This is a genomic window from Xanthomonas sp. WHRI 7064 (assembly GCF_040202355.2).
Taxonomy (GTDB): Bacteria; Pseudomonadota; Gammaproteobacteria; order Xanthomonadales; family Xanthomonadaceae; genus Xanthomonas; species Xanthomonas arboricola.
Map to the genome: position 1 here is coordinate 629,669 of NZ_CP167821.1, position 57,018 is coordinate 686,686.

Genomic DNA, 57,018 nt, shown 5'->3' on the forward strand with positions numbered 1-57,018 from the left:
TGCTGACCGTTCTGCGGCTGGTCGTTGCCGCATTCCTGATTGGCATCGCTGCCCTGGCTCTGCTGAAGCATCATCATGATGAACATGGCGAGCAACTGATCCAGCTGTTGCTCGGAGCCAGCCGAAGACGAGCGCTGACCGGAGTCCTGAGTTTGCTGGGGGCCGATGCCCATCGTCTGCACGTTGCTGCTGAAGTTGGAAAAGTTTCCGATAGATGAGTCCATGGTGATTCCCGTCTCATGTGGTTGACTGGGTACATCGCGGTTGCCGGAAAGCTGCCACGGCAAGGTCGCAACGGGGACGCTGCATTGCCCCGTCCGCAAGGTAGAAGAGGTACCGGTGATGCATCGGCAAGGACGCGAAAGCGCGCTTTTGCTTGCGAACGTCGCGGCGGAAAAATATCCGGAATACACTGGAAAACAGCTGCATTGCAACGATGCGTGGGGTGATTTCGTTTCGGTCATAGACGTTTCGTGCAGCAAGTGCATGCGTGTGCATGGTGCCGTTATGGTGTTGCGATCGAGCGGGGGTTGGATCAGCCGGGGATGCCTGTCCACTCCGCGACGTTGCTGGAATCAACGACGATCAGGTGACAGACATGACAGAGACCGATACGCCGACCACGTGTCCGTCTGTGCACGGCACGGGTGTTGGCCGTCCACAGCAGTGGGCCACGCTCTCCAGAAGCCTGCCCGTGGGCGAGCACTGCTACGCGCTCCGGCCCGGGCAGGCGCCCGCTTCCCGGCGCCGGGTGTTGATTGCGGCGGCGTTGCTATGCGCCGCGCCACTCGCACGCGCAGACTGCTTCGAAGAGGCCGCCGGCTATCAACACGTCAATCCATGGGTGCTGCGCGCCATCGCATGGCAGGAATCACGCGGCCGTGCCGACGCGATCCATCGCAACAACAACGGCACGGTCGACTACGGAAAGATGCAGATCAACTCGATCCACCTGCGCCGTCTTTCCAGCTACGGCATCTCCAGGGACGCGTTGATGCAGCCGTGCGTCAGCGTGTATGTCGCCGCCTGGCGGCTGCGCGAGATGACCAATAAATACGGAAATACCTGGGCCGCCGTCGGTGCCTATCATTCCGAAACGCCCGCCGAGCGCGACAAGTATGCGCGTGCCATCCACGCGATTCTGAGCAAGCGCGGCGTGGTCGCCGAGTAACGCTGCTGCACGCGGCGGTGGCGCACTGCGTTGCTTGCCTGCCCGCATTGCGTGCCCAGAGGTAGTGCGGTGGGCATACACACCGCGCCCACCGGATGGCGAGCGCGATGGTTTGATCGCCGTGCTTACCCGGCCTGCGAGCGAGCCGCCTCGGCTGCGCGAACGGCCCCATCGGCCTGCCAGGTGGCGCCGATGGTCTTGTACTGCATGCCGGCGGCCACGCCGGACACCGTGTTGGAGAGCAGGCCGCTGCGTGCGGGCGACAGCCCGACCCAGGCGCCAATCATGTTGATGGCGGTACCAAGCGCGATATTGGAATTGATGGCGGCCGTGCGGGCGACCGAATGATCCATGACCCTCTCGTAATCCTCGCGCTTGCCCTTCCACTCCGGTTCCCAGATCTGCTTGGTACCGGCCTGGTCGGCTTCGTGCTGGGTGACATTGATCCAGTCCGCCGTTTCCAGGCCGACATTCAAGGCCGCCGTCATCGCCGATTGACGCAAGATGACGCTGGTCGCCTCGCCCTTGGTGAAAGGCGAGTTCAGGCCGGCCCAGCGCTGCCGGGCCGCTGCAAAGTCCGGCGACGCCAGCTCGTTCGACGCCAGGTTGGCCAGCACGTTGGCCATGCCGTAGAACCTGCCGGCGCTGGTGATGTGCGGATCGCTGATGCCACCATTGGAGCGGGCCGGGTCTTGCATTCCCACCATCTTGAAAGTGGCCTGGATGGTGTCGCGGGCTGCGGCATAGGCGGCGATCTTCAGGTCGCTGGCCAGCAGCCTGGCAGCCAGCTCCGGTTGGCCGGATGCCTTGCCGGCCGCACCCACGGCGATGTTGCTCAGGATGCCGCCGAGCGCGAGCCGGGTGACCAGATTCGAATAATGCTGCTGTTCTTCTCTCCTGCTTCCCTGTTCTTGGACGGACAATGCATCCCACTGTTCGAGACTGAGATTGTGGAAGCCCCGCGCAGCCGCGTCCGGATTGCGGTTCTCGCGGTTGCGTCGCAGCGTATGCAGCGCCATCTGCAGCGTGCCGGAAACGGCCTGCATGGCGACCGCCGCTTCGGGCGGAAGCTGGCGGAGCGCGGCAAACAATCCTTCGCCCAGCAACTCACGTGCGAACGTGGTCGGTCCCACCGAACTGGCCTGGTGCACAAGATGCCCCAGCGCCGCACCCAGGTATTGTCCGTCGAAACTGGTCGGGACTATGCCGTGCGCTGCCGCCGCCACCGCGCTGGCAGTCGGCCCGAACACGGCGCTTGCGCCACGCACTGCACCGCTCCTGATCGATGCAGCCAGTGCACCCAAGCGCTCGCTGCGTGTCGGCGTGGTGGTGGCTGCAGGTGTGGGCACCGGCGGATCGGGTGGTGCAGCGTGTTCGTGGTCAATGGACGACGTCTCTGCTGCTGACAGGAAGTCCACGGCGTCGAAGAAGCGCTCGCTGGTGCTGTTGTCGGCATGCAGCAGCGGGCTCTCACCGCCGTGCTGGTTTATGTCGGCAGCGCTGCCGGATTTTGTGCCGCGTTCCGGGTTGCTGCGCCGTCCGGACGGTCTGGGAGCCAGGCGCGACAATGCAGGGTTCCCTGCGGGCGTCGGCGCCGTGTTGTGCTGTTGTGGCGGCGCTATGTCGATCACGACGTCTGTATCGGTCGGTCGTGGTGGCTGGGAAGCACTCGCTGAAGGGGTCTTCATCACGGCATGTCCTCGCTGTGGGGGGAAGGGCGGCGTGCTGCCGCCCGGGCTTGCGCGGCTGCTGACGTGAGGCATCGATGGCTGACACCTCATTCGATGGGCGCATGGCGGTGCCGGCCTCGATTGCAGCGCACAGCTCGCTGTTGGCAGGCAACGCGCGCGACAGCACGGTCGACGTGCGCCACGCAGACACGGTCTGGCGTAGCTGCCGCCATCAACGGTTCGGAGAATTGCAGTGCGGACTTCCCAGCGTGCAATCGAAATGCTCAGGCGTGCCTGGCATTCACGGCCACCTTGTGTGGCATGCGTCATCGTCGTCAGTGACTCGAAAATGACATCAAGCTGCAGACCCGGGACGCTTCACCTGCGAAAGGATCATTCCGCAACGGAAAAAGACGTTTTTCCTGCAGATGAAATGTGTCTGCTGTCGCGCGGGTCTTCGCCTACCTGGCTATTCCGTCGTGCCCGCAGCGACGATTCCTGTCGAGATGCAGCGTGGTTCGATTGAGGAGCCTGCGCAAGCAGCGAGCTCGGGATGCGGCCATGATGCTGGCCACCTGAGTGCCAATCGATGCACACGAGGCACCCAGGCACGCGGCCGTGCTTGTTGCTTCGGGAGATGCGGGATGAAGAAGCACGCGGCATTGTGGCTGGCGGACACGCGTGCCCTTCCCGGCATCGGCCCATCGCGCCGCAGCAAGGCCCAGCGAAGATCACTCGGCTGCAGGCCGCTGAAGTCGCGTCATGCAAGCACGCCAGCTGTTGCTTCCGTGCGGGCGTCGCATCCATTGCAGTCGACGCGCCCAGGTGAGCGGCCGACAATGAAGGCAGAGGTGACGTTTACTCCTTGGCTCTATAAACGATGATTTCCGGTGTTCTCGCCACGTATTCCATGAATGGCGAGTCGACGACCTTTTCGTTTTCCTTGCGTGAGGAGGCGTTGCGTAACACCGGGCCTGTGTCGGTCATGATGAAGAATCCGACCTGCGTGACATCCAGCCCGGCCAGATGGGTATAGATGCCGATGAAATCCCCGGTACGCAGCTTGCGGATGACGCTGCCGTCGATGTGCTCGGTGGGGATATAGGTGACAGCCCGGTCGACGACCGGCAAGCCGGGCAGATAGTTGCTGCCGTCTGCTTTCAAGTTGAGCTGCTTCATCACGGTTACAGTGTCGGTGCTGATCCGTGTGGTGATATCGGTGGCAAGCTCGTACGGCCGGTTCGCCCAGTCGGTAAAAAAGTGCTTGCGGTGCGTAAAGCTGACGACACCGTCGACATAGCGGGTAAAGACAAGGTTGTTGACGAAGTCCTGCTGTGAGTGCGACTTCCGGGCTGCTTCGACATAGTCCAGATAGGTGAAGCAGTCCAAGCCGGTAAAGTCCACGATCAATTTCTCTGGCACCGTGGCCGAACCCTGCAGCACGTTTGCGCGATAAGGCGTTTCCAAAAACTGCGCAGAGACCAGGTCGATCATGTGCCCGGTGCTCAGGCCGCGATGCCGTGAGGTCTCCTCCAGCACGGCGTTCAACTTGTTTGCTGTGTAGGCATCCATCTGCACGCGTGCTGGCGATGCTTCTGGCGCGCTTTCAGCCCGGGCGCAGCATCCGGTTGCACAGGTGATGGCGAGCAGTGTGACAGGGAGCCATCGCGCTTCTCTGGACATGTCCATCTCCAAACACAGGGCAGGCGAGATGTAGATTGCCGCTCGTGTAGTGTCACCCATGTTGCTGTAGCGCCAAAGACCGGGCTTCGCGTCTGTCTCCATGGGTGCGTATGTGACGTACGCCGCCTGGAAGCCGGCTAGGCAGCGGGGACATGAAGAAATATTTCAGCGCCCGCGACGAAATGCTGGATGCGCGTGGAAGTAACACGTCGATGGCAATGCCGTGAGGCTGCGCATCCACTGACGCCATCGGTTGGTCCCGAAGCGGACATCGCGAATGCGAACCGGTATGTGTGTTCGGGCTTGCCCATCCAGTAGCGTTGACCGCCGCCGCCAAGCACCCTTCCTATGCCTGCATGCACTACTAGACGCCAGCTACTGCGTAGCGCCGGAACACTGGCGCTGCTCGCGCGCATTCCCGCTGGCTGGGCATTGCCGACCGGTGCGGCGCGGCCGCCTGGCTTCATCGATGCATTGATCGCACGCATGACCGTGGAGGAAAAAGCGGGCCAGCTCAGCCTGTTCAGTTCGGCGCAGCAGGATGGCAAGGCGATCGTCGCCAATCCGCTGACCCGCACCGCCGACGGGAGCGCTCAACTGGCGGCCGCCCGAGCCGGGCGGCTGACCGGAGTGTTCAACGGGTCCAACGTGCGCTGGCACCAGCAACTGCAGCAGGCAGCGCTGAAAAGCCGGTTGCGGATTCCGCTGTTGTTTGCCGCCGATGTGATCCATGGCTATACCACGGTGTTCCCGGTGCCGTTGGCCGAGGCGGCCAGCTTCGAGCCGACGCTGGCACAGCGCACCGCGCATGCCGCGGCGATGGAGGCCAGTGCTGTGGGTCTCGACTGGACCTTCGCGCCCATGGTGGATATCGCCCGCGATGCACGTTGGGGGCGTGGCGTGGAAGGCGCCGGCGAAGACGTGCTGCTGGCGCGGCTGTTTGCGCAGGCACGGGTGCGCGGTTTCCAGGGCGATGCGGGGCTGGCCCATCCCGAGGCGATGGCCGCCTGCCCCAAACACTTCGCCGCCTATGGTGCGGCCGAGGGCGGGCTGGATTACAACCGCGTGGACGTGTCCGAACGGACGCTGCGCGGGGTGTATTTCCCGCCGTTCCAGGCAGCGTTTGCCGCAGGCGCGGTCACGACCATGGCCGCCTTCAACGAACTGTCGGGCATTCCCTCCACTGCCAATGCGTGGCTGCTGGATACGGTATTGCGCAGGGAATGGGGCTATCCCGGCCTGGTCGTGTCCGACTTCCAGGCCGACCAGGAACTGATCGCGCACGGCGTTGCGGCCACTGGCCGTGACGCGGCAAGACTGGCGTTTTTGGCCGGGGTGGATATCAGCATGGAAAGCGGCCTGTATCTACAGCACCTGCCGGCCTTGGTTGCCGCAGGCGACGTGCCGATGGCACGGCTGGATGCGTCAGTAAGACGCGTCCTGGCGTTCAAGGCGGCGCTGGGGCTGTTCGACGACCCGTTCCGGCGCATCCGGCCCGCACGGGCGCAGTCATTGCAGCGCAACACCGACACCTTGGCACTGGCCCGCGAAGCCGCATGCAAATCGGTGGTATTGCTGAAGAACGATGGCGAGCTGCTGCCATTGCGCCGCAGCGGCCAGCGCATTGCCTTGATCGGGCCCATGGCGCGCGACTGGATCAATCATGCCGGGCCATGGAGCCTGTTCGATGAGGAGGACACGCGCAATACGCTGGCCACCGCGCTGGCGAATGCGCTGCAGGATCTGCAGGCACTACAGGTGGTGGACGGCTGCGACTTCGAACAAGCATTGCCGGGCGGTGTGCAGGCCGCGGTAGCTGCCGCCAGGTGTGCCGATGTCGCGCTGCTGGCGATTGGCGAACCACTGGGCTACTCGGGCGAAGCGCAATCGCGCAGCGAGATCTGCATCCCCGAAGCGCAGCGACAGTTGCTAGCGGCAGTCGTCGCCACCGGTACGCCTGTCGCGGTCCTGCTCAGCACCGGTCGCGCGCTTGCGCTGGAAGGGCCGGTGCTTGAATGCGCGGCGATCCTGGTGACGTGGTTCCTGGGCTCGGCGGCCGGCGTTGCATTGGCCGACATCCTGTTGGGTGCGCAGGCACCGTCCGGCCGTTTGCCGGTGAGTTTTCCCCATGCGGTCGGGCAGGTGCCCTACACCTATGCCCACCCGCCAACCGGCCGTCCCAATCCCCGGCCGGACGAGCTGGAGCCGTATACCACGCATTACCGGACGGCGCCCAACACGGCACTGTTTCCGTTTGGCCATGGACTCACCTATGGGCGCATCGACTATGCCGAACTGAGCTTGAGCGATGCACGCCTGCCAGCCAATGGCAGCGTGCGCATCAGCGTACGCATCTACAACCGCGGCACGCGCGATGCGGACGAAGTGGTGCAACTGTATGTGCGCGACCGCAGCGCCAGCGTGACCCGGCCGGTGCGGGAGCTGAAGGGTTTCCGCAAGCTCGCGGTGCCGGCTGGCGGCAGCGCGCTGGTGGAGTTCGTGTTGCGGCGTGCGGACCTGTTGTTCATCGGTCAGGCATTGCAACTGACCGTGGAGCCGGGTGTGTTCGATGTATGGGTGGCGCCATCGGCTGAAGCTGCAGGACTGACGGCAAGCTTCGAATTGGTGGAGTGAGGTGACGTGTGGTGATGCTGGTCGATATTCATGACCTTGAGCATCACCTGCGCCCGAAGTCCGATGACCGTTGTTCCCGAGCAGTCGGTGCGACCGACCACGCGGATCCCATGCTGCGCAGTGATGTGCAAGAGCAGAACGCGGGTGGGCCCGGAAATCCGGGCCCACCACGGTTCGGTCAGAACTCCTGCCAGCCTGCGCCGTCTGTTGCGCCGGCGACTGACTCGAGTTTGCGTGGTGCCCGGTGCGGAACAAGCTTTGCAGGTGTCTTCAGGGGCGCTGCCGTTTTCCTGCTTGCGGACTTGGCAATGGCTGACGTAACAGCAGCTGCGCCGACCGCAAGAGCTTTCTGTCCGTCGATCTTGAAGACCGCCACCGCCTCGGTCAGCTGCGTGGCCTGCTCCTCCATCGCACGGGCTGCAGCGGTCGCTTCCTCGACCAGGGCCGCGTTCTGCTGCGTCGTTTCGTCCATCTGCGTGACCGTGATGTTGACCTGCTCGATGCCTGCCGACTGTTCCTGCGACGCTGCGGAGATCTCACCCATGATGTCGGTCACCCGCTGCACGCTGGAGACGATCTCGGCCATCGTGGTGCCCGCCGTGTGCACCAGCGCAGAGCCTTCGGTGACGCGTTCGACCGAGTCGTCGATCAGGGTCTTGATCTCCTTGGCCGCGGCGGTGGACCGCTGGGCCAGCGTGCGCACTTCCGAGGCAACCACGGCAAATCCGCGGCCCTGTTCGCCGGCACGTGCCGCTTCCACAGCCGCGTTCAAGGCCAGGATGTTGGTCTGGAACGAGATGCCGTCAATGACGGAGATGATGTCGGCAATCTTCTTGGACGAGGCTTCAATACCGGCCATGGTGCCCACGACCTTGCTCACGATCTCGCCGCCCTGGGACGCCACGCCTGCCGCGCCAATCGCCAGTTGGTTGGCTTGACGTGCGTGTTCGGCGTTCTGGCGCACGGTGGAGGTCAGCTCTTCCATCGAGGCGGCGGTTTCTTCCAGGTTGGCCGCCTGTTGTTCGGTGCGCTGCGACAAGTCCTGGTTGCCGGCGGCAATCTCGCTGGCCGCCGAGTTGATCGACACTGCCGACTGCTGGATGCGGCCGACGATCTCCGCAAGCTGCGCGGCGGTGGTGTTGGCGTCATCGCGCATCTGCGCGAACACACCCCTGAACTCGCCGGTCATGCGTGCGGTCAGGTCGCCTGCGGCGATGGACTGCAGCAGCGAAGACAGCGATTGCAGGTTGCTGTCCGCGGTGGCCATGAGCAGGTTCAAGCTCTCCACCATGACGCGGAAATCGTACTGGAAACGCTCGGCATCGCCGCGCGCGGTGAAGTCACCGTCCGCGGCAGCCTGCGCCAGCTGCTTGATCTCGATGTTCATCGCGGACAGGTTGGCCTTGACCTCGTCCATGGTCTGGGTCAGCACGGCCTTCTCACCGGGCAGGCGCTCCATGCTCTCGCTCAGGTCGCCGATGGCATAGCGGCCCATGATCCGTGCAAGGTTGGACTGCACGGCCAGGTGGGAGGCCACCAGCGCATTGGTGTCCTCGGCCATGCGGCCGTAGTCGCCCGGGAAGGCCTGGGCATCCATGCGGAAGCTGGTCTGGCCTTCGTCGTGGCGCTTGGCCATGTCGCCCTGTGCAGTCAAAAGAGCCTGCAGCTGTGTCTGCATGCCCTGCATGGCGCGCAGCAAGCGGCCGGTTTCGTCCCTGGCCTGTGTCTGCACGTTGTTGCCGAGCTGACCCTTGGCGATCGCCTCGGCTGCGTTGGTGGCGCGTGCCAGCGGCTGGGTCAGGCTGCGGGTGATGAGCCAGGCCAGCAGGCTGCTGACCAGCACGACCGCGGCACCGCCAAGGATGAGCAGGAGCTTGCCGCGATCCATCGACCGGACTGCTTCTGCGTAGGCCTGTCTGCTCTGTCCTTCCTGCCGGGTGACGAGCTCGCGGATCTTGTCCTGCCAGGCGAGCGTGGCAGGCCGCGCCTGTTCGCTGAGGATGTCCTGGGCCTGCGCGTTCTCGTTCTTGGCGGCCAGTGCCATGACTTCGTCGTTGAACTTCACGGAAGTCGCCCGACGCTCGTCCATCTCGTTACGGATCTTCCGCCCTTCCTCCGAGCTGGACAGCGTATCCAGCCTGGTGCGCAGCTCCTGGTAGCGCTGACGCTGGGCGTTGATGGTGTTGAGCGCTTCGGTGTTGAGCTCCTCGCTTGTCGCCATGGCATACGTGCCCAGTGCGATCAGCAGCGATGAGTTGGCATCCAGCATGCCGTTGCCGATCTGGATCTTGGCGGTGCGGTCGAGAACGATGAAGTCCAACTGCGCGCGTGCGTTCGCCATCGTGCTCAGGCCGGTGGCCACCAGCAGGCCTGAGAGAAGAATCAGGATTCCGAATGCAACGGCCAGGCGGTGGCCGACGTTGAAGCGTTGAAGAAAGGCGATCATGGACGTCCCAGGAGAGATCAGTGGAGGCATCGATGCCCACGCTGTTAGCGAGCCTGGCACCGGTTCCCCAATAACGGCGTCCTTGTCCAAAACTGGAATGTCTGTCACTAAATTATCATCGCACCCTTCAGAAAACGGCCGAGCTGTCGGGGTGCTCCTGACGCATGTCAGGACGGGCGGCTGCACGCCTGGCACAAACCGCTGTTCGCCGTGCCGCCGTCTTGCCATCCTCATGCTCGGCAACACCTGCCTGCGTTTTAAAACGCACTGACTGCATGGCGATGTTGCCGACCTGCCTGGCTACATGTAGATGGCTCTGCTGATCCGGGCGCCGAAGCCTGCATCGGGATTGGTTGCGGAGTCGCCCAACCTTTCCTGCATGACCGCCACGGCAAGGTCGCGACGTTTCGCCAGTCGGCTGCGGTCGGCGCTGGCGAGTGCATCGCCCATCTCGCTCCTGGTCAGATCGGTGCAATACGCAGGCGCTCCTGGCTGCTGGCGCCAGGAATCGGCCAGGTGGCCCGAATAAAACGCGTCGAAGCCGGTGTCGTTCACCAATGCCATCGCGACCTCGCGATCAGTGTCGCGATCAGCCGCCACGGGGATGGCGATACGGCCGGGCGCAGTGGCCGGCTGGCCTTTCTCGGCAAGCGAACCAGACCCGATCGCATTCCATGCCTTGGCGATCGGGCGGCCCAATTGCTCAGCCACCCACAGGCTCTCGACCTGGCCCGCTTCAATGGCGTCAATCTTGCTGTCACGCGCGGGGTAGTAGTTGGACGTGTCGATCAGTACGACATCACTTGAAACCTGCGCCAGCAGCGGCTTGAACTCCGGAATCCTGTTCAACGGGATCGACAGGATGATGGCATCGACATCGACCACACACTCTTGCGCAGTCACTGCGCGAGCGCCCGCGGACAGCAGTTGCAGGTCAATCGTCTCTGGCCCACGCGAGTTGGCAACCTTGACCTCATGGCCGAGCGAACTCAGCTTTTTCACCAACGTCTTGCCGATATGGCCAGTGCCGATAATGCCTAGCTTCATGATGGGTTCTTCTGTGTGGAGAGCGGGGTGGTTTGCGGGGCGAGGGAAGCCTTTCACGCAGGAAGCGCCCAGCCTGAGCGCAGCACGTCCTGCAGCGCCTGCCGCGCGTCGCTGTCCGCGTCACCGCTGGCAGCTCCTGCCCATGCGATCGCAAGCGCGGCAAGAAAGATGTCGCGGCCAGTCAACGATGCCCGCGCCTGACCGGAGCGTTGTGCAGCCTGCAGAAACACGCCTGAGGCCTCGACCACGGATTGGCAGGTCGGCATCAACACCGAACTTGGCTGGGACCATGCGGCCCGTAGCGGCTCCGGAAGACCTTCGTAGGCATTCATCCAGTTTCCCAATGCCTCGATCCATCGTTGCAGCGCACGCCCCGGGTCGTGCTCTTCTGCCCTGATGGCCATGCGTGCTTGCTCGAGGTTGGCGTAATGCGTTTCCAGTAGCGCTGCCAGCAGGGCGTCGCGGCTGGGAAAGTGCCGATACAAGGTCCCCGGGCCAACGCCTGCACGCTTGGCAATGCTGTCCATCGACACATCGATGCCTTCCTCGGCAAAGGCGTTGCCGGCGACCTCAAGAATATGGGTCCTGTTGCGTTGGGCATCGGCGCGCGGAGGGCGTGGCTGAACGTCGGAGGACATGGGTCGGTTAGCCTGGTTCTTGATATCCGGAGTGTATCTCCATATATTTCTCGGCACAAACGGAGTGTGTCTCCCTTTTGCGGGACGCTCTGAACCGGAAGGTTTCGAGACTGCAGGCGGCGGCCGGCTGTCGTCGTCTCCGCCGGTTGTCACCGCCAGACGCACGCACCACCACTGCAGATCGAGAAACGCATGAGCCACTCCAAGACGATGATCATTGGCCTGCATCTGGGCAATGGCTACGGCTCCCAGCCGGGAGCCTGGCGCATGCCGTGGGTGGATCCGACCAACTACACCAGCTTCGATGCCCGCGTGCGTCAGGCGCAGGCCGCCGAGCGTGGGAAATTCCAGTTCATTTTCCTGCCTGACGGTCCGAGCGCGGTGGCCGATATCGACAACGAAGCGCCTCACTTCAACCTGGACGTGATGATGACCCTGGCTGCCGTTGCACGCGGCACCGAGCGTATCGGTCTGGTGGCCACCGGCTCCACGACGTTCAACGAGCCGTTCAATCTGGCGCGGCAGTTCAAGGCGCTGGACATCATGAGCCACGGGCGTGCCGGCTGGAATGCGGTGACCTCCAGTGGCGAGGATGTCGCCGCGAACTACGGGCGAAAAATTCCGTCCAGCGCGGATCGTTACGCACGTGCGCACGAATTCGTGCAACTGGTGCAGGCGTTGTGGGGCAGTTGGGGGAAGGATGCCTGGCTGCACGACCAGGCCTCTGGCCGGTTTGCCGACGCCAGGCAAATTGCGCCGATCAACCTGCAGGGCAGGTTCGTCGGCTCCCGCGGACCGCTGTATATCCCACCCTCCGAGCAGGGCCAGCCGGTGATCTTCCATGCCGGCGGCAGTCCCAATGCGTTGGAGCTGGCCGGACGTTATGCCAGTGCTGTGATCGGTGCGTGTTTCAGCATTGAAGATGCCCGCGCGCAACGCACCGCCTTCCGCAACGCCGCCAAGCAGGCCGGCCGCGACCCGGACGAGATCAAGTTCATTCCCGGGCTGATGACGACAATCGCGCAGGATCGCCGTGCGGCACTGGATCGCCGGATTGCACTGACCGCGCATACGTTTCCTCAGCGGCTGGGTTACCTGCAACAGATGCTCGGGCTACGTCTGGATCCTGCTGCACTCGAGCGGCCTCTGTCGCCCGCGCAACTGGCTGCGGCACGCCCGTCGCCGCAGGATCCTCGCTCGACAAAGGCGCTGCAGATCGCGCGGGAGGGCTGGAGCCTGCGCGACATCCTGGCCCATGGCGTCATCGACTATCACCCGGTGATTGTGGGCCCGGCGGTCGAGGCGGCCGACCACATGCAAGCCTGGTTCGAGGCAGATGCGGCCGATGGTTTCTGGATCTCACCGGATATCAATGACGACGGCATCGACGCCTTTGTCGATGGAGTCGTGCCGATCCTGCAGCAACGCGGTCTGTTCCATCGCGATTACCGGGGCACCACGCTGCGCGACCACCTGGGCGAACCTGCCCAATACGGGCGCGATCCACGCATCACTGCGTGAGCCGCAGCACGTCACACACATCGGAAGGAGCACACATGAACATCGGCATCATTGGCGCAGGCAATATCGGTGGCACCCTGGCACGCAAATTCGTTGCAGCCGGGCATGTCGTCAAACTGGCTGGTTCAAAAGGCCCCGACAGCATTCGCGAATTGGCAGAAACAATCGGCGCCGAGCCTGTCGCCGCTGAAGAGGCGGTCAAGGACGTCGAGGTGATCGTGCTGTCCATCCCGTTCGCCCGGATCCCCGAGGTTGCGGAGCTGTTCTCTACCGTGCCCGCAGAGGTGGTGGTGATCGATACCTCGAACTACTACCCGCAGCTCGGCACCAGGATCCCGGAAGTCGACGGCGGCAAGCTGGAAAGTGTCTGGTCCAGCGAGCAGCTTGGCCGGCCCATCATCAAGGCATTCAATGCCGTGCTCGCCAGGACACTGGCTGAGCGCGGCAAGCCCGCAGGCACGCAGAACCGGATCGCCATCCCAGTGGCAGGCGACAGTCCGGCCGGCAAGGCGATCGCGCAGCAACTGCTCGACGCTGCCGGGTTCGACTCGGTCGACGCGGGAAATCTTGCAGATTCATGGCGGCAGCAGCCAGGCACGCCTGCGTATTGCACCGAACTTCCGACCGCTGAGCTGGCGTCAGCGCTCAAGGCCGCAGTGAAGGGTGATGCACCGGGTCATCGCGATGCACTGATGGCCGAGTTCTTTGGGGCCGACGCACCGCCAAGTCACGAGACGATCGTTGCGCGCAATCGGGCAGTGACCGCGCCGCGCTGAGATCCGTTTCCAGGGGATCGGAAGAACCCTCGCGAGGAGCGGGTGCCAAACCGAATGGATCCAGCTAGGTGCACATCGCACCGGGATGGTCTGCGCGCTGCAAAGGTGTCGAAGGCGCTCACTTAGAAGCACTGGATGCGCGCGGCGAACATGCCTGCGCATCTCGCGGTAGCGGCCTTGCAGTCATTCATGCGCCCACGGGTGAATGACCGGCGTCAGCACGGCGGTGGCGCCGTGCTGACGAGTTGGATGTTCTGCGCCAGCCCTAGAACTTGACGGTGGAAAGCATTCCCAGCATCTCGTCGTAGCTGCCATTGGCCGCCGCATCGCGAAGAAACCTGGCGCGTTCCACGACAATCTCCTTCGGGGTGTTTTCTGCATGCAGCAGCGCCAGTGCTTCGTCGAGGAATTCGTCCAGGGGCATGGCATGTTCGTCGTTGCCTTGGCCATACAGTTTGGTGCGAACGCCCGGAGGCACCAGCTCGATGACCTGCACGGTGCTGTCGGCCAGCTGCACACGCAAGGCTTCGGTGAACGAGTGCACCGCGGCCTTGCTGGCGCTGTAGGTCATTGCAGCCGGGAACGGCACAAAGCCCAGCGCGGAACTGACATTGATGATGACGCTGTCGTTGTTGCCTGCAAGTTGCGGCAAGAATGCATAGGTCATGCGGATGGTGCCGAGCAGGTTGATGGCAATCGCGTCTTCGGCAGCCTGCAAGGACTCTGGCTTGAAGACGTTCTCGCTCGGCATGATGCCGGCATTGTTGATCACCACATTCAAGGCGGGGTAGCGCTCGGCCGCCACGCGGCTGGCCTGGACGATGGAGTCCGCGTCCGCAACGTCGATTTCGATTGCCTCGATGCCTGGATGCTCGGCAGTGATCTGATCCAGCAGCGCTTTCTTTCGCCCTGACACGATGACCATGTTGCCAGCCTGCTGGAGCCGCAGCGCCAGTCCAAGGCCGATGCCAGAGGTCGAGCCGGTAATGAGGATGGTGTTGCCGCTGTTCTTCATGGATGTTTCCTGGGTACGGAAGGAGTAGAATCCAAACGGACAACAGTCCGCTTGCTCCTAAACGTTGGCGGACAACTGTCCGTTTGTCAACAAATTCAGTGAGGAACAGGGTGTGGAAAAGCCAACGCGATCCGATGCACTGCAAAACCGCGAGCGCATCCTGTCCGTGGCGCTTGCGGAGCTGGTGCGCTCGGCCGATGTGCCACTGAGCGCGATCGCCAAGAAGGCAGGCGTCGGGCAAGGGACCTTCTACCGCCACTTCCCGACGCGGGAGGCCTTGGTGGTAGAGGTCTATCGCCATGAGATGCTGCAGGTCACCGGGTTCGCCGAGCAGTTGCTGAAGACGCGTCCGCCGGAGCAGGCGCTACGCGAGTGGATGAACCGTCTGGCCGAATACGCCATTACCAAGGCGGGCCTGGCGGATGCGCTTCGGGTTGTCGCCAACGCGAAGGAGTGCGCAGGCAACGCAGGCTATGCCCCCGTGATCGCTGCCGCCCAATTGCTGCTGGATGCCAACGAGAAGGCCGGAACGATTCGTCCAGGGATCACCACGGACAAGTTTTTCCTGGCGATCGCAGGGATCTGGCAGATCGACGCCACCGAGAACTGGCAGCCACGCCTGGCCTGGCTCATGGAGACGGTGATGGAAGGATTGTGCGCGGGAGCGCCAGGACGGCCCGCAGGCGGATAGCGGCGGCAAGCGCCCGGATTCCAAGCGCGCAGCAGCGCGCATGCCGCACCCGCTAGGTCTCCAGCTTGCCTTGCTTGAGCTTTTCCCACATGTCTTCGGCTTGCCGGGGTAAGCCGCCGGTGTGACGTAGCAGGCAGATCTCCATGCCGATATCCCAGTGCGTGTCGCCGGGCGCTGCATGGACCAGCAGCCCTTTGGCGAGGTCCTCTTCCACCAGTGTGCGCGGCAGCCACGCGATCCCGGCACCAGAGCGGCACATGGCCAGCAAGGTCGCTGCAAGATCGGAAGTGAGCGCAGGTGTCAGGCGCGGGTCCACATCCTTGAACGCTGGATGCCCGGCGATGATGCGGCCCAGGCCGGAATCTGCACTGTAGGACAGCAAGGGCATTGTATCGGTCGAGGCAAGCGACCAACGTGGGCTGCCGTCGCCATTTTCCTTCGCTGCACTGAAGGGCTGAAGCACATCGTTGCCGACCACAACCCGCTCGAATTGTTCCGTGTCCAGCCCAAGACGCATCCGCGGATGATGGTGGCAGAGCAGGAATTGCGCTGCCCCTTGCAGCATCAATTTTTCGCACGCCCTGAGCGTGTCGGAGACCAGCTGAAACGCACCGATACCGGTGTTTGATTCGATGCGCCTGACAAATGCCGGAAAGAACGTGAAAGAAAGAACATGGGTGGCGAGGAACGCCAACGCAGGCCGGTGTCGCCCGGCCACTTCCAGTGTTTCCTGCCGCGCAGCGTAAATGCCCGAGACCAACCCGGATGCTTTGCGAACGAACGCTTCGCCGGCCGGCGTCATCAGCACTTCCTTGCGCGAGCGCGTGAACAGCGGCGTGCCCAACCATTCTTCGAGGGCATGAATGCGCCGACTGAAGGCCGGCTGGGTGACAAAGCGACGTTGTGCGGCGCGCGAGAAATTCAGGGTCTCAGCCAACGCCAAGCAGTCTTCGAGCCATGTCAGTTCCATGATGCCGATTGTGCATCAAGCGCATAAAAAAGGCATTGGCAGCGCTTGGGCGCTGGCCCTTACGCTCCGACTCGAACTTGCAACGCCTCCACAGGCAGGTTGTCCAGCAAGCGGCAATTCCGGTGGGTTCGCATGTCGACGGGAGCGGGCGATCATGCAGAAACGAAGTGGCATAAGACAGGTGCTTGGCCAGCTCTACGTGCAGGTGCTGATCGCCATCGTCATTGGCGGCCTGGTGGGCTATGTGTGGCCGCATCTGGGTGTGGTCTTGCAGCCTGTCGCAGAGGGTTTCATCAAGCTCATCAAGATGCTTCTGGCACCGATCATCTTTGGAACGGTCGTGGTCGGTATCGCCAAGATGGGAAGCGTCAGAGAGGTCGGGAAAACCGGCATCAAGGCGCTGATTTACTTCGAGGTCGTGTCGACACTCGCACTGGCGATTGGTCTTGTCGTGGTGAACATCATCCGCCCCGGCGAGGGCATGAACATCGATGCCGGTTCGATCGACAGCAGCGCGATCGGGCAGTATGTCGATCGCGCAAAAGACGATGCAGGCATGGTGGACTTTGTGCTGAACATCATTCCCACCACGCTGGTGGACGCCTTCGCCAAAGGCAGCATGCTGCAAGTCATCCTGGTATCGGTGTTGTTTGCAGTAGGGCTATTGCAGCTGGGCGAGCGTGGCAAGCCCCTGGTCGATCTCATCGATAACGGGCTGCAGGCATTGTTCAAGATGATCAACATGGTGATGCGACTCGCGCCACTGGGTGCCGGTGCGGGCATCGCTTTCACGATCGGCAAGTATGGCCTTGCCACCCTGTGGTCGCTGGGGCATTTGATGCTGGCCGTCTACGTGACGTCGGCACTGTTCGTGTTTGTGGTGCTGGGAGCGATCGCACGGTGGACGGGCTTTCCACTTTTGCGCCTTCTCCGGTTCATCAAGGACGAAATACTTGTCACGTTCGGAACCTGTTCGACCGAAGCCGTGCTGCCGCGCATGATGATGAAGCTCGAACTGGCCGGCGTGCGCAAATCGACGGTTGGCCTGGTCCTGCCTACCGGATACACCTTCAATGCGGACGGCACCTGTATCTACCTGACCATGGCAGCCATCTTTGTGGCGCAAGCGACCAATACGCCGCTGCCGGTCTATCAACAGATTGCCTTGCTTGGGGTGTTGTTGCTGACCTCGAAAGGATCGGCTGGTGTCGCTGGCGCGGGTTTCGTTGCGTTGGCCGCAACGCTTTCCACCATCGACACGGTGCCTGTTGCAGGGCTGGTGCTTCTGCTGGGCGTCGATCGCTTCATGAACGAGGCCAGGGCGGTGGTCAACCTGATCGGCAACAGTGTCGCCACGCTTGCCATTGCCAAGTGGGATGGCGCGCTGGATCTGTCCAAGACCCGGGAAATCATGCGTCGTCAACAAGCGGGCGAGCCCATGCCTGTCGCAGCCTCTTCAACCGATCCATAACTCACACCAACCTGCGGGAGACCATCCAATGCGTATCATCGATGTCGTTGAAATCACCAAGCCGATCTCCTCGCCGATCCGTAACGCCTACATCGATTTTTCGAAGATGACCGCCAGTCTGGTGGCGGTGGTCACCGATCAGGTGCGCGACGGCCGTCGGGTCGTCGGCTACGGATTCAACTCCAATGGGCGCTATGGACAGGGCGGACTGATACGCGAGCGCTTTCGCGATCGCATCCTGGAGGCAGACAGTGCATCGCTGTGCAACGACGCCGGCGACAATCTGGATCCGTCCAGGATCTGGAAGGCGATGATGTCCAACGAAAAGCCGGGTGGTCACGGCGAGCGCTCCGTCGCAGTGGGGACGCTGGATATGGCGATCTGGGATGCGACCGCCAAGATCGCCGGCATGCCGCTGTTCCGCTATCTGGCGCAGATGAAAGGCCGGCAAGCCAATCCCCGCGTCTTCGTCTATGCAGCCGGTGGCTACTATTACCCGGGCAAGGACAACAGTGCCTTGCGCAAAGAGATGCGCGGCTATCTGGACCGTGGCTACAACGTGGTCAAGATGAAGATCGGTGGCGCGTCCATCGAGGAGGATCGCGGCCGGATCGAGTCGGTGCTTGAGGAAATCGGCAGCCAGGCCCGCTTGGCGGTGGATGCAAATGGGCGCTTTGACCTGGAGACTGGCATCGCCTACGCCAAGATGCTGCGCGACTATCCGCTGTTCTGGTACGAGGAAGTCGGTGATCCGCTCGACTACGCGCTGCAAGCCGCCCTGAGCGAATTCTATCCGGGGCCGATGGCAACCGGCGAAAACCTGTTCTCGCACCAGGATGCACGCAACCTGCTGCGCTATGGCGGCATGCGTCCGGACCGCGATTACCTGCAGTTCGATTGCGCGCTGTCGTACGGCCTGGTCGAATATCTGCGCACGCTGGAGGTGCTGGAGCAGTTCGGCTGGTCGCCCGCACGTTGCATCCCGCACGGTGGTCATCAGATGTCGCTCAACATTGCCGCAGGCCTGGGTCTGGGCGGCAATGAGAGTTATCCGGACCTGTTCCAGCCATATGGCGGGTTTCCGGATGGCGTCCAGGTCCAGGACGGACACATCGTGATGCCGGAGTTGCCGGGTATCGGCTTCGAGGGCAAGTCCGACCTGATCAAGGTCATGCGTGAGCTGGCCGAATAGGACGGGATGGCATTGGCTGCGTTTCTGATGGGCGAACCACCTGCGCGGTGCGTGCCTGTGCCGACCTTCGCAGGCGCATCAGGACTACGCCCCGCCTCACCCCAGCCAGTCGGCGCAGGCGGCCGGCTTGTTCCCGTCGGCGCAACGTGTCTGCGCCTTCTGGCGCAGGCGCGTCAGCACCGCGCTGCCTGTCGGGCTCTGCTTGCTCCAGGTCTTCAGTGATGCGCCGACTTCCTCGAAGTGCTGGCGATTGTCTTTGAGATAGCCATCGGATTGCCGCGCCAGATCGCCGATCACTCGGCTTGCAAGCGTCTCGATACCTGTACCGTCCTCCGGGCTGAGCCGGACCAGCGCATCCAGATAGGTCATGCCCCGCTCAACCACGGTCCCCTGGCTACCATTCGAATCGTAGGCCTGCTTGAACCATGACAGCGCAGCCTTGGTGTCACCGCGCTGTTCGGCCAGGATGCCCAGGTAGGGCATGTAGTAGGACGGTGTCTTGCTACGCGTCAACTCGGCCTGCATCAATTGCGCAGATCCCTTGTTATCGCCCACCAGCGCCAACAAGCCGGCAGCACTTGTGATCGTGGACTGACGCTCTTCATCGGTCTTGGCTTCCGTCACCGCCCACTGCACGCGCTGGTGCACGGTCTTGACCACGTCTGCAGGCAGCGGAGGTTGCGGCTTATTCATTTCCGCTCTGGTCGGCTGTCCCTGTGCCAGGCGAGCAAGGTCGATCTCGGCATACCCGGTCCGCAAACGATCAACGATGGGCAAGGTGGGATCGGCATAGGCCTGCGCCAACGCCTGATTGAACTCCCTGGACAATGCGGCACGTTTGCCCGGATCGTCGGTTGCGGAAGCAACCAGCGTGGCAGCACCACGCACCAGCACATCAAGATTGTTGCGCACCTCCGACGGGTTGGAAAACACGGTTTGCAGCAACGTGTACGTCGCCGGGCTTGCGACGGGCTTCTGCCTGGTGACGGCCACTGCCAGCAGCTGGAAGCGGCGCTGCAAGGCCGGCTGTGGTGCCGCCTTCGCCAGTGCAGCCAGGGTGCCGGGCGCAGCCTTTGCATCGACCAGTTGGTCGTCCTGCAACCAGCTGTAATTGCCGAGAAGAGTCCACTCGTCCGGCTTTAGCGTTTGTGGAGCGTTGAGCGCCCGCTCCAGGATCTGCTTTGTACTTGCGGTGGATTGAGCTGCAACGCGCAGGCTATCGACAAGCTGGGCGGTACTGCTGTCGCCCACCAGCCGGGTGATTTCGCTGCGATCCGGGCGTAGCAGGATGACCGTGGGATACCCCCTGACGCCGAAGCGTTCGGCCCAGGTCTGGGCTTCTTGCAGGTCTGCGTCCAGATGCACTGCCACGAATTGCCGCGTCTGCGCGATGAACCCCGGGTCCTTGAACGTGGTGGCCTTGAGCCGGTTGCACGGTGGGCACCAGATGGCGCCCCAGTACAACAGGAGTGGTTTGCCGGTGTTCCTGGCCTCCTCCAGGGCTTTCTCCACATTTCCCTCATGCCAGTTTATCGCGGGCGCCGCTGCAGGCCGCGTTGCTGCCGCGGGCGGCGCGGATGCCGCCGACGGCGTTGATCTGTCGCAGGCCGTCAGCGCTGCCAGCAACGCGGAAAGAGCGATGAGCATGGGGGACGGCGAACGAAACGACAGAGCCATGGAAAGCCTTTGCGTGATGGAGGTCAGCTGAGCGCGGTTGTGTGGAAACATCTCCACGCCTGCCAATTTCTCGAAGCATCACGTCTTTCCAGTTTGCCCGGAGCGGAGGATGCGAACTGCCGTCACGCCGAGCGCATCGTTAGGGACGCATGGCGGCGAGCATTGGATCCAGGCTGGAGACAGCCGGCGTTCCGCGCGTGAGGTGCAAGTTGTCTAGCCGGTCCGGACCTGTCGGAGCACTGTGGTCCGGGCAGGGACAGCGTGGATGACGCGTCTGCATGGCTGATCGCGTTGATCGGACACAGGAGCGCTGAGCGAGCCCGTGCGAAGATATGCTTCGGTGTTGCTCGCTCCCCGGCCGCTTGGGTATCCAGGCGGGTTGAAAGGGATCAGGGCGGGTATCGGCGGGTTGTTTCGGGCTGTTGCCCTTTAAAAAACAAAGAGATAGGCCTGAAATGTTACTGATGCTCGACAACTACGACAGCTTTACCTACAACCTCGTGCAGTACCTGCAGGCGCTGGGCGCCGAGGTCACGGTGGTGCGCAACGACGCGATGAGCGTGGATCAGATCGCCGCGCTCAGGCCCGAGCGCATCGTGATCTCGCCCGGCCCGTGCACCCCGAACGAGGCCGGTATCTCGCTGCAGCTGATCGAGCAGCTGGGCCAGACCACGCCGATCCTGGGTGTGTGCCTGGGGCATCAAAGCATCGGGCAGGTCTATGGCGGCGATGTGATCCGCGCCGACAACATCATGCATGGCAAGACCTCGCCGATCCGCCACCAGGGCAAGGGCGTGTTCGCCGGCCTGCCGGACAGCTACGAAGCCACCCGCTACCACTCGCTGGTGGTGGACAAGACCACCTTGCCCGACGCGCTGGAAGTCACCGCCTGGACCGAGAATCCGGATGGCTCGATCGAAGAGATCATGGGCCTGCGCCATCGCCAGTTTCCGGTCGAAGGCGTGCAGTTCCATCCCGAGTCGATCCTGACCCAGCACGGTCAGGCCTTGCTGAAAAACTTCCTGCAGCGTTGATCGAAATGCGCAGCGCGCACGTCGCAAGGGCCGCCGTAACCTTCGTCAGTCTCGATGCAGTCGTCAGCACCGTCGATACACCGGCGACCCGCGCGCGCAATGCCCGCAATCAGCTGCGCGCCAGCGTGCAGCTGATTTTCCACCTCGCTTCGTTCACACCTGCATCCGGATCACGATGAGCACCGCCAGCGACAGCTTCCACTTCTACGAACCAGGCCAGGGCCACGGGCTGCCGCACGATCCGTTCAACGCCATCGTCGGTCCGCGGCCGATCGGCTGGATCGGCTCGCGCAGCGCCGAGGGCATCGCCAATCTGGCCCCTTACAGCTTCTTCAATGCGTTCAACTACGTGCCGCCGATCGTCGGTTTCGCCAGCATCGGCCGCAAGGACAGCCTGCGCAATATCGAAGCCACCGGCGAGTTCAGCTGGAACCTGGCCACGCGCCCATTGGCCGAGGCGATGAACGCCAGTGCGGCGATGGTGCCGGCGGAGGTCGACGAGTTCGTATTGGCCGAGCTGCAGATGGCGCCATCGCGGCTGATCGGTGCCCCGCGCGTGGCGGCCAGTCCGGTCAGTTTCGAATGCCGGCTCAGCCAGCTGTTGCCGCTGCAGAGCGCAGCCGGGCAGGCCATCGAAACCTGGCTGGTCCTGGGCGAAGTGGTCGGCGTGCATCTGGCGCACGCGGCATTGCAGGACGGCATCTACGATCCCGCAGCCGTGCAGACGATTCTGCGCGCCGGCGGCGCCGCCGACTATTTCGAAGTGCAGGCGCAGGCACGCTTCCGCATGCGGCGCCCGGGCCAGTGAGCGCTGCGCGCCGCGTCGCTGCAGGGCATTGCCGCCATGCGCGACTGCAGCGCCAGGATTGATTGATCAAGCTCACTGCCGCCTATCTTTCTTACGTTTTGCCACGGTCCTCGTCCATGCCCATTACCCCGCAAGAAGCCCTGCAACGCACCATCGAACACCGCGAAATCTTCCATGACGAAATGGTCGAGTTGATGCGCCAGATCATGCGTGGTGAGGTCTCGGACATGATGGTCGCCGCCATCCTCACCGGGTTGCGGGTCAAGAAGGAAACCATCGGCGAGATCGCCGGCGCAGCCACGGTGATGCGCGAGTTCTCGCGTCGCGTGGAAGTGAGTGATCGCCAGCATATGGTCGACATCGTCGGCACCGGCGGCGATGGCTCGCATACCTTCAACATCTCCACCTGCGCCATGTTCGTGGCCGCCGCCGGTGGTGCCAAGGTCGCCAAGCACGGCAATCGCAGCGTCTCCTCCAAGTCCGGCAGTGCCGACGCGCTGGAGGCCCTGGGCGCGGCGATCGAGCTGCAGCCCGAGCAGGTCGCCGCCTCGCTGGCGCAGACCGGTATCGGCTTCATGTATGCACCGGTGCATCATCCGGCCATGAAGGTGGTGGCGCCGGTGCGTCGTGAAATGGGCGTGCGCACCATCTTCAACATCCTCGGCCCGCTGACCAACCCGGCCGGCTCGCCGAACATCCTGATGGGCGTGTTCCATCCGGACCTGGTCGGCATCCAGGCGCGCGTGCTGCAGGAACTTGGCGCCGAGCGCGCGCTGGTGGTGTGGGGCCGCGATGGCATGGACGAGCTCTCGCTCGGTGCCGGCACCCTGGTCGGCGAACTGCGCGATGGCCAGGTGCGCGAATACGAAGTGCATCCGGAGGATTTCGGCATTGCCATGTCGGCTAGCCGCAACCTCAAGGTGGCCGATGCCGCGCAGTCGCGCACGATGCTGTTGCAGGTGCTCGACAATGTGCCCGGCCCGGCACTGGACATCGTCGCGCTCAATGCCGGGGCGGCGCTGTACGTGGCAGGCGTGTCCGACAGCATCGCCGACGGCGTCGTGCGTGCGCGTGCGGTCCTGGCCGATGGCTCGGCGCGTGCAAAGCTGGACGCCTATGTCGCCTTCACCCGGCAGATTGCCCCGCAGGCCTGACCCTTCCCACCGCACCGGCAAGCATGGCCTCGGCATCCTCACAATCCCGCTGGCATGCTGCGCGCTGGCGCGTGGCGGCCGGTTGCGGCCGTCTTGACCGATAATGCCCGCCCGCCAGGACCCGATACGATGAGCGACATCCTCAACACCATCCTCGCCCGCAAGGCCGAAGAAATCGCCGAGCGCAGTGCGCGCGTGCCGCTGGCCGAGCTGATCGCGCGCAGCGCCGACCTGCCGCTTACGCGCGGTTTCGCTGTCGCCATGCAGGCCAGCATCGCCGCCGGCGAGCCGGCAGTGATCGCCGAAGTGAAGAAGGCCAGCCCGTCCAAGGGCGTGATCAGGCCCGACTTCCACCCGGCCGACATCGCGGTCAGCTATGAATTCGGCGGCGCCAGCTGCCTGTCGGTGCTGACCGATGTGGACTTCTTCCAGGGTGCCGATGCCTATCTGCGCCAGGCGCGCGAGGCCTGCACGCTGCCGGTGCTGCGCAAGGACTTCACCGTCGACCCCTACCAGGTCTACGAAGCGCGCGTGCTTGGCGCCGATTGCATCCTGCTGATCGTCTCGGCACTGGACGATGGGCAGCTGGCCGAGCTGTCCGGCCTGGCCATGCAGCTGGGCCTGGACGTGCTGGTGGAAGTGCACGACATCGACGAGCTCGAGCGCGCGGTGCAGGTGCCGGTACCGCTGGTGGGCATCAACAACCGCAATCTGCGCACCTTCGAAGTGACGCTGCAGACCACGCTGGACATGCGCGCCGCCGTGCCGCGCGACCGCATCCTGGTCACCGAAAGCGGCATTGTCACTCCGGCCGATGTGCAGTTGATGCGCAGCCACGGCGTGAACGCGTTTCTGGTCGGCGAGACCTTCATGCGCGCGCCCGAACCCGGCGAGTCGCTGCGTCAGCTATTCTTCGCGCATGACTGAGGCGTATCCCGTACCGCGCGACGACGCACCGCTGGTGGTCTTCGATTTCGACCACACGCTGTATGACGGCGACTCCGGCAGCCATCTGTTCGCCTGGCTGATCAAGCGCAACCCCTTGCGTCTGCTGGTGGCGCTGTTGGCCTCGCCAATCCTCGGCCCGATGGTGGCGATGCTGCCGACCCGTCGCCGCGGCGTGTCCGGGTATGTGTGGATCGCCACCTTCGGCCTGCACCGTACGCGCGAGTTCAACCGTTTCATCGATGCGTACGTGCTCAAGCATGAGGCGCAGATCCGGCAGCGCCTGTTGCCGCACGCCTTGAAGGTGTTCACCGACCACCGCGCTGCCGGCGACCGCGTGGTGGTGGCCACCGGCGCGCCGCCGGAACTGGCGCGCGCGATTCTCGGCTTTGTCGCCCATCAGGACGTGCCGGTGATCGGCAGCCTGGTCGGCCCACGCCTGGGTGCGGTCACCGCGCGACGTCACTGCCACAACGAAGAGAAGATGCGCATGCTGCGCGAGCGCGGCTATGCCGACATCGCCATTGCCTATTCGGACAGCACCGCGGATCTGCCGCTGTTGAAGGCCGCGCGTGCGCCGGTGGTGGTCAATCCGAAGGCCAATCGCGAAGCGCTGTTCCGGCAGGTGCTGCCGGCCGGCACGCCGATCCTCAACTGGGGATGTCGCGATCGCGGTGGCAAGGCGCTGTAGCGCCTGGCGCCGGTAGCGGCGCGCAGCCTGGCGGGCACGGCAGGTATTCGAACTCGGCAGCTACCGCGCAGACGCACGGCTTGCTTCGCGCGCATCCGGTGGCTGTCACCAAGATTTACCGGTCACGCCAAGCCCGCCGAAGCAGCAGGGAAGGGTAAGCAGCTAGTAATTCACAGCAAGCAGCACGCGGCGGCGCAGCGCGCCCGACCGCATCAGTCCGCATACCGTGCGGCATGCGGTTCAAGCTGCGGCTGGTGCAGTGCTGCACCAGCCGCGACCACAACCGCCTAGCGGGTGCCGTAGAGCACGACGGTCTTGCCGCGCGCATGCAGCAGGCCGTCGGCCTGCAGCTTCTTGAGCACGCGACCGGCCATTTCGCGCGAACAACCCACCAGCCGTGCCAGTTCCTGCCGCGATACGCGCAGCTGGGTGCCCTGCGGGTGACTCATCGCTTCAGGCTCCTTGGACAGGTCGTGCAGGGTGCGCACGATGCGGTCGGTTACGTCCAGGAACGCCAGGCGGCTGGCTTTCCTTGTGGTATCGAGCAACCGCTTGGACAGCTGAACGCCAATCGCGTACAGGATGCGCGGCGCATCCGGCGACAGACTGGTCTGGAACAGCTGCTGCAGCCGCTCGTAGCTGATCTCGGCCAGCTCGCACTGGGTGCGGGTGCGCAAGATCACCTCGCGGGTATCGGATTCGATGAACAACCCCATCTCGCCGACGAACTCGCCGCTACCGAAGTAGCCCAGCACCAACTCACGATCGTCATCTTCCTCGGCAATGATGCTCACCGAGCCACTGATCACGTAGTAGAGGGTGCCAGCCGGGTCTCCTGGCCGGAACACATCGGTCCGGGTCGGATAGCGCCTGCGATGGCTGTGCGCCAGGAAACGCTCGATCGTGCCCGCGTCCAGCGCCAGAGAAGGGGTAGCGTTACGTACCGTCGTAGTCACAACCGTCGTGTTTCCTGGGCTCATGGTAGTTCCGCGTGTAATTCCTGAAGCTTAACGGCATGAGTCATGCAAGGTAAACCATTCTTAACATCGGCATTTCGTTGCTGGGATCTTTGGCTCATAATTGTTTCCTTTCCCGCCTTCCATAAGGACAGACCGACGTGGTCAAGCCGTTGCCTCGCCTGAGGCTACAGGGGTTCAACAACCTCACCAAGGCGTTGAGCTTCAACATCTACGACGTCTGTTACGCGCGTACCGAAGAGGAGCGTCAGCGCTACATCGAATATATCGATGAGCAGTACGACGCCGATCGTCTGACGCAGATCCTGACCGATGTTGCCGAGATCATTGGCGCCAACATCCTCAATATCGCACGTCAGGACTACGATCCGCAGGGCGCATCGGTCACGATCCTGATCTCGGAAGAGCCCGTCATCGACAAGAAGCAGGCTGGTAAGGAGCTGATCTCCGATGCCGTGGTTGCGCATATGGACAAAAGTCATATCACTGTCCATACATACCCCGAGACGCATCCGCAGGAAGGCATCGCCACATTCCGCGCCGATATCGACGTCGCCACCTGCGGCGTGATCTCGCCGTTGAAGGCGCTGAACTACCTGATCGAGAGCCTGGAATCGGACATCGTGATCATGGACTACCGCGTCCGTGGCTTCACCCGCGATGTGAAGGGCAAGAAGCACTACATCGACCACAAGATCAACTCGATCCAGCACTTCCTCGCCAAGAACGTGAAGTCGCGCTACGAGATGTTCGACGTGAACGTCTATCAGGAAAACATCTTCCACACCAAGATGCACCTGAAGGACTTCGACCTGGACCAGTACCTGTTCGAGGAGCGCGCCAAGAACCTCTCGTTCAAGGAGCGCATGAAGATTGAAACGCTGCTCAAGCGCGAGATCGAAGAGCTGTTCCACGGGCGCAACCTGAGCGAGTAAGCGCAGCGAGCGAGCTGTTGCGTGACCTGCCTGCAGGCGCGCGAAAGAACCAAGGCGGGACGGCCCGCCACGCGATGACCTCGCGTTCCACAGCCGACGGCGGCCCAGTGTGCAAACACTGGGTCGCTTTTTTTTTGTGCGTTTTTCAAGTGAGGAGTGATGCGATGCCCTGGATCTATCTGCTGCTGGCCGGCCTGTTCGAAATCGGTTTTGCCATGGGCCTGAAGTACAGCGACGGCTTCACCCGCCTGTGGCCGACCGTGCTGACGATCGGTCTGGCGGGCATCAGCCTGTGGTTCCTGACCCAGGCACTGAAGACCATTCCGGTCGGCACCGGTTACGCGATCTGGACCGGGATCGGCGCGCTGGGCGTCACCATCGCCGGCATCGCACTGTTCGGCGACAGCGCGTCATGGTCGCGTCTGGCCTGCATCGGCCTGATCGTGGCCGGGGTGATCGGGCTGAAGCTGGTGGGATAGTCGTGGTCAGCCCTGCGTGGTCAGCCCTGCGTGGTCAGCCCCACTGCGTGGGCCTGACCCCCCAAGGTTTGCGTAGCAAACCTTGGGCCCCACTTCGTAGCAGCCTATCCCCCCGCCTTCGGCGCGCCCCCTTAACAGAAGGGGGCTCTGCTCCAGTGGGGTGTTGCGAGGTGTGGGCTTGGTTTGCTGGGCGCTGCCAGCTGCCAGCCGCCAATCCCCAATCCCCAATCCCCAATCCCCAATCCCCAATCCCCAATCCCGCCGGCTACAGCCGGTACGCCACCGCTTTCATCAGCTTGGAGGCCAGGGCCATGGCGCTGGGGATCGGGGGCGGGAGGATGCGCGCGCCGGCCTGTTCGGCCTGGTCGGCGTGGCGGGCTTCGTCGATCTTCATCACGCGCAGGATCGCGCGGCTGCGCTGGTCGACCTCGGGGAGGGTTTCCAGGTGTTCGTCCAGATGCGCTTCGACCTGGCGCTCGGTTTCGACCACGAAGCCCAGGCTCCAGTCGTCGCCGCGCAATCCGGCCAGGGCGCCGAGCGCGTAGCTGCCGGCGTACCAGAGCGGGTTGAACAGGCTGGGGCGGCTGTCCAGCTCGTGCAGGCGGTCGGCGCACCAGGCCAGATGGTCGGTTTCTTCCTGCGCCGCCTCCAGCAGATGGTGCTGGGTGTGGGCATCGCGGGCGACCGCGGCCTGGCCAAAATACAGGCCTTGCGCGCAGACTTCGCCGACGTGGTTGATCCGCATCAAGCCGGCGGCGTGGCGACGCTGGTCCGGTTCCAGTGCGACGTCGGGGGTGTCAGCGGCCGGGTTGGGGCGCTCGGCGGGCGGATTGCCGAATACCGTGTCCAGCGCGCGCTGGGCTTCGACTAGCAGCCGGTCGAGCGGGCTATGCAGTCGGAAAGAGGAGATCTGGGTCATGCGCCGATTCTGGCCCCGGACCGAGCCGCTGCCAACCGCCAGCGCTCCGGCCAGCCGGCGACTTGCGTGGCCTTGTATCGTCCCGTACAATCCCGCCTCTTCTGTTTCGCCTTCACAACGCGTGGCAAAGTTCCAGCGGTCATTGCCGCTGCAATCCGCCCGACCACTCAAGAGTTTTCTCATGACTACGTTCACCGCCAAGTCCGAGACCGTCCAGCGCGACTGGTATCTCGTTGACGCCGCCGGCAAGACGCTCGGCCGTCTGTCCACCGAACTGGCCCGCCGTCTGCGCGGCAAGCACAAGCCGGTTTATACCCCGCACGTCGATACCGGCGATTACCTCGTGGTGATCAATGCCGAAAAGATCGTGGTCACGGGCAACAAGCTGAAAGACAAGAAGTATCACCGCTTCACCGGCTACATCGGTAACCTCAAGACCGAGAGCCTGGAGCAGGCGCTGGAGCGCCACCCGGAGCGCGTGATCGAAATCGCCGTCAAGGGCATGCTGCCGAAGGGCCCCCTGGGCCGCACCATGTACCGCAAGCTCAAGGTCTATTCGGGTGCCGAGCATCCGCACGCCGCCCAGCAGCCGCAAGTTCTGGATATCTAATCATGGCTATCACGCAAAACTACGGCACTGGCCGCCGCAAGTCCTCCACCGCTCGCGTGTTCCTGCGCAAGGGTACCGGCAACATCACCGTCAACGACCGTCCGCTGGACGAGTTCTTTGGCCGTGAGACTGCACGCATGATCGTGCGTCAGCCGCTGGAACTCACCAAGAACACCGAAAGCTTCGACATCCTGGTCACCGCCTCCGGTGGCGGCACCACCGGTCAGGCCGGTGCGATCCGTCTGGGTATCGCCCGTGCACTGGTCGAGTACGACGAAACCCTGAAGTCCGAGCTGCGCAAGGCCGGCTTCATGACCCGTGACGCTCGCGAAGTCGAGCGTAAGAAGGTCGGTCTGCACAAGGCCCGTCGCGCGACCCAGTTCTCCAAGCGCTGATCCATCGCGTTTGTTGCGTCCCGGTTCGCCGGGGCGCCTGCTTCAAAAGCCCGGCAATGCCGGGCTTTTGTCGTTTTGGGGTCTGCGCAGTGGGAGCCTGCAGTCGGTGGCCTGCGATGTGCTGTGTTGCGAGGCAGGTTTCTTTGGCCGGGCCTGGCGGCTTCCGCAAACGCTGGGTGGCCATCTCGTAGCAAGTGGCAGCGGTGGCGGCGCCTGCGCGCGGCGGCGGGGGTGATGCCTGAGAGTGGCCAGTTCTAAGGTGGCGCTTCTGCTGGGCGCCTGGCTAACGCAGCATCCCTTCCGGACGAGGGCGGGGTGGGGGCGTCGCCTGCGGCGACCGTTGTTCGACCTCGGGGCGGCTTGCGTGCGCGCCCCATCCCCGCTGTGCTGGGCAGAAGTAATCGGGCAACAAAAAAAGGCCCGATCGTCAGATCGGACCTTTCGTGTTTGGCTGCCCCGGATGGATTCGAACCACCGATGCCTGAGTCAGAGTCAGGTGCCTTACCGCTTGGCGACGGGGCAATAAAACGTGTTGGGCCAAGATTATTGCATGCCTGTGTGCGCATGAACACCTTGGTGGCTATGGGTGGACTCGAACCACCGACCCCAGCATTATGAGTGCTGTGCTCTAACCGGCTGAGCTACATAGCCTAGGGAGCCGGCAATTCTTACCAAGCGCTCGCGTGTTGTCAAGCATTTCGTTTTCAGCTTGTGAGCCGGCCGTCGCCGTGGCAGAGTCGGTGACAGTAGATTTTCAGGAGTCCGCATCGTGATCGATCCGGACGGTTTCCGGCCAAACGTCGGCATCGTGCTGATGCGAGAGGATGGTCAGGTGTTCTGGGCACGACGTGTGCGCAGGGACGGCTGGCAGTTCCCGCAAGGTGGCATGAATACCGATGAGACACCCGTAGAAGCCATGTACCGCGAGTTGCGCGAAGAAACCGGGTTGTTGCCCGAGCATGTTGAATTGCTCGGTGCCACCCCTGGGTGGCTGCGCTATCGCCTGCCGAGCCGGGCAGTACGGCGCAACGAGCGTCAGGTCTGCATTGGCCAGAAGCAGGTGTGGTTCCTGCTGCAGTTCACCGGCCACGAATCCCATCTCAAGCTCGACCACACCGACACGCCGGAGTTCGATCACTGGCGCTGGGTGGATTTCTGGTACCCGGTCGAGCATGTGGTGATGTTCAAGCGCGGGGTCTACGCGCGCGCGCTGCGTCATCTGGCTCCGCTGGCGCAGACCATCGCGGGCTCGGCGGCGGTCGGGGTGATGCCCGAGCGCGCGCTGGAGGCGTGGTTGCCGGGCAGCAGCGCGGCCGGGCACGACAGCCCACGCAAGCGTCCACGCAAGCGGGGCGGGCCTCGTGCGGTGCGGATTAATAATGATTAACGTTTGGAATTGACACCTATTCTCGTTTGCGGTGCAATCGGTCTCGGTCCTCTCCGGATCGCCAGCACCCGACCGATACCGTGTACGTCTGCATCTGTAATGGGGTCACCGACCACCAGATCCGCGAAGCGGCCGAGAATGGCTGCGCCAGCCTGGCCGAGCTGACCATGCGCACAGGCTGTGGTTCGAACTGTGGGTCGTGCCTGGAAATGGCGGGCGACGTGCTGAGCCAGGCCCATGCGAGCCGCGCACTGCCGCTGCCCATGCTGGGACTTGCCAGCGCTGCCTGAGCGCCTTCCAGCGTGCTCGCGCGCTGTCGATAACAGATTGCCGCAGCCGGGTTGCTGGCTCGCGCCACCAATGCGCAATCGATAGGTGGGCTCCCTGGCTGACGATCATGCGGCCAGTTCGGGACCGGCTGCAGTCATGGTTCGATCGACAGTCTGTAAGCGATCGTTCGGCGAATGATCGATGCGCGCTCCGCTGTTGCGACAGGCCGGATGACGGCCCACCCGGGATCGGGTAGGCGTCGCGCAACTGATCACGATTCGCGTTCCTTCATGCGCCGCGGCAACGCGCTACAGTGCGGCCGGCTCACTGTCTCGGAGACATCGCATGAAGGGCGATACCAAGGTCATCGAGTACCTCAACAAGGTGCTCTACAACGAACTCACTGCGATCAACCAGTACTTTCTGCACGCCAAGATGCTGAAGAACTGGGGCCTGAAAGAACTGGCCGAGCATGAGTACAAGGAATCCATCGACGAGATGAAGCATGCGGACAAGCTGTCCGACCGCATCCTGTTTCTCGAGGGACTTCCGAATTTCCAGGCGCTGGGCAAGCTACGCATCGGCGAGAACCCCACCGAGATGTTCCGCTGCGATCTGGCGCTGGAGCGTGAGGCGGTTGCGGTGCTGCGCGAGGCCGTGGCCTATGCGGAGACCGTCAACGACTACGTGAGCCGCCAGCTGCTGGTGGACATCCTGGAATCGGAAGAAGAGCACATCGACTGGCTGGAAACGCAGCTGGATCTGGTGGCGCGCATCGGCGAGCCGAATTACCTGCTGACCAAGCTGGACGACTGAGGTCGCTCAGCGCGGTGCTGGTCGGCGTCGTGTCGGGATCAGCGCAATAGGGTGAGTCAGTAAGCGCTTGTACTGCTGGGGAACATGCAGGCGCTGCGGGCGCTGCATGGGTGTCGTGCTGTCGCTGTGAGTGGCCGCATGTGGCTTCGCGCGCTATCTGAGCCGCGCCCCGGCCCGCGTTTGCGACGCTGGCGCTCCAGGGCACGCATGCCAGTGGCGCGCAAACCCTGCCTTCTCGCCGCGGCGAGAGCGGGGCGAGATTTTTCTTCGCAGGATGTCTTCGACTGTGTCGCCTGGCCGGTTGTTGTCGTCGGCTGCAGGCTTGCGCGGTTCAGCCGGCTGTGCGGGTCTTGGCCTGCAGGCGGGCGACCTGGCCGAGCAGCGCCAGGCGGGCGCGTGCGTATTCGGCGATGACCAGCGCCACCATCACCGAGGGGCGTTCGATGGTGCCGGTGCGCGCGGCCAGTTCGATCCGGCGCGCGGCATTGGCCAGCGCCTTGGCGCCGACGTTGGCGCTGGAGGATTTGAGCGTATGCGCCAGATCGCGCAGCTGCATGCTGTCGCGGTTGGTGGCTGCGGTTTCCAGGCGCTCAATGATGCCCGGCGCGTCTTCCAGGAACAGCTGCAGGATGGTGATGGTGTCCGCGCCCGCCACCTCGTACAGCTCCTCGATCACGCTGTTGTCCAGGATCGGCAGGGCGCGCGCCTGCGCGGCGCTGCTGGCGCTTTCGGGGTCGCCTGTGGCCTGGCTGCCGGTGGCCGGGCCAGGCAGCAATGGTTGGCGCGGCAGCCAGCGTTGCAGGCAGGCGTCGAGCTGCTCGCGGGCAACCGGTTTGGACAGATAGTCGTCCATGCCGGCGGCCAGGCAGCGTTCGCGATCGCCGGCCATGGCGTTGGCGGTCATCGCCACGATCGGGATCGGGCGGCCACCGCTCTCGGTTTCCATCGCGCGCCAGCGGCGGGTGGCGGCATAGCCGTCCAGCACCGGCATCTGGCAATCCATGAAGACCATGTCGTAACGGGTGGACTCCATGCTGCTCAGCGCGGCTTCGCCATCGGTGGCCGTATCGGCGTCGAAGCCGAGCACGGCCAGCAGCTTCTGCGCGACCAGCAGGTTCACCGGGTTGTCTTCCACCAGCAGGATGTGCACGTCGCGCGCGTTGGCCAGCGCGGGCGCCATCGGCTCGGGAATCATCGCCGCGGCCAGCGTGGCCGCGTGGGCCGGCCTTGGCTCGGGCGGCAGCACCAGCGAGCGCAGGGTCTCGTCCGGGCTCTGGCGCGGCACCAGGGTGGCATTGTCCTGCAGCTCGGACGGCACCGGCTCGTCGCCGTACAGCCAGATCAGGCGCGCGCCGCTGAGGTCGTCCGGGCGCGCAAGTGCGCGATGCACGGCGCGTGCGCTGTAGCGCAGCGTGTCGTGGTCGGCGATGACGCAGCGGAAGCCTTCGCTGTCGCTGTGGCGACGCACCCGCTCCAATGCTTCCTGGGTGGTTTCCATCAGCACGTGCGACACGCCCCAGCTGTCGAGCAGGCGCTTGAGGCGTTGCGACAGGCGGGTGTCGGAACTGATCACCATCACCCGCGCGGCATCGGCACCGGTGTTGTGCTGCAGGTCGCCGATGACCTTGAGCAGCGGGATTTCGAACCAGAACGTGGCGCCGCGCCCAGGCTCGGACTCCACGCCGATGCGGCCGCCCATCAGGTCGATGATGCGCTTGCAGATCGCCAGCCCCAGGCCGGTGCCGCCGTACAGGCGGGTGGTGGAGGCGTCGGCCTGGGCGAATGAGCGGAACAGGCGTGCCTGCTGATCCGGGGCGATGCCGATGCCGGTGTCGCGCACCTGGAAGCGCAGCAGATGCTGGGCGCGGGTTTCGCCCAGGCGACGCAGCTGGATGTCGACGCTGCCGCGCTCGGTGAACTTGATCGCATTGCCGATCAGGTTGCCCAGCACCTGGCGCAGGCGGATCGGGTCGCCGCGCACCAGCAGGCGCACCGACGGTTCGATATCCAGCCCCAGGCGCAGCTGCTTGCCTTCGGCGGTGCGCTGCAATAGCTGCACGACGCCGTCCAGCAGCTCGCGCAGGTTGAAGGTGGTGATCTCCAGTTCGAGCTTGTTGGCTTCGAGTTTGGAGTAGTCGAGGATGTCGTCGACGATGCGCAGCAGCTGCAGCGAGCTGCCGGTGGCGGTCTGCAGCATGTCGCGCTGGTCCAGGCTGAGCTGGCCGCTGGAGATCAGTTCCAGCATCGGAATGATGCCGTTGAGCGGGGTGCGGATCTCGTGGCTCATGGTGGCCAGGAATTCACCCTTGGCCAGCGTGGCGGCCTCGGCGGTCTGCTTGGCGCGCAACAGTTCCTGTTCGAGCGCGCCGTGACGCTGCAGCTCCTGCTGCAGGCGTTCACGGGCAACGTCGGCTTCTTCCAGGCGTTGTGACAGGGCGCGTTGCGCGCGCGCGCTGCGGTAGCCGGCAACTGCGGCGCATAGACCAAATACCACCGTCAGTGCTGCAGAGAGCGCCGTCACTGCGCGCCACGGCCCGTCGATGGCCGACCACTGCAGGCCGGCACCCAGCGCAGCGACCAGCGCGGTCAGCGTGGCCAGGCTGCTCCAGGCGCGGAGGCCTCCTGCCCGCGCTGTCACTCAGAGCACCGCGTTCGTGAAGTCGAAGTCCAGTTCCTTGCCGACCGTCTGCACCAGGTTGCCCTGGATGAAGTCCACGCCGCTCATCCACATCGCCGCGGCCGCCTGCGGATCTTCGATGCGTTGGCCGATGATCAGCAGGCCGCGCTGATGGGCGATATTGATCACGCTGCGCAGTTCGTCGCGGACTGCCGCGTTGCCGTGGGCATCGGCGAAGCGGTTGGCCATGCGCACGAAGCTCAGCGGCAACTGGCCCAGCAGCGCGTTGGCTTCGTCGCCGGGCTCGAACTGGCTCAGGCAAAACTGCACGCCGGCCGGCATCAATTTGGCGCAGAACTGCTGCACGGTGACCACGTGGATCAGGGCATCGTCCAGGCGCAGGTCGACGATCAACGATTGCCCGGCCACGCCGCGCTCGAGCAGCGCCTTGAGCAGCCAGTCGGCAAAGGCGTCGCGTGCCAGCGTGCGTGGCGACTGCGACACGAACAGCCGCAGCGGCGGGTGGGCGTGCTGGTACAGATGCAGCAGGCCGAGCGCGTGGTCCATGACCTGCTGGTCGAGATCGGCGATGCGTCCGGCCGCTTCGGCGGCGGGAATCACCTGGCCGGCCGACAGCAGCGTGCCGTCGGCCTGGCGCAGCCGCAGCAGCACCTGGTATTGCGCGGTGTCGCCGCCGGCCACCGCCACGATCGGTTGATAGGCCAGTTCGAGCTGGCCTTCGACCAGGCGCAGTTGCTCCTGTTGTTCGGCCTGGCTGGGGGCCAGATAGGCCTGCACGCCGTCGCTGCGCAGGCGTGCCTGCAGCGCAGTGCGCTCGACCGCTTCCAACGCGCTGCCGGTGTCGTCGAAGCCCAGGCCCAGCGGTGCCACGCCGATGGCGCAGCGCACGTGCACCGATTCTTCCTCGCGCACCGGGAAGGCATGCGCCGACAGCCGCTGGCGGATCTCCAGCGCGTGCTGTTCCAGGCTGGATTCGGGCATGTCCACGCCCAGCAGCAGGAAGCTGTTGTCGTTCAAGCGCGCCAGTGGATACGGGTGCGCGGCGCTGGCCAGGCGATGCCCGGCCTGGGTCATCAGGCGCTCGTAGGCGGCATAGCCGTAGCGCTCACGCAGGCCGAGCGCGCTGGCGATTTCGATGAAGAACAGCCCGCCGGCCTGCTTGCGCGCCAGCGCATCGGCCAGCAGTTCCATCACATGGCCGCGCGTCGGCAGGCCGGTTTCCGGATTGCTGCGCACGCTGACCGGTTCGCCGGCCTGCTGCAGCGCCTGTTGGCGGGCGCGGCGGATGCGGTTGGAGACTGCGGCGATCAGGTGACGTGGGCGGATCGGCTTGGTCAGGAAATCGTCGGCGCCGCTGTCGAGTACTTCGAACTGACGCTCCGGATCCGGGTCGCCGGTCAGGAACACGATCGGCAGCAATTGCTGGCCCGGCTGCTGGCGGATCAGGGTGGTCAGGCGGATGCCGTCCAGCTCGGGCATGTGCAGGTCCATCAGGATCAGATCCGGGTGGTAGTCCTGGATTGCCTGCGGCACGCTGGCAGCGGTCATTTCCACCTGCGCATGCATGCCGGCGCCGTGCAGCACGCTCTGCGCAAACAACGCCTGCGAGCGGTCGTCCTCGACGATCAGCACGCGGTACGGCGCGTCGGCGGCGACGTTGTCATCGCCCTCGCGCGGGGTTGAGGCAGTCGTTGGTGTCGGCGCTGCGGCCGTCGCGTGCGCGCTGCTGCCCTGTGCAGCGGACTGCGCTGGCGCCATCGGCAGGATCATTGCGGGTGCGGCAGCAGGCGCAGGCGCCGGAATGATGGCCGCGCTCACCGGCTCGGCAACGGTGGCCGCCGCCGCGGCCTCGTCGGCCCAGCGGCGCCAATAGTCGGCTGGCGGCGTTTCGGCGCGCAGTGGACGATTGCGCGTGGCGGTGTCGTCACGGGTGAAAGGAACCGGATCTCGGGCGGCCATCGATACTCCCTGCAGTCGCGATGATTATGCGATGAACTTCACGATAGCGGGGAGCGACGTGCAGCCGGCGTGGTGGTGGAACGCATCGGCGCGACCAGCCGGCGCATGCCCCGCCACAGCAGTCGCCAGACCCACCACACCACTAGCGTGGCCAGCACGCTGGAGCCCACCGCAACACTGAGTGCCAGCAACGGGTGCGCCAGTGCCAGCGCTAGCGCGGTGGTGGTGATGGTGTCTTCGGCCAGTGAGGCGACCCAGTTGCTGGCCGGTTCCGGCGAGGTGTTGAGCAAGGCGCGGGTGCCGGCCTTGAGGGTATGGCTGGTCAGCGCCACGCCGGCGCCGGCGGCCAGCACGCCGGTGCTCAGATCACCGTCCGGCGACAGCGTGGCCGCGGCCAGGAAGGCACCGGCCGGCACGCGTGCCAGCGTCTGCAGCAGGTCCCAGCCCGAATCCACGCCGGGGATCTTGTCGGCGAAGAATTCGGCCACCGCCAGGGCACCGGAGGTGCCCAGCACCCACCACGACTGTGCCGGGTGCAGGGCGGGCGGCAGCTCGATCCAGCCGAGCAGGCCGGCAAGGCCGACACCGAACACGGTGAGATAGACACGGATGCCGGCCAGCCAGGCCAGCAGGATGCCGATCACGAACAGATGGGCTTCGCTCATGGCGTTGTCGATTCCTGCAAACAATTGCAGAACTATCGCAGAACTTTGGGATAACCGCCGGTCCAGCGCCAGCACGACGGTCAGTGGCGCTCTGGCACACTACGCCGCCCATGACTGCGCCGGCCTGTCCGGACCCGATGCCCATGCGACCAGCCGCACGCGTTCAGATCGTCCAACGTGACTCCGGCGGTGGCCGTTCCCGCGGCCGCTGGTTATGGCTGGTGATCGCACTGGTGTGGCTGGCGTCACTGGGCGGGGTGTGGTGGATGGCCAGCCGCACTGCCGCGCCGCGTCTGGTCCAGGCCGAGGCGGCGCTGCAGCAGGCGCAGCGCAACCAGGCCCAGCAGCGTCGGCAGATCGCGCAGCTGCAGCAGCGCCAGGTCAACCTGGCGATGTCCGACAAGATCAGCCGCGCCGCCAATACCGAGGTGCAGGCCTCGCTGGCCGAGCGCGACGAGCAGATCGCCGCGCTGCGCGCGGATGTGGCGTTCTACGAGCGCCTGGTGGGCTCCACCGCGCAGCGCAAGGGGCTGAACGCGCACTCGGTGCAATTCGCCGCCGAGGCCGGCGGCACCTGGAATTACAGCGTGGTGCTGACCCAGAACCTCAACCGCGGCGCGATCAGCCAGGGCCAGCTGCGCTTTGCGGTGGAAGGCGTGCGTGCCGGCAAGCTGGTCACGGTGAGCTGGAACGAGCTGCACCAGAAGCCGGATGCGGCCGGGCAGCCGTACTCGTTCCGCTATTTCCAGCAATTGGACGGCAGCGTGATCCTACCGAAGGATTTCACTCCGCAACGTGTCAAAATCTCCCTGAGCGGCGACGGGGCGCCGGTCAATCAGACATTCGACTGGAAAGTCGCCGGGAATGGCGCGGGGGAGTAGCTGATGTTCGGAAACAAATCCAACCGTGGTGCGCAGACCGTGGTCGACACCTTGATCGGGCCGCAGGTGGTCATCCGCGGCGACCTGATGTTCAGCGGCGGGCTGTATGTGGAAGGCCGCATCCTGGGCAAGGTGATTGCCGAAGACGGCGCCAGCGCCACCTTGACGGTGGCCGAGCAGGGCAGCATCGAAGGCGAGGTGCGCGCGCCGGTGGTGATCATCAATGGCCAGCTGACCGGCGACGTGCATGCCGCCGAGCGGGTCGAACTGGCCGCCAACGCGCGGGTGCAGGGCAATGTGCATTACCAGGTGGTGGAGATGAGCGCCGGCGCGCAGCTCACCGGCCGCCTGATCCATGCCGCCACCGCCGGCGCGACCGCCGCGTTGCCGGCGCCGGAGGGCGGCCGCGCCGAGCCGGTCAAGGCCTTGCAGGCTGAGACTGCCGACGCCTGAGGGCGTGCCCCCGGCTGAAGCGAGGCGCCAGGTTTGGCAAGCAGCGCTTGAAGTGGGGCCGCCTGGCCCCCATGCTGACGCCATGAGCACGCTCGTTTCGCTACCCACCGCCGCCCCGGCCCCGGACTACCAGTCCATCGACCGGCCGCTGAACTTTTCCGTGGCCGCCGCCAGCAAGGTGCGCGAGCTGATCCAGGAAGAAGGCAACGCCGAGCTGGCGTTGCGTGTCTATATTCAGGGTGGCGGCTGTTCCGGCTTCCAATACGGCTTCGAGTTCGACGAGAACCGCGCCGAGGACGACCTGGCCGTGGCCACCGACGGGGTGACGCTGCTGGTGGACCCGCTGAGCCTGCAGTACCTGATGGGCGCCGAAGTGGACTACACCGAAAGCCTGACCGGGGCGCAGTTCGTGATCCGCAATCCGAACGCCAAGACCACCTGTGGGTGCGGGAGCAGCTTCAGCGTCTGAATCGACGCGGTTGCTGGCGCCTGGTTGTTTGTGTGTGATGTTGCGGTCGAGTCGCGGGCAATCTGCTGCCTGCGACGTTCTCAGGTCTGACATGGTGCGGTGATAGTGGCAGTCGCGTGAGTGTGTCGATACGGCCTCACGCTGTGCGTCGCTCGCACGCGCTGTATGACTCTTGGTGCGACGCGTGTTGCGGGTCAACGACACCGCAGCCGGGCGGATTTTCAAAACGCCGATCTATGTGATCCATGCACTGCGCAGATGCCCGCCGATGCATTGGCGAAGCGCCACGCGCTATCGGTGTACATGTCCAACGCGCTGTAAACATTCGCCTGCTGCGGGGTTCGCCATGCGCGCGCAAGCTTCGTGCGCGCGAGCTGGGCCGCGTGCGGCGACGGCGATACTGCACGCATGCCCAGCGCTGGTGCCAGCACATGCCGATTTGGATTCATGCATCGCGTCTTGTCTTGCGTGACGCGCGCGGGCGGTCGCCATTGCGCTGACCGAGCGTGCCGCGCACCGCGCCGATCCCACCCCATGGTGCAGTCACCGCGCCGCCCAGCCCGCGTGCGTTGATCGCGCAACGGATCTCGATCCTTCGACACGCCAGTCCCCTGCCCATTGCAGTCATCCACGAGAGAAGCCTCACCATGTTGCAGATCAGATCCCGATTGACGTTGGGCCTGCTGGCCATGCTTGGTATCGCCAGCGCAGTGCTTGCACCCAGCGCGCAGGCATCGCCCGCACGCGGCAGCTTGCTCAGCAGCAATTTCCTGACCAGCTACACCCGGGATGCGATTGCCGCGTTACTCACCTCCGAGCCGCAGGCCGAACAGCCCAGATGCAATGTGCGCGTGGCCGAGTTCACCTATGCCACTGTCGGTGTCGATGGCGAACCGGCCACTGCGTCGGGCGTGGTGCTGATTCCAGGTGGCGAGCGTTGCACCGGGCCGTATCCGTTGCTGGGCTGGGGGCGGTCGACAGCGACGATCCGCAATGAGGAACAGGCCAAGGACATTCGTGACGCCAAGGGCGACGACCCGCTGGTCACAAGGCTGGCCAGCCAGGGCTATGTGGTGGTCAGCAGCGATTATCTGGGGCTCGGTCAATCCAGCTACGGCTTCCATCCCTACCTGCATAGTGCGACCGAGGCCAGTGCGACGATCGATGCCTTGCGCGCGGCACGCAGCGTGCTGCAGCGCTTGAAGACGCCGTTGTCCGGCAAGGTCATGCTGTCGGGGTATTCGCAAGGCGGCCATGCCGCACTGGCGACCCAGCGTGAGATCGAAGCGCATCTGTCCAGGGAGTTCCATCTGGTTGCCAGCGCGCCGATCTCCGGGCCCTACGCGCTGGAGCAAACCTTCGTGGACAGCTGGAGCGGGAGCAACGCGGTTGGCGAAAGCAGCTTCGGCATCATCCTGGGCAGCTACGCGATCGTCGCGATGCAGCACACGTATCGCAATATCTATCTGGCGGCCGGGCAGGTATTTCAGGATCCGTGGGCGGCCCGGGTGGAGGCGCTGTTCCCCGGCAAGCTGGGCCTGACCGATCTGGTCCTGGGCGATACGCTGCCCGGGATCGAACAGCTCAAGGCGTACTTCCAGCCCGGGTTCTATCGCGACTTTGCCAGCAACCCCGGCAATCCGTTCCGCAAGGACCTGGCGCGCAACGACCTGCTGGACTGGGCGCCGCAGACGCCGACGCTGCTATGCGGTTCGTCCAACGACGCCACCATCCCGCTGAAGAATGCGGTGACCGCGATTGCCGCTTTTAAGCATCGCGGCAGCACCCAGGCAGCGTTGGTCGATATCGGCAGTGGCGACCCCAACGACAACTCGGCGTTCGTGCATCTGACCACCAACGAACCGTGCATCGTCGCCGTGCGGCATCAGTTGCTGGACAAGCAGCGCTGAGGCCGGGATGGCGCGTCGCTGACAGCGCTGGATGATCAACGCGTCCGGCATCGGCGCTGGACGCCTCACCCTGCGATGGAGCCTTGTCGCTGTCGCTGGCGACAGGGCTGGAGATGCCGGGATTCGGACCCGGCTGGCTGCAACACCATGTCGATCGCACGTGGCCTGCTCTGCGATGTGGCGCGCAATGTGACGCGCTCATGACCGCCCGGCGGGCGCCAGGTGGTGTCGACGTCTGAACGCGCGCCGCCGGCCGGGCCTGCATCGATGGTGCGCTGCTTGCGGGCGATGCCGATTATCGGCAGGCTTGCGCCGATGTCAGAGTCTTCTTTTTCAACCTCCGGTTTTGCCTTCACCCATGCGCCGCTGGATCGTGGCGATCTGTTGCGTGACGATCCCGCTGCGCTGGCGCGTCTGTGGCCGCAAGGCCGCGTGCTGCTGCTCGATGCCAAGGGCACTGCGCTGGCCGATGCGGATGGCCAGCCGCTGCTGATGGACGGTGCCGCCCTTGGCGACGGGCCGGACGGGGCGGTCTTTCTTGGGCTGCGCGATGACGTCGGCTGGTTCTGCCTGCCATCCGATGTGCTCGGTGTGGAAGCGCCGCAGCGCATCGACCTGCGCCAGGCCGCCGCCGACTGGCCGGCAGACATTTCTACCGCGTTCGCTTACGCACGCGCGATGCTGCACTGGCAATCGCGCACGCGCTTCTGCGGCGTCTGCGGCGGGGCGATCGCGTTCCGCCGGGCCGGCTTCATCGCCCATTGCACGCAATGTCAGACCGAGCATTACCCACGCGTGGACCCGGCGATCATCGTGGCGGTCAGCGATGGCGCGCGCTTGCTGCTGGGGCGGCAGGCAAGCTGGGCGCCGGGGCGTTACTCGGTGATTGCCGGCTTTGTCGAACCCGGCGAGTCGCTGGAGCAGACCGTGGCGCGCGAGGTGTTCGAGGAGACCCGCGTGCAGGTGCAGGACTGCCGCTATCTGGGCGCGCAACCGTGGCCGTTCCCCGGCGCGTTGATGCTGGGCTTCACCGCGCGCGCTGCGGCAAGCGAGGTGCCACAGGTCACCGGTGAGCTGGAAGACGCGCGCTGGGTCAGCCATGCCGAGATCACCGCGGCATTGGCCGGCGAAGGCGAGATCGGGCTGCCGCCGCGCATTTCCATTGCGCGAGCGCTGATCGAGCATTGGCACCGCGCGCATGGCTGAGCCGTGGCGGGCGCTGCAGCGCAGGCAGATCGGGTGCGCCTGCATCGGCTCGGCTAGACTCGGCTGAGGAGGCCCACCCATGTTCACCACCCTGGTTGCTGTCGTCGTCGCACTTGCGCTGGGCCACCTGGCGCCTGCCCAGGTGGCGCGGCTGCGGCGTTTCGAATGGTTCGGCCAGTGGCTGCGCCGGCTGGACAGCCATGCCGCCGGGCGCGGTGCGTGGCAGGGGCGCTATGGCGTTGCGCTGGCGCTGTTGCCGGCCTTGCTGGTGGTCGTGCTGCTGCAATGGCTGCTGGACGATGTCTGGCGCGGGTTCTGGGCCTTGCTGTTCGGCGTGGCGGTGCTGGCCTGGACCTGGGGGCCGCGCGATCTGGACCGCGATGTGGAAGCGGTGATCGACGCTGACGAACCGGGCGCGCGCCGCGATGCGATCGCACAGCTGCAGGCCGCCGGCGGCAGCGTGCACGAGGATGCGCCGTCGCTGGTGGAAGCGGTGGTGGTCAACGGGTTGCGGCGCTGGTTCGCGGTGCTGTGGTGGTTTTTGCTGCTGGGGCCGTTCGGTGCGGTGCTGTATCGGCTGACGGCGCTGGCGGTGGAAAGCCCGCTCTCGGTGCTGCTGCCGCCGCGCAACCTCGCCGGCGCGCGCTGGCTGCTGGCCGCGCTGGAATGGCCGGTGGCGCAGTTGATCACGGTGTCGATGGCGCTGGTGGGCAATTTCGACACGGTGTTCCGTGCCTGGCGTGAAGCGCATGGCAATCGGTGGTCGCTGGAGCCGCATTTTCTCGGTGCGGTGGCGCGTGCCAGCGTCAGTGCCGAACTGCGCGAGGAAGCGCACGACTACACCGATTCGGGGCTGGTGCCGGTGTGGCGCCGCCTGCCGGAAGTGCGCGATGCGATGAGCCTGGTCTGGCGCGTGCTGCTGCTGTGGATGGTGGTGCTGGCGTTGCTGGTGATCGCCGGGTGGGTGCGTTAACACCAGGCCCGATTAGAGGCAGTTAATCACCTGTGCAATCGGTGATAGAAAGCTCAAGAGCATCGCCATTGACGTCCACGAAGAGCCGGCTTCCATCTTCGAACTGGATGACGACTTCGCCAGGTCGGTGACGTCTAACAGACTTAACAATCTTTCCGACTAGTAGCTCAGTGGCGTGCTCGGATTCTTGCTCTAAGTTCACAGATTTGATCCTTGCGGTCTAACCCGGCGCCAGCAAGGTAAACGGGTACCACGGCAAGTTTCTGGCAATCCAATACATCGGCAATGCCCACAACCAGAACTTCGGCTCGGACATGACGGCCACCACCGGTGCAAACCAGCGCGCGCGCCAGCCGGCTTTCCAGGCGATCAGGCCGGGCAGGGTGAACAGACCGAGCACGGCGGCCGGGTTCATGGCGAAGGCGCCGGGCAGATCGAAGTGCACCAGCGCATACAACGCGCGGGTCATGCCGCAACCGGGGCAGTAGCAGCCGGTCACGGCACGGAACACGCAGGGCGGGAACGGGCTGTTGCTCGCGTTCGGATCGAAGCGATACAGCAACGACACGCCGAAGGCGGCCACGCTGGTGGCCGCCCCGAGTCCAAGCCAGTGGCGTGGACGCAGTTCCATTACTGCATGTGCTGCAACTGCTGCATGTAGTCCATGTAGCCCTGCATGCCGCCGGTGGCGACCATGCCGATGTTGATCAGCAGGCCGATGACGGCCAGCACGCTGGTCACGATGCACCAGGTCTTGGCGGTATTGGAGGCGCGACGTGCGCCGTCGATGTCGCCCTGGTTGAGCAGGCCGTTGACCTTGCTGGAGAACACGATCGCCACGATGCCGGTGATCAGGGCCGGGCAGCACAGGCAGAAGCCGAGTACGGTGGAGACGATCGCCCAGATCAGGTGATTGGGAATCGGGCCCGGTGCGGCGCTGGGCGAGGGATGGATCGGCGGTGGGATGGCACTCATGGTGAAGCTCCTTGGGTGGTAAACAACAGCGAGATGTTGCAGCGCGTGGGGAAGGCAGTGATGGGCCGCGCAGGCAGCGTCCACCGATCACGGCGAACGCGTCTGACACGGTGATGTGGCGTACGACGACTTCCCCCGGTCCTTCTTGTCGCGCCCGCTAGGCGAGCGCGGCGGTAATGCGTGCAATGGCGCACAGGCTACTCGCGGCACGCGGCGGACGCAAAGCCCGCGCGGCCGCAGTCACGGCTGATCCTGGCGCAGTGCACGGACCTGCTGTTCGAGCAGCGCTGCGGTCGCCGCGTCGCCGGGAACCGCTGCACCGGCGGCCACTTCGATATGCGCGCGGATCCGGCGCGGCACGCGCATGCGGCCCAGGCGGGTGTCGCGGCGGCTCCACATGCTCGACCACATGCCACGCAGTGCCATCGGAATCACCGGCACCTGACGGCGTTGCAGGATCTTTTCCACGCCCGATTTGAACGGCGCGATCTCGCCATCCCTGGTCAATGCGCCTTCGGGGAAGATGCACACCAGCTCGCCGTCGGCCAGCGCCGCATCGATACGGTCGAAGGCCTGCTGCATCAGCGCGGGGTCTTCGCGTGCGCCGGCGATCGGGATCGCCTTGGCGGTGCGGAAGATCCAGCGCATCACCGGGATGCGGAAGATCTTGTAGTACATGACAAAGCGCACCGGGCGCGGAATCACCGCCGACAGGATCAGCGCGTCCATGTAGCTGACGTGGTTGCAGACCAGCAACGCGGCGCCTTCGTCGGGTACGTGGCGGTCGATATCGCGCGTGCGCAGCCGGTACAGCACGCTCACCAGCACCCAGCTGAGAAAGCGCATCAGGAACTCGGGCACCAGGGTGAAGATCCACAGCGCCACCAGCGTATTGGCCAGCGCCAGGGCCAGGAACACCTGCGGAATGCTCAGGCCTGGCAACGGGATGCGCACGCCGAACAGCACCAGCTGCGGCAGCTGCAGCGCGATGCCGATGATGGCGGCGGTGACGATGAACAACGAATTCTGGATGTTGAGCCCGGCGATCACGCGCGAGAGTTCGGCCTTGGGCGTGCGGCTCTGGATTAGCGCAAACAAGGGCACCACGAACAAGCCGGTGAACAGGCCGATGCCGACCAGATCCACGATCAGGCGCACGCTGCCGGCCTGCTGCACGAACTGGCCGATCGACAGATCGCTGACGGGCGCGCCACCGGGACGCGCGAAGTACAGGTCCAGCAGAAATGCGCTGATGCCGAACGCGCCCAGCGGCACCAGGCCGATTTCCACGGTGCGTCCGGACAGCCGCTCGCACAGCAGCGAGCCGACACCGGTGCCGATCGAAAACAGCGCCAGCGCGAACACGTACAGATCCTGCTGCCCGCCAAGATTGACCTGCGCGTAGGTGGGCAACTGCGCGGTCAGCACGGTGCCGACGAACCAGAACCACGACACCCCGAGCACGGCGTTGCGCACCGCCGGCGTGCGCCGGGTCAGGCGCATGATGGCGCGCGATTCGGGGATGGGGTTCCAGTTGATCTTCAGCTCTGGCGCGCCTGCATCGACCTTGGGTACCAGCCGCGCGACCAGGTTGCCGGTGACGGCAATCGCGATCACCGCGGTGGCCGCGGCGACCGGCCCATGGCTGCCGGCGATCTGGAAGATCAGCCCGCCGAAGATCATGCCGCACAGGATCGAGATCGAGGTGCCCATCTCGACCAGGCCGTTGCCGCCGGTGAGTTCCTCCGGTTTCAGCACCGAGGGCAGGATCGAATATTTCACCGGCCCGAACAGCGTGGACTGCAGGCCGGTGCAGAACAGCGCAATCAGCAGGATCACCATGTTCTCGGTGACAAACCCCACCGCCGCCAGCGACATGATCGCGATTTCCATCGTGGTGGTGATCACGATGAGTTTCTGCTTCTCCAGCTTCTCGGCGATCTGCCCGGCCAGCGCGGAGAACAGGAAGTACGGCAGGATGAACAGTGCCGGCGCCAGATTGGTGTACAGCGTGCGCTGCGCCGCATCGATGCCCAGGTAGAACAACAGGCCGATGATGGCCTGCCGATAGACGTTGTCGTTGAACGCGCCCAACGCCTGCACGGCGAAGAACGGCAAGAAGCGGCGCTGCCTGAGCAGGGCGAACTGACTGTGACCGGACATGCAGTTTCCTTTGCGAACGCGCGCAGCCTAGCAGGCTTCCACGGCGCGCTGGTGCATGCCGATGCGCTCAGCGCGGCGCGCGTGCCGATGGCGCACGTCGCGCGGCCTGGGCGCGCAGCAGCGCCATGAAGGCCCGTGCGGCCGGGGTGGGATCGGGCCGCCACACCGCATAGGTCAGAAAGCCGAAGCGCTCCTTCAGCGCAACCGTCACCACCCCGCGCATGGCTGTGGCCATGGTCTGCGGCACGATGCCCACGCCCAGGTCGGCGGCGACCAGTTCGCGCATCAGGTCGGCATGGGTGACCTCGTACTGCTGGCGCTGCCGCAGGCCGGCCTGCGCGAAGGCCGCATCGACGATGCCGCGCACGCCGGCGCCGGCGATCAGCCCGGCCATAGGTTCGTCGTCCAGCTCGGCCAGCGCCACCCGCTTGCGCGTGGCGAAGCGATGGCTGGGCGCCACGATCAAGGCCAGGGCTTCCTGGTGCAGCAGCAGCCGCTGTTCCGGCACCGCGACCTGCGGGCCGACGCCGACCAGGGCCAGATCCAGCCGGCCTTCGCCCAGGTCGTGCAGCAGGGCCTCGCTCATGGCGGTGCGCAGGTGCACGTCCACCCGCGCATGCGCGCTGCGAAACGCGCGCAGCAGCGTCGGCAGCTGCACGGTGGTGAGCGAGGAGATCTGCCCCAGCGTGAGCCGGCCGCGTACCGTGCCCAGGGCCTGGGCCATTTCCTCGTGCAGGCGCTCGGCTGCGCGCAAGGTGGCACGGGCGTTGTGCAGAAACACCTCGCCGGCCGCGGTGGGCCGCACCTGACGGGTGCCGCGCTCGAACAGGCGCGCACCGAGGGATTCCTCGATCTTGGCGACTTGGTGGCTGAGCGCCGACTGCACGGTGTTGCACCGGCGTGCGGCGGCGGTAAAGCCGCCTTCCTCGGCCACGGCCACGGCAAACTCCAGCTGGCGCAGGGTCAGCATGCGATCTCCAAACGCGATGGACACGGTGAAAACAATACATTGGAAAGATGCCGCGTCGCTGCCCACACTGCGCCCATTCCTACAGCAGGCACCTGCCATGACCGTCGAACCGATTGCCCACCCGCCATTGCCGCGCCGACTGGTGCTGCTGATGGCCGCCGCCACCGGGCTGGCGGTGGCAAGCAACTACTACGCCCAGCCCTTGCTGGAGACGCTGGCGCAGGCGTTCGGGATCCAGGTGCGCAGTGCCGGGGCGGTGGTGACCGCCGCGCAGCTGGCCTACGCGGCGGGGCTGCTGTTGCTGGTGCCGCTGGGCGACCGGCTGGAGCGGCGCGGGCTGATCGTCGGCCTGTTCGTGCTCAGTGCGCTGGGCCTGCTGGTGAGCGCCGCCTCGCATAGTTTCGGCATGTTGCTGGCCGGCACGATCGTCACCGGTGCCAGCTCGGTGGCGGCGCAGATCCTGGTGCCGTTTGCCGCGACCCTGGCCGCCCCGCACGAGCGCGGGCGGGTGATCGGCACGGTGATGAGCGGCCTGTTGCTGGGCATCCTGCTGGCGCGCACCGCGGCCGGGGTGCTGGCCGGCGTTGGCGGCTGGCATACGGTGTACTGGATCGCCTCGGGCCTGTTGCTGGTCACCGCCTGGCTGCTGTGGCGCGGGCTGCCGCGGCATCCGGGCAATGCGCAGCTGTCGTATCCGCAGCTGGTGGGTTCGGTGCTGACGCTGCTACGCGACGATGCGGTGTTGCGCTCGCGTGCGGTGCTGGGCGGGCTGATCTTTGCCGGCTTCAGCATGTTCTGGACCACGCTGGCGTTCCTGTTGTCCGGGCCTGCGTATGGCTATGGCACGGCGGTGATCGGGCTGTTCGGCCTGATCGGTGCGGCCGGCGCGCTGGCCGCCAACCGTTCCGGTCACTGGTCCGACCACGGCCATGGCGACCGCGTCAGTTGGGGCGGGCTGGTGATGCTGCTGCTGTCGTGGGGGTTGCTGGCGTTTGCGCCACAGTCGATCGCGCTGCTGATCGTTGGCGTGCTGCTGCTGGATATTGCGGTGCAAGGCGTGCACATCGCCAACCAGAGCGTGATCTACCAGCGCAATCCGAACGCACGCAATCGCATCACCTCGGCCTACATCACCTGCTACTTCATCGGCGGTGCGGTGGGTTCCACGCTGGGCACGGCGGCATATGCGCAGGCCGGCTGGAACGGTGTGGTGATCGGTGGGGCGGTGCTGGCGGCGGCGGCACTGGGCTGGGTGGGACTGAGCGTGGCGCGCAAGCACTGGAAGTAGGTGCGGTTGCCGGAACGGCGCCGCGGCCATCGGATCAAGTGGCCTGCGCGCATCGCGGTGCGTCGGCATCGCCGCCCACATCGATGCGGCAGTGGCTGCGCGGCGCGCACGCGCACCACCGACGACGCACTAGGCCTTGCTGGTCGCCAGGCGTGGTGCGCCCTCTGCCGGCGCGGTGGTGACCGCCACGGCAGCGGCACGCAGTTTGGGCAGCAGCCGCAGGGTCAGTGCCAGCTGGTCGCGCACCAGGCGCTGCTTGGGCGGCAGTTGCACGGCATGCTGCTCCAGCGCTTCGGCGCTGGCGATTTCCTGGCTTTCGTCGTGCGCCGGCAGCGGCTGGCGTTCGCGCAAGGCGGTGGCGATTTCGCCCAGCGCGCGCTGCAGGTAGTCGCCGGCCTGCGCGATGGTTGGATCGTGTTCGCCATCGAGCGCGGCGCGGTGCGCGCCGAGCGCAGACAGATAGCCGAGCAAGGTGTTGGACAGCGCCAGGAAGCGGAAGCCTGCATCCAGGTTGCGCCGATAGCGGCCGGGTTCGCGCAGCATGTTGGACAAGGCCACCGACAATGCGGCATCGGCGTTGTGCATGTCGCGGCGCGCGATGCGGTAGGGCAGGTCGTCGCGCATGCCGCTGGCGTATTGCTCCAGCACCTGGGCCAGATAACGCGCGCAGCTGGCCAGCACCGTGGCCATCACCTGGTTGAGGCGGCGGCCCTGCCAGTCCGGCAGGATCAGGAACGAGGCGGCCGCGGCGATTGCGCAACCGATCAGCGTGTCGATCAGGCGGGGCCAGATCAGCACGAAACCATCGCCAAGCAGGTTGAAGCAGAACAGCGCCATCACGGTGATGCCGGCGGTGGCCAGCATGTAGCGATCGGTGCGGGTGATGAAGAAGATCAGCGCAGCAGCCAGCGCCAGCAGCAGCTGCACTTCGGTGCCGGGGAACAGCTGCATCAGCGCCCAGGTGGCGACCAGGCCGATCAGGGTGCCGGCGATGCGCTGCACCAGCCGCAGGCGGGTGGCGCCGTAATTGGGCCGGCACACGAAGGCGGTGGTGAGCAGGATCCAGTAGCCGTTGTCGGCATGGATGGACTGCATGATGGCGTAGCCGACAACCAGCGCGATGGCCATGCGCAGGCCGTGGCGGAACAGCACCGAGCCGGGCGTGAGTTGCTGCATCAGACGCGCGGCCATTTCGCGCAGGGTGTGCGGCGAGGAGTCGCGCAGGCGGGTGTCGAGGTTGTCGCTGGTGGAGTCGGATTGCGCCGCTTCCGACAGCTTGCGCTCGATGCTCTGCAGGTTGGTCACCAGTAATTCCAGCGCGCCGAGCAGACGCGCCAGTGCGGGGTCGGCACGCGCGTGCAGATAGTCCAGCGATTGCCGCAGGTCTTCGGTGGCCAGGCGGCTGTTGTCGCCGTAGTCGAACGGATGGCGCAGGCGGATCGCCTCGCCCAACGCGGCGCAGGCCTTGCCCTGCAGCGCGAGCAGGCGCTGGCAGCGGTACAGCACGTCACTGTGGAAGAACGCGTCGGTCAGCGCTTCGTAGGGATAGTGCGAGGAACTGGCGCGCTCGTGGAATTCCTGCGCCATGTAGTACAGGCGGAAATACAGGCCTGATTGCACGCCCGGCCGCCCCGAGCGGCCGAAGCGGCTCATGATCGCGGTCTTGGCGGCGTTGAGCGCGCCGACCACCTTGGCGTTCTGTTCGGCCAGCGCCAGCCGGCGTGCGTGCAGGTCGCTCTGCCGCACCGGTTCGAACAGGTCGGCCTTGAGCTTGAGATACCGGCCCAGCTCGAAGAACAGCCGCGACAGCCGTTCGCGCACCGGGCGATTGGCGAACAGCAGGGTCCACAGGATCGACAGCACGCCGTACCAGGTGGCGCCGATCAGCAGCAGCATCGCGCCATGCCAGGCGATCGACGGATCGTGGCTGCCGTGCTGGTCCATGCCGATCATCGCGTAGATCGACAAGGCCACGGTGGCCTGCGCGATCGAGGCGTAGCGCTCGCCCAGCGCGCCGAGCAGGGTCAACGAGAAGGTCGCCACCGCCATGCCGGTCACGAACGCCAGCGGATACGGAAACAGCAGCACCACCGACGCGGCGGCGGCGGCGAAACACAGCAGCGACAGCAGCACCGACTTGATGCGGCCCAGCCAGTTGTCGTCGGTCTCGGCGATGGCGCTGGCGATCGCGCCCAGGAACAGCGCCGGCACTGCGGTGAGCTGCTGCCAGTGCCAGCACACGCCCATTGCCACCGCCAGCGCGATGAACACACGCAGGCCATAGCTGGCCTTTTCATGGGCCCACAGGCGGCTCAGGCGGGTTTCGAAGGAAGAAGTGGCCACAGTCTCTGCAAGGCAAGGTGCCCGGGCATTATTGCCGCAGGCACGCGCCATCGGGGTGGAGGGCGGCTAGTTCTTTGTCAGTAGCCGCGTTGTCGCAAGTGCCGGGGGCTACGCGCTCAGGCCTGTGCGCCCTGCTCGCGGGCGATCGCACGCCAGCCGATGTCGCTGCGCTGGAAGGCGCTGGCCCAGTGGATCGGCTGCAGACCGGCATAGGCACTGCGCTGCGCCTCTAGCACGCTGTCGCCCAGCGCGGCAACGCACAGCACGCGGCCACCGGCACTGACGACCTCGCCATTTGCATTCAATGCGGTGCCGGCATGGAAGACCTTGGCGGTGGCCGGCACCGCGTCCAGGCCGCTGATGACCTCGCCGGTGATCGGGGCTTCGGGATACGGCCTGGCGGCGATGACCACGCCCAGCGACGGACGCGGGTCCCACTGCGCCTGCGCGGTGTCGAGCTTGCCGTCGATGGCGGCGTCGAGCAGATCCACCAGGTCCGACTGCAGGCGCAGCATCACCGGCTGGGTCTCCGGGTCGCCGAAGCGCACGTTGAATTCGATCACCTTGGGCGCGCCGTGCGCATCGATCATCAGCCCGGCGTACAGGAAGCCGGTGAACGGCACGCCGTCGGCGATCATGCCTTGCACGGTCGGCTCGACCACCTCGCGCATGACGCGTGCATGCACTTCCGGCGTGACCACTGGAGCCGGTGAGTACGCGCCCATGCCGCCGGTATTGGGGCCGGTGTCACCATCGCCGACACGCTTGTGGTCCTGGCTGGTGGCCATCGGCAAAGCGTGGCTGCCGTCGACCATCGAGATGAAGCTGGCCTCTTCGCCATCGAGGAATTCCTCGATCACCACGCGCGCGCCGGCATCGCCGAACGCATTGCCCGAGAGCATGTCGCGCACCGCGTCTTCGGCCTCGCTCAGCGTCATCGCCACGATCACGCCCTTGCCGGCGGCCAGGCCGTCGGCCTTGACCACGATCGGTGCGCCTTTCTCACGCACGTAGGCCAGCGCGGCGTCCACCTCGGTGTGCACCGCGTAGTACGCGGTGGGGATGCCATGGCGCGCCAGAAAATCTTTCGCGAAGGCCTTGCTGCCCTCCAGCTGCGCGGCCTTGGCGGTGGGCCCGAAGATACGTAGGCCGGCGGCGTGGAAACGGTCGACCACGCCCAGCACCAGCGGCACTTCCGGGCCGACCACCGTGAGCGCCACGGCTTCGCGCTGCGCCAGCGCCAGCAGGCCATCCAGGTCGTCGACCTTGATCGCCACGTTGCGGCACTTGGCTTCGGTCGCAGTGCCGGCATTGCCGGGTGCCACCAGCACCTCGCTCACGCGCGCGGACTGCGCGATCTTCCAGGCCAGGGCGTGTTCACGGCCGCCGGAGCCGATGACGAGGATTTTCATTTGAGTGCCGGGAATGGGGAATAGGGAATGGGGAATAGCAAAGTCTTTGGTTCTGCAGGCCGTACGATGTGGAGTGGCATCCAGGGAACCGCTTTGCCGATTCCCGATTCCCAACTCCCCATTCCCGGCACGTCAGTGCCTGAAATGCCGCACGCCGGTGAACACCATCGCGATGCCGTGCTCGTCGGCGGCGGCGATCACTTCGCCATCGCGCATCGAGCCGCCGGGCTGGATCACCGCCTTGATGCCGGCCGCAGCGGCGGCATCGATGCCGTCGCGGAACGGGAAGAACGCATCCGATGCCATCACCGAGCCGGCCACCGTGAGCTTGGCTTCCTCGGCCTTGAGCGCGGCGATCTTGGCGCTGACCACGCGGCTCATCTGCCCGGCGCCCACACCGATGGTGCGGTGGTCCTTGGCGTAGACAATCGCGTTGGACTTGACGTACTTGGCCACGCGCCAAGCGAACAGCAGATCGCCCAGTTCGGCCTCGCTGGGCGCGCGCTGGGTGACCACGCTCAACTCGCCCAGCGACATGCCGCGGTTGTCGGACGACTGCATCAGCAGGCCCGAGCCGATCCGCTTGGTGTCGTAGTTGTTGAGGCCGTTGCCGTGCGGGATCTTGAGCACGCGCACGTTGGCTTTCTTGGTCGCATAGTCGAGCGCGCCCGGCTCGTAGTCCGGCGCGATCAGCACCTCGACGAACTGGCGATCCAGGATGGCCTTGGCGGTTGCCGCGTCGAGGGTCTTGTTGAAGGCCAGGATGCCGCCGAAGGCGCTGGTCGGGTCGGTCGCATAGGCCAGCTCGTAGGCATCGCCGCAGGCCGCGCCCACCGCCACACCGCAGGGGTTGGCATGCTTGACGATCACGCAGGCCGGCGCATCGAACTGGCGCACGCATTCCCATGCCGCGTCGGCATCGGCCAGGTTGTTGTAGCTGAGTTCCTTGCCCTGCAATTGCTGGAAGGTGGCCAGCGTGCCCGGCACCGGGTACAGGTCGCGGTAGAACGCGCCGGCCTGATGCGGGTTCTCGCCGTAGCGCAGGTCCATCACCTTGACGAAGTTGGAATTGATCTGCGCCGGGAACGGGCTGCGCGTGGGCACGTTTTCGGTGCTATCGGCCACCGCCGACAGGTAGTTGCTGATCGCCGCGTCGTACTGCGCCACGCGGTTGAACGCGGCCACCGACAGCGCAAAGCGCCTGGCCGCCGACAGCTGGCCGTCGTTGGCGTCGAGTTCGGCCAGCAGCTCGGCGTACTGCGCCGGGTCGGTGGCCACCGCCACGCGGGCGAAGTTCTTCGCCGCGCTGCGCAGCATCGCCGGGCCGCCGATATCGATGTTTTCCACCGCATCGGCCAGCGTGCAGTCGGCCTTGGCGGTCACCGACTCGAACGGATACAGGTTCAGTACCAGCAGGTCGATCGGCACGATGCCGTGTTCGGCCATCACCGCTTCATCGATGCCGGCGCGGCCGAGCAGGCCGCCGTGCACCAGCGGGTGCAGGGTCTTGACGCGGCCGTCCATCATCTCCGGGAAACCGGTCAGCTCGGCGACGTCGGTGACCGGCAGGCCCGCCTCGCGGATCGCCTTGGCGGTGCCGCCGGTGGACAGCAGCGCGACGTTGCGCGCTGCCAGCGCGCGGGCCAGATCGATCAGGCCGGTCTTGTCGGAAACGGAGAGCAGGGCCCGGCGCACGGGCAGGAGATCAGAGGCCATCGGTGGGGGATATCAAAGCGGGGCAGCCCATATTGTAGGCCGCGCCGGCGCTTGAATGGACCCGTGCGCCCGCAATGGCGTCGATCCATGCGCTGAAAAGGCGCTGCCAGGCGCTGCTGCGGCCGATGGCGGGCGCGCTGTCGCGCGGCGGCATCAGCGCCACCGGCTCGCTCACGGCAGCGGTGGCGTTGCTGGTGGCCGCCGCGGCACCCGCTGTGGCCGGGCATGTACGTGTGACCCACCTCGGCGCAAGACTTGCAGCGACGCCGAGCACCGGGATGGCGAGGACGCCGCGGTGCGGGCAGAGGGCGCCAGGGCTTTGATCGTGATGTGATGCGTCGCAACGCTCGATGCGTTCGATGCGTTCGATGCGTTCGATGCGGCGGCGGCGATTGCATCTGCAGGCCGCCAGTCGCAAAAGTTTCTGATGCCTGCACGTGTTCTTGCGCACGTTGCCTGGCTGCAGTTACCGCTTCGTGCAATCCCCCACAGAATCAAACTGCCAACGGTGCAGCGTCTGAACGAGACGATAGATCACTTGCAAGCAATAACGCAGTTCTCATTTAAAGCCCCGCACGGCATTGCCATGGTGCGTGGCTGCATGCCTGCGCGTGGCGATGGCATTCCATTGTCAGTCCGGAAATCTTTCGCGACGGGATTCGATGGCTGCGCAGAACTCTTTTTGGTTCCGGTCGTGCACTGACGAACACAATCCGGAGCCGGTCGCAGATTGATCAAAAAGACTTGTTTTCGGGCGCGCAACGCATGCCTGTTCTTCGGTCATGCGCACCTGTCTTCTGCTACGGCGACAGTTACCAGCGACGGGCTGACCGACGATCTGTGCTCGCTGATCGATTCACTCAACCGGTTCACCAGCAACGACGATTTCGGCGAGGCGTCCCGTCGCTACTTGCTGCAACGGCTGTCGCGCAGGAGCCAGCCTTGCCATCACTCCCCGCTGCGTCTTGCCGTCACGGCCGTCCATGACCCTGCGATTCAAGCAAGACACCGCAGCGCGCGTGCGCCTTGTGGCGTTCGTCGATGACCAACCGTCGCAGTGCCGGTACTGCCCTTGCCAATGGGCCGATCCGTCTCGCCTTCACGGCGGGACGCTCCGCACCCGTTCGTCGGCCAGGGCATGCATACCGGTTTGCGCAGCTGCTCGGAACATTCCTATGAGATCACCCTTATGAATCGCGAAAAAGTCCTGGCATTACGCACCTGCACCAACAACATGTCCGATCACTGCGGGCTGATCTGGCCGCAGTCGGGCAGTGTCGAATGCCGGCATTGGCAGCCCACCATCAAGCAGGAAAACGGCCTGATCGGCCTGTTGTGGGGACAGGGAACCAATGCGCATCTGAACATGCATGCCGATGCGCACTGGGTGGTCTGCATGGTCGATACCGCCGACATCATCTGGCTGGGCGAGGAGGGCATGATCAAGTTTCCCCGGGCCGAGGTGGTCTACGCCGGCAGCCGCGCCGGTGCCATGCAGTGCATTGCCGCGGGCATTGCGCAGCACGCGCCGCCCCAGCCGGAGCCGCCGGCAACGCCGGTCGTTGCCGCGGATTTCATTCCCAAGGCAGCGCAGGCGCAATTCACCGCACCGCTCGTCGAAAGCGCTGCACATTCCACCGCGCCAATGCCGGTCGCGACCCATGGCATCGATCCGCAGGCCGCACACGCTACAGCTGCGATCCTGCGCACACGCGAAATCGCCACCTATGGCAGCACGCTCACCGGCGCCGATCAGAGCCAGCTGATCGCAGGCTATGGAAGTACCGAAACCGCAGGTAACGGCAGCGAGTTGATCGCCGGCTATGGCAGCACCGGCGTGGCCGGATCCGACAGCACCATCGTCGCCGGCTACGGCAGTTCCCAGACCGCAGGCGGCGGCAGCACACTGACGGCCGGCTATGGCAGCACCCAGACCGCGCGCCATGGCAGCGATCTGACTGCAGGCTACGGCAGCACGGAAACCGCGGGTGCAGACAGCTCGTTGATCGCCGGCTATGGCAGCACACAAACTTCCGGCGGCGACAGCTCGTTGACTGCCGGTTACGGCAGCACCCAGACCGCACAGAACGGCAGCGACCTCACCGCAGGCTACGGCAGCACCAGCACCGCGGGCACCGACAGCTCGTTGATTGCCGGCTATGGCAGCACCCAGACTTCGGGCGGAGAAAGCTCGCTGACCGCCGGCTATGGCAGCACGCAGACTGCGCAGGACGGCAGTGACCTCACCGCCGGCTACGGCAGCACCGGTACCGCAGGTGCCGACAGCTCCCTGATTGCCGGTTATGGCAGCACGCAGACCTCGGGCAACGACAGCTCGCTGACGGCAGGCTACGGCAGCACGCAAACCGCCCGCACCGGCAGCGACCTCACCGCGGGTTACGGCAGTACCTCCACGGCCGGCGCGGACAGCACGCTGATCGCCGGCTATGGCAGCACGCAGACCTCCGGCGGCGACAGCTCGCTCACCGCCGGCTACGGCAGCACGCAGACCGCGCGCAAAGGCAGTGATCTGACCGCCGGCTACGGCAGCACTGCAACCGCCGGCGCCGACAGCACGCTGATCGCCGGTTATGGCAGCACCCAGACCTCCGGTGGCGAGAGCTCGCTCACTGCCGGCTACGGCAGTACACAGACTGCACGCAAGGGCAGCGACCTGACCGCCGGCTATGGCAGCACCTCGACGGCCGGTGGCGACAGCACCTTGATTGCAGGGTACGGCAGCACGCAAACCTCTGGCGGTGACAGTTCACTCACCGCCGGCTACGGCAGTACGCAGACCGCGCGCAGCGGCAGCGACCTGACCACCGGCTACGGCAGTACCTCCACCGCCGGCGCCGACAGCACGCTGGTCGCCGGCTATGGCAGCACGCAGACGTCCGGTGGTGATAGCTCGCTCACCGCCGGTTACGGCAGCACGCAAACGGCGCGCAGCGGCAGCGACCTGACCACCGGCT

The 57,018-nt window shown here is 65.1% G+C and carries 50 protein-coding genes and 2 tRNA genes (2 of these 52 only partly in view); 28 read left to right on the top strand and 24 right to left on the bottom strand.

All coding sequences use genetic code 11. The annotated features are described in order from the left end of the window. On the bottom strand, positions 1-464 hold the 5' portion of the coding sequence (xopA, locus tag ABQY74_RS02725) for a XopA/Hpa1 family type III secretion system protein (protein WP_372470028.1). It extends 178 nt beyond the left edge of the window; the window shows 464 of its 642 coding nt (coding positions 1-464); the start codon lies at positions 462-464; the stop codon falls past the left edge of the window. 134 nt (positions 465-598) lie between these two features. On the opposite strand from xopA, the gene ABQY74_RS02730 reads away from it, so the two are divergent. After that, positions 599-1,171 (top strand): lytic transglycosylase domain-containing protein, encoded by a 573-nt coding sequence (locus ABQY74_RS02730; RefSeq protein WP_349793477.1) that lies wholly within the window; start codon positions 599-601, stop codon positions 1,169-1,171. Positions 1,172-1,296: 125 nt separating this feature from the next. On the opposite strand, the gene ABQY74_RS02735 is transcribed toward ABQY74_RS02730, so the two are convergent. Next, a complete protein-coding gene (locus ABQY74_RS02735; RefSeq protein WP_349793300.1) occupies positions 1,297-2,859 on the bottom strand; it encodes a hypothetical protein in 1,563 nt (520 codons plus the stop codon). Between the two features lie 840 nt (positions 2,860-3,699). Next, entirely contained in the window at positions 3,700-4,524 is an 825-nt protein-coding gene (locus ABQY74_RS02740) for a DUF1460 domain-containing protein (RefSeq protein ID WP_349793302.1), read from the bottom strand. A gap of 348 nt (positions 4,525-4,872) precedes the next feature. On the opposite strand from ABQY74_RS02740, the gene ABQY74_RS02745 reads away from it, so the two are divergent. Further along, positions 4,873-7,158 carry a glycoside hydrolase family 3 N-terminal domain-containing protein gene (locus ABQY74_RS02745; RefSeq protein WP_349793304.1) on the top strand — a complete coding sequence of 762 codons (2,286 nt, stop codon included), beginning with the start codon at positions 4,873-4,875 and terminating at the stop codon, positions 7,156-7,158. Positions 7,159-7,336: 178 nt separating this feature from the next. Here ABQY74_RS02745 and ABQY74_RS02750 read toward each other — a convergent pair whose 3' ends face one another. From ABQY74_RS02750 to ABQY74_RS02760, 3 genes are all read right to left on the bottom strand, one after another. Beyond that, positions 7,337-9,604 (bottom strand): methyl-accepting chemotaxis protein, encoded by a 2,268-nt coding sequence (locus tag ABQY74_RS02750; RefSeq protein ID WP_349779761.1) that lies wholly within the window; start codon positions 9,602-9,604, stop codon positions 7,337-7,339. 300 nt (positions 9,605-9,904) lie between these two features. Continuing rightward, a complete protein-coding gene (locus ABQY74_RS02755) occupies positions 9,905-10,651 on the bottom strand; it encodes an NADPH-dependent F420 reductase (protein ID WP_047127973.1) in 747 nt (248 codons plus the stop codon). Positions 10,652-10,704: 53 nt separating this feature from the next. Then, entirely contained in the window at positions 10,705-11,289 is a 585-nt protein-coding gene (locus ABQY74_RS02760; protein ID WP_065050354.1) for a TetR/AcrR family transcriptional regulator, read from the bottom strand. Positions 11,290-11,481: 192 nt separating this feature from the next. On the opposite strand from ABQY74_RS02760, the gene ABQY74_RS02765 reads away from it, so the two are divergent. Then, positions 11,482-12,810 carry an NtaA/DmoA family FMN-dependent monooxygenase gene (locus ABQY74_RS02765; protein WP_184230303.1) on the top strand — a complete coding sequence of 443 codons (1,329 nt, stop codon included), beginning with the start codon at positions 11,482-11,484 and terminating at the stop codon, positions 12,808-12,810. A gap of 35 nt (positions 12,811-12,845) precedes the next feature. Continuing rightward, complete coding sequence (locus ABQY74_RS02770; RefSeq protein ID WP_104571455.1) at positions 12,846-13,586, top strand: NADPH-dependent F420 reductase; 741 nt, start codon at positions 12,846-12,848, stop codon at positions 13,584-13,586. 265 nt (positions 13,587-13,851) lie between these two features. Here the strand turns inward: ABQY74_RS02770 and ABQY74_RS02775 are convergent, their stop codons facing one another. Beyond that, positions 13,852-14,601, bottom strand: coding sequence for an SDR family oxidoreductase (locus ABQY74_RS02775; protein ID WP_104571456.1), 750 nt, complete (start codon positions 14,599-14,601; stop codon positions 13,852-13,854). Between the two features lie 112 nt (positions 14,602-14,713). Here ABQY74_RS02775 and ABQY74_RS02780 point away from each other — a divergent pair, with 112 nt between their 5' ends. Continuing rightward, a complete protein-coding gene (locus ABQY74_RS02780; RefSeq protein WP_039522468.1) occupies positions 14,714-15,292 on the top strand; it encodes a TetR/AcrR family transcriptional regulator in 579 nt (192 codons plus the stop codon). Positions 15,293-15,344: 52 nt separating this feature from the next. Here ABQY74_RS02780 and ABQY74_RS02785 read toward each other — a convergent pair whose 3' ends face one another. Continuing rightward, positions 15,345-16,262, bottom strand: a complete 918-nt coding sequence (locus tag ABQY74_RS02785) for a LysR family transcriptional regulator (RefSeq protein WP_184230301.1) — start codon at positions 16,260-16,262, stop codon at positions 15,345-15,347. A 154-nt stretch (positions 16,263-16,416) separates the two neighbouring features. Here ABQY74_RS02785 and dctA point away from each other — a divergent pair, with 154 nt between their 5' ends. Both dctA and ABQY74_RS02795 read left to right on the top strand, forming a co-directional pair. Then, positions 16,417-17,733 (top strand): C4-dicarboxylate transporter DctA, encoded by a 1,317-nt coding sequence (dctA, locus tag ABQY74_RS02790; protein ID WP_164741672.1) that lies wholly within the window; start codon positions 16,417-16,419, stop codon positions 17,731-17,733. 28 nt (positions 17,734-17,761) lie between these two features. Then, positions 17,762-18,925, top strand: a complete 1,164-nt coding sequence (locus ABQY74_RS02795) for a mandelate racemase/muconate lactonizing enzyme family protein (RefSeq protein WP_039518632.1) — start codon at positions 17,762-17,764, stop codon at positions 18,923-18,925. A gap of 96 nt (positions 18,926-19,021) precedes the next feature. Here ABQY74_RS02795 and ABQY74_RS02800 read toward each other — a convergent pair whose 3' ends face one another. After that, complete coding sequence (locus tag ABQY74_RS02800) at positions 19,022-20,602, bottom strand: thioredoxin family protein (RefSeq protein ID WP_349793479.1); 1,581 nt, start codon at positions 20,600-20,602, stop codon at positions 19,022-19,024. A gap of 455 nt (positions 20,603-21,057) precedes the next feature. Here ABQY74_RS02800 and ABQY74_RS02805 point away from each other — a divergent pair, with 455 nt between their 5' ends. From ABQY74_RS02805 to ABQY74_RS02825, 5 genes are all read left to right on the top strand, one after another. After that, positions 21,058-21,636, top strand: coding sequence for an aminodeoxychorismate/anthranilate synthase component II (locus tag ABQY74_RS02805; protein ID WP_016902431.1), 579 nt, complete (start codon positions 21,058-21,060; stop codon positions 21,634-21,636). A gap of 175 nt (positions 21,637-21,811) precedes the next feature. After that, positions 21,812-22,444, top strand: a complete 633-nt coding sequence (locus ABQY74_RS02810; protein ID WP_016902430.1) for a flavin reductase family protein — start codon at positions 21,812-21,814, stop codon at positions 22,442-22,444. A 116-nt stretch (positions 22,445-22,560) separates the two neighbouring features. After that, positions 22,561-23,598: an anthranilate phosphoribosyltransferase gene (gene trpD / locus ABQY74_RS02815; RefSeq protein ID WP_104554451.1), complete on the top strand. Its 1,038-nt coding sequence runs from the start codon at positions 22,561-22,563 to the stop codon at positions 23,596-23,598. A gap of 54 nt (positions 23,599-23,652) precedes the next feature. Then, entirely contained in the window at positions 23,653-24,525 is an 873-nt protein-coding gene (trpC, locus tag ABQY74_RS02820) for an indole-3-glycerol phosphate synthase TrpC (protein ID WP_372470029.1), read from the top strand. Continuing rightward, positions 24,518-25,234: a haloacid dehalogenase-like hydrolase gene (locus tag ABQY74_RS02825; RefSeq protein ID WP_016902427.1), complete on the top strand. Its 717-nt coding sequence runs from the start codon at positions 24,518-24,520 to the stop codon at positions 25,232-25,234. The genes trpC and ABQY74_RS02825 overlap by 8 nt, the downstream gene beginning before the upstream one ends. A gap of 287 nt (positions 25,235-25,521) precedes the next feature. Here ABQY74_RS02825 and crp read toward each other — a convergent pair whose 3' ends face one another. Continuing rightward, positions 25,522-26,214, bottom strand: a complete 693-nt coding sequence (gene crp, locus ABQY74_RS02830) for a cAMP-activated global transcriptional regulator CRP (RefSeq protein WP_024938194.1) — start codon at positions 26,212-26,214, stop codon at positions 25,522-25,524. Between the two features lie 137 nt (positions 26,215-26,351). Here crp and speD point away from each other — a divergent pair, with 137 nt between their 5' ends. Continuing rightward, positions 26,352-27,146, top strand: coding sequence for an adenosylmethionine decarboxylase (gene speD / locus ABQY74_RS02835; RefSeq protein ID WP_005990692.1), 795 nt, complete (start codon positions 26,352-26,354; stop codon positions 27,144-27,146). Positions 27,147-27,310: 164 nt separating this feature from the next. Further along, entirely contained in the window at positions 27,311-27,625 is a 315-nt protein-coding gene (locus tag ABQY74_RS02840; protein WP_003483069.1) for a multidrug efflux SMR transporter, read from the top strand. 265 nt (positions 27,626-27,890) lie between these two features. On the opposite strand, the gene coq7 is transcribed toward ABQY74_RS02840, so the two are convergent. Then, entirely contained in the window at positions 27,891-28,544 is a 654-nt protein-coding gene (gene coq7, locus ABQY74_RS02845; RefSeq protein WP_039514749.1) for a 2-polyprenyl-3-methyl-6-methoxy-1,4-benzoquinone monooxygenase, read from the bottom strand. A 181-nt stretch (positions 28,545-28,725) separates the two neighbouring features. On the opposite strand from coq7, the gene rplM reads away from it, so the two are divergent. Together rplM and rpsI are read left to right on the top strand one after the other, a co-directional pair. After that, positions 28,726-29,154, top strand: coding sequence for a 50S ribosomal protein L13 (rplM, locus tag ABQY74_RS02850; protein ID WP_016902424.1), 429 nt, complete (start codon positions 28,726-28,728; stop codon positions 29,152-29,154). A 2-nt stretch (positions 29,155-29,156) separates the two neighbouring features. Next, complete coding sequence (rpsI, locus tag ABQY74_RS02855) at positions 29,157-29,549, top strand: 30S ribosomal protein S9 (RefSeq protein WP_016902423.1); 393 nt, start codon at positions 29,157-29,159, stop codon at positions 29,547-29,549. 448 nt (positions 29,550-29,997) lie between these two features. Here the strand turns inward: rpsI and ABQY74_RS02860 are convergent. Both ABQY74_RS02860 and ABQY74_RS02865 read right to left on the bottom strand, forming a co-directional pair. After that, positions 29,998-30,071 (bottom strand) — tRNA-Gln (locus tag ABQY74_RS02860). A gap of 52 nt (positions 30,072-30,123) precedes the next feature. Next, a tRNA-Met gene (locus ABQY74_RS02865) sits at positions 30,124-30,200 on the bottom strand. A gap of 118 nt (positions 30,201-30,318) precedes the next feature. Here ABQY74_RS02865 and ABQY74_RS02870 point away from each other — a divergent pair. From ABQY74_RS02870 to bfr, 3 genes are all read left to right on the top strand, one after another. Further along, positions 30,319-30,936: an RNA pyrophosphohydrolase gene (locus tag ABQY74_RS02870; RefSeq protein WP_024938192.1), complete on the top strand. Its 618-nt coding sequence runs from the start codon at positions 30,319-30,321 to the stop codon at positions 30,934-30,936. 80 nt (positions 30,937-31,016) lie between these two features. Beyond that, positions 31,017-31,226, top strand: a complete 210-nt coding sequence (locus tag ABQY74_RS02875) for a bacterioferritin-associated ferredoxin (protein ID WP_024938191.1) — start codon at positions 31,017-31,019, stop codon at positions 31,224-31,226. Positions 31,227-31,551: 325 nt separating this feature from the next. Beyond that, complete coding sequence (bfr, locus tag ABQY74_RS02880) at positions 31,552-32,022, top strand: bacterioferritin (protein WP_005990707.1); 471 nt, start codon at positions 31,552-31,554, stop codon at positions 32,020-32,022. A 331-nt stretch (positions 32,023-32,353) separates the two neighbouring features. Here the strand turns inward: bfr and ABQY74_RS02885 are convergent, their stop codons facing one another. The 3 genes from ABQY74_RS02885 to ABQY74_RS02895 are packed head-to-tail and all read right to left on the bottom strand — an operon-like array spanning position 32,354 to position 37,284. Beyond that, complete coding sequence (locus tag ABQY74_RS02885) at positions 32,354-34,621, bottom strand: ATP-binding protein (protein ID WP_349793481.1); 2,268 nt, start codon at positions 34,619-34,621, stop codon at positions 32,354-32,356. A 39-nt stretch (positions 34,622-34,660) separates the two neighbouring features. After that, on the bottom strand, positions 34,661-36,619 hold the full coding sequence (locus ABQY74_RS02890) for an EAL domain-containing protein (RefSeq protein ID WP_349793312.1): 1,959 nt from the start codon (positions 36,617-36,619) through the stop codon (positions 34,661-34,663). Positions 36,620-36,657: 38 nt separating this feature from the next. Beyond that, positions 36,658-37,284 (bottom strand): DUF4126 domain-containing protein, encoded by a 627-nt coding sequence (locus ABQY74_RS02895; RefSeq protein ID WP_102255577.1) that lies wholly within the window; start codon positions 37,282-37,284, stop codon positions 36,658-36,660. Between the two features lie 143 nt (positions 37,285-37,427). Here ABQY74_RS02895 and ABQY74_RS02900 point away from each other — a divergent pair, with 143 nt between their 5' ends. The 6 genes from ABQY74_RS02900 to ABQY74_RS02925 all read left to right on the top strand — a co-directional run bounded on the left by ABQY74_RS02900 (position 37,428) and on the right by ABQY74_RS02925 (position 43,176). Next, entirely contained in the window at positions 37,428-38,165 is a 738-nt protein-coding gene (locus ABQY74_RS02900; RefSeq protein WP_104574901.1) for a DUF6776 family protein, read from the top strand. A gap of 3 nt (positions 38,166-38,168) precedes the next feature. Beyond that, on the top strand, positions 38,169-38,618 hold the full coding sequence (locus ABQY74_RS02905) for a polymer-forming cytoskeletal protein (RefSeq protein WP_065050343.1): 450 nt from the start codon (positions 38,169-38,171) through the stop codon (positions 38,616-38,618). A gap of 82 nt (positions 38,619-38,700) precedes the next feature. Beyond that, positions 38,701-39,087: an iron-sulfur cluster insertion protein ErpA gene (gene erpA, locus ABQY74_RS02910; RefSeq protein ID WP_024938186.1), complete on the top strand. Its 387-nt coding sequence runs from the start codon at positions 38,701-38,703 to the stop codon at positions 39,085-39,087. A gap of 647 nt (positions 39,088-39,734) precedes the next feature. Next, the gene (locus tag ABQY74_RS02915; protein ID WP_104574899.1) at positions 39,735-40,997 is read left to right on the top strand and encodes a lipase family protein; all 1,263 of its coding nucleotides are present in this window, start codon (positions 39,735-39,737) and stop codon (positions 40,995-40,997) included. Positions 40,998-41,312: 315 nt separating this feature from the next. After that, on the top strand, positions 41,313-42,203 hold the full coding sequence (gene nudC / locus ABQY74_RS02920; RefSeq protein ID WP_104574985.1) for an NAD(+) diphosphatase: 891 nt from the start codon (positions 41,313-41,315) through the stop codon (positions 42,201-42,203). 79 nt (positions 42,204-42,282) lie between these two features. After that, entirely contained in the window at positions 42,283-43,176 is an 894-nt protein-coding gene (locus ABQY74_RS02925) for a hypothetical protein (protein WP_053054583.1), read from the top strand. Between the two features lie 220 nt (positions 43,177-43,396). On the opposite strand, the gene ABQY74_RS02930 is transcribed toward ABQY74_RS02925, so the two are convergent. The 4 genes from ABQY74_RS02930 to ABQY74_RS02945 all read right to left on the bottom strand — a co-directional run bounded on the left by ABQY74_RS02930 (position 43,397) and on the right by ABQY74_RS02945 (position 47,284). Further along, a complete protein-coding gene (locus ABQY74_RS02930) occupies positions 43,397-43,807 on the bottom strand; it encodes a DUF2752 domain-containing protein (RefSeq protein ID WP_024938182.1) in 411 nt (136 codons plus the stop codon). Then, on the bottom strand, positions 43,807-44,151 hold the full coding sequence (locus ABQY74_RS02935; RefSeq protein ID WP_016902410.1) for a CD225/dispanin family protein: 345 nt from the start codon (positions 44,149-44,151) through the stop codon (positions 43,807-43,809). Before ABQY74_RS02935 ends, ABQY74_RS02930 begins: the two co-directional genes overlap by 1 nt. A 240-nt stretch (positions 44,152-44,391) precedes the next feature. Then, positions 44,392-46,314, bottom strand: a complete 1,923-nt coding sequence (locus ABQY74_RS02940; protein ID WP_349793317.1) for an MFS transporter — start codon at positions 46,312-46,314, stop codon at positions 44,392-44,394. 67 nt (positions 46,315-46,381) lie between these two features. Further along, positions 46,382-47,284, bottom strand: coding sequence for a LysR family transcriptional regulator (locus ABQY74_RS02945; protein ID WP_349793319.1), 903 nt, complete (start codon positions 47,282-47,284; stop codon positions 46,382-46,384). Between the two features lie 97 nt (positions 47,285-47,381). Here ABQY74_RS02945 and ABQY74_RS02950 point away from each other — a divergent pair, with 97 nt between their 5' ends. Continuing rightward, positions 47,382-48,572 carry an MFS transporter gene (locus ABQY74_RS02950; protein ID WP_024938179.1) on the top strand — a complete coding sequence of 397 codons (1,191 nt, stop codon included), beginning with the start codon at positions 47,382-47,384 and terminating at the stop codon, positions 48,570-48,572. A 129-nt stretch (positions 48,573-48,701) separates the two neighbouring features. Here the strand turns inward: ABQY74_RS02950 and yccS are convergent, their stop codons facing one another. The 4 genes from yccS to ABQY74_RS02970 all read right to left on the bottom strand — a co-directional run bounded on the left by yccS (position 48,702) and on the right by ABQY74_RS02970 (position 54,494). Further along, entirely contained in the window at positions 48,702-50,915 is a 2,214-nt protein-coding gene (yccS, locus tag ABQY74_RS02955; protein ID WP_024938178.1) for a YccS family putative transporter, read from the bottom strand. Between the two features lie 116 nt (positions 50,916-51,031). Next, positions 51,032-52,327, bottom strand: coding sequence for a phosphoribosylamine--glycine ligase (gene purD / locus ABQY74_RS02960; RefSeq protein WP_349793322.1), 1,296 nt, complete (start codon positions 52,325-52,327; stop codon positions 51,032-51,034). A gap of 132 nt (positions 52,328-52,459) precedes the next feature. Further along, positions 52,460-54,043, bottom strand: coding sequence for a bifunctional phosphoribosylaminoimidazolecarboxamide formyltransferase/IMP cyclohydrolase (gene purH, locus ABQY74_RS02965; RefSeq protein WP_016904525.1), 1,584 nt, complete (start codon positions 54,041-54,043; stop codon positions 52,460-52,462). Beyond that, complete coding sequence (locus ABQY74_RS02970) at positions 54,033-54,494, bottom strand: hypothetical protein (RefSeq protein WP_161698331.1); 462 nt, start codon at positions 54,492-54,494, stop codon at positions 54,033-54,035. The genes purH and ABQY74_RS02970 overlap by 11 nt, the downstream gene beginning before the upstream one ends. Positions 54,495-54,773: 279 nt before the next feature. Here ABQY74_RS02970 and ABQY74_RS02975 point away from each other — a divergent pair, with 279 nt between their 5' ends. Both ABQY74_RS02975 and ABQY74_RS02980 read left to right on the top strand, forming a co-directional pair. Next, positions 54,774-55,088: a hypothetical protein gene (locus tag ABQY74_RS02975; RefSeq protein ID WP_349793324.1), complete on the top strand. Its 315-nt coding sequence runs from the start codon at positions 54,774-54,776 to the stop codon at positions 55,086-55,088. A 447-nt stretch (positions 55,089-55,535) separates the two neighbouring features. Next, positions 55,536-57,018, top strand: partial view of a beta strand repeat-containing protein gene (locus tag ABQY74_RS02980; RefSeq protein WP_372470085.1) — the 5' portion only. It continues 2,513 nt past the right edge of the window; 1,483 of the gene's 3,996 nt are visible here — the first part of the coding sequence; it begins with the start codon at positions 55,536-55,538; the stop codon falls past the right edge of the window.

Bases quoted from the DNA above. Each gene is read 5' to 3' on its own strand.
- rplM (WP_016902424.1), top strand. From the start codon at position 28,726: ATGACTACGTTCACCGCCAAGTCCGAGACCGTCCAGCGCGACTGGTAT.
- ABQY74_RS02935 (WP_016902410.1), bottom strand. From the start codon at position 44,151: ATGAGTGCCATCCCACCGCCGATCCATCCCTCGCCCAGCGCCGCACCG.
- ABQY74_RS02940 (WP_349793317.1), bottom strand. From the start codon at position 46,314: ATGTCCGGTCACAGTCAGTTCGCCCTGCTCAGGCAGCGCCGCTTCTTG.
- ABQY74_RS02805 (WP_016902431.1), top strand. From the start codon at position 21,058: ATGTTACTGATGCTCGACAACTACGACAGCTTTACCTACAACCTCGTG.
- ABQY74_RS02740 (WP_349793302.1), bottom strand. From the start codon at position 4,524: ATGTCCAGAGAAGCGCGATGGCTCCCTGTCACACTGCTCGCCATCACC.
- ABQY74_RS02915 (WP_104574899.1), top strand. From the start codon at position 39,735: ATGTTGCAGATCAGATCCCGATTGACGTTGGGCCTGCTGGCCATGCTT.
- dctA (WP_164741672.1), top strand. From the start codon at position 16,417: ATGCAGAAACGAAGTGGCATAAGACAGGTGCTTGGCCAGCTCTACGTG.
- rpsI (WP_016902423.1), top strand. From the start codon at position 29,157: ATGGCTATCACGCAAAACTACGGCACTGGCCGCCGCAAGTCCTCCACC.
- ABQY74_RS02760 (WP_065050354.1), bottom strand. From the start codon at position 11,289: ATGTCCTCCGACGTTCAGCCACGCCCTCCGCGCGCCGATGCCCAACGC.
- ABQY74_RS02745 (WP_349793304.1), top strand. From the start codon at position 4,873: ATGCCTGCATGCACTACTAGACGCCAGCTACTGCGTAGCGCCGGAACA.
- ABQY74_RS02755 (WP_047127973.1), bottom strand. From the start codon at position 10,651: ATGAAGCTAGGCATTATCGGCACTGGCCATATCGGCAAGACGTTGGTG.
- ABQY74_RS02950 (WP_024938179.1), top strand. From the start codon at position 47,382: ATGACCGTCGAACCGATTGCCCACCCGCCATTGCCGCGCCGACTGGTG.
- ABQY74_RS02900 (WP_104574901.1), top strand. From the start codon at position 37,428: ATGCGACCAGCCGCACGCGTTCAGATCGTCCAACGTGACTCCGGCGGT.
- trpC (WP_372470029.1), top strand. From the start codon at position 23,653: ATGCTGCGCGCTGGCGCGTGGCGGCCGGTTGCGGCCGTCTTGACCGAT.
- erpA (WP_024938186.1), top strand. From the start codon at position 38,701: ATGAGCACGCTCGTTTCGCTACCCACCGCCGCCCCGGCCCCGGACTAC.
- ABQY74_RS02765 (WP_184230303.1), top strand. From the start codon at position 11,482: ATGAGCCACTCCAAGACGATGATCATTGGCCTGCATCTGGGCAATGGC.
- ABQY74_RS02945 (WP_349793319.1), bottom strand. From the start codon at position 47,284: ATGCTGACCCTGCGCCAGCTGGAGTTTGCCGTGGCCGTGGCCGAGGAA.
- ABQY74_RS02785 (WP_184230301.1), bottom strand. From the start codon at position 16,262: ATGGAACTGACATGGCTCGAAGACTGCTTGGCGTTGGCTGAGACCCTG.
- ABQY74_RS02825 (WP_016902427.1), top strand. From the start codon at position 24,518: ATGACTGAGGCGTATCCCGTACCGCGCGACGACGCACCGCTGGTGGTC.
- ABQY74_RS02795 (WP_039518632.1), top strand. From the start codon at position 17,762: ATGCGTATCATCGATGTCGTTGAAATCACCAAGCCGATCTCCTCGCCG.
- ABQY74_RS02930 (WP_024938182.1), bottom strand. From the start codon at position 43,807: ATGGAACTGCGTCCACGCCACTGGCTTGGACTCGGGGCGGCCACCAGC.
- coq7 (WP_039514749.1), bottom strand. From the start codon at position 28,544: ATGACCCAGATCTCCTCTTTCCGACTGCATAGCCCGCTCGACCGGCTG.
- ABQY74_RS02890 (WP_349793312.1), bottom strand. From the start codon at position 36,619: ATGGCCGCCCGAGATCCGGTTCCTTTCACCCGTGACGACACCGCCACG.
- ABQY74_RS02905 (WP_065050343.1), top strand. From the start codon at position 38,169: ATGTTCGGAAACAAATCCAACCGTGGTGCGCAGACCGTGGTCGACACC.
- ABQY74_RS02730 (WP_349793477.1), top strand. From the start codon at position 599: ATGACAGAGACCGATACGCCGACCACGTGTCCGTCTGTGCACGGCACG.
- ABQY74_RS02750 (WP_349779761.1), bottom strand. From the start codon at position 9,604: ATGATCGCCTTTCTTCAACGCTTCAACGTCGGCCACCGCCTGGCCGTT.
- bfr (WP_005990707.1), top strand. From the start codon at position 31,552: ATGAAGGGCGATACCAAGGTCATCGAGTACCTCAACAAGGTGCTCTAC.
- ABQY74_RS02770 (WP_104571455.1), top strand. From the start codon at position 12,846: ATGAACATCGGCATCATTGGCGCAGGCAATATCGGTGGCACCCTGGCA.
- trpD (WP_104554451.1), top strand. From the start codon at position 22,561: ATGCCCATTACCCCGCAAGAAGCCCTGCAACGCACCATCGAACACCGC.
- purH (WP_016904525.1), bottom strand. From the start codon at position 54,043: ATGGCCTCTGATCTCCTGCCCGTGCGCCGGGCCCTGCTCTCCGTTTCC.
- ABQY74_RS02840 (WP_003483069.1), top strand. From the start codon at position 27,311: ATGCCCTGGATCTATCTGCTGCTGGCCGGCCTGTTCGAAATCGGTTTT.
- purD (WP_349793322.1), bottom strand. From the start codon at position 52,327: ATGAAAATCCTCGTCATCGGCTCCGGCGGCCGTGAACACGCCCTGGCC.
- ABQY74_RS02775 (WP_104571456.1), bottom strand. From the start codon at position 14,601: ATGAAGAACAGCGGCAACACCATCCTCATTACCGGCTCGACCTCTGGC.
- ABQY74_RS02810 (WP_016902430.1), top strand. From the start codon at position 21,812: ATGAGCACCGCCAGCGACAGCTTCCACTTCTACGAACCAGGCCAGGGC.
- crp (WP_024938194.1), bottom strand. From the start codon at position 26,214: ATGAGCCCAGGAAACACGACGGTTGTGACTACGACGGTACGTAACGCT.
- nudC (WP_104574985.1), top strand. From the start codon at position 41,313: ATGTCAGAGTCTTCTTTTTCAACCTCCGGTTTTGCCTTCACCCATGCG.
- ABQY74_RS02800 (WP_349793479.1), bottom strand. From the start codon at position 20,602: ATGGCTCTGTCGTTTCGTTCGCCGTCCCCCATGCTCATCGCTCTTTCC.
- ABQY74_RS02895 (WP_102255577.1), bottom strand. From the start codon at position 37,284: ATGAGCGAAGCCCATCTGTTCGTGATCGGCATCCTGCTGGCCTGGCTG.
- ABQY74_RS02735 (WP_349793300.1), bottom strand. From the start codon at position 2,859: ATGAAGACCCCTTCAGCGAGTGCTTCCCAGCCACCACGACCGACCGAT.
- ABQY74_RS02925 (WP_053054583.1), top strand. From the start codon at position 42,283: ATGTTCACCACCCTGGTTGCTGTCGTCGTCGCACTTGCGCTGGGCCAC.